54 protein-coding genes and 2 pseudogenes (1 of these 56 running past the window's edge) are annotated in these 57,289 nt (G+C 64.2%); 25 read left to right on the forward strand and 31 right to left on the reverse strand.

Going from position 1 to position 57,289, the window contains the following annotated elements:
• From IPP90_06605 to IPP90_06620, 4 genes are all read left to right on the forward strand, one after another.
• On the forward strand, window positions 1–225 hold the 3' end of the coding sequence (locus tag IPP90_06605) for a hypothetical protein (protein MBL0170395.1). Its footprint begins 3,033 nt before the window's first position; 225 of the gene's 3,258 nt are visible here — the last part of the coding sequence; its start codon lies off the left edge, out of view; it ends in the stop codon at window positions 223–225.
• A gap of 147 nt (window positions 226–372) precedes the next feature.
• Window positions 373–942, forward strand: coding sequence for a hypothetical protein (locus tag IPP90_06610; protein ID MBL0170396.1), 570 nt, complete (start codon window positions 373–375; stop codon window positions 940–942).
• Between the two features lie 96 nt (window positions 943–1,038).
• Window positions 1,039–1,575: a hypothetical protein gene (locus IPP90_06615; protein MBL0170397.1), complete on the forward strand. Its 537-nt coding sequence runs from the start codon at window positions 1,039–1,041 to the stop codon at window positions 1,573–1,575.
• A 13-nt stretch (window positions 1,576–1,588) separates the two neighbouring features.
• A complete protein-coding gene (locus IPP90_06620) occupies window positions 1,589–1,813 on the forward strand; it encodes a hypothetical protein (GenBank protein MBL0170398.1) in 225 nt (74 codons plus the stop codon).
• 44 nt (window positions 1,814–1,857) lie between these two features.
• Here the strand turns inward: IPP90_06620 and IPP90_06625 are convergent, their stop codons facing one another.
• From IPP90_06625 to IPP90_06635, 3 genes are read right to left on the reverse strand one after another with little or no spacing between them, the layout of a single operon-like run.
• Window positions 1,858–2,808, reverse strand: coding sequence for a ChaN family lipoprotein (locus tag IPP90_06625; GenBank protein MBL0170399.1), 951 nt, complete (start codon window positions 2,806–2,808; stop codon window positions 1,858–1,860).
• Between the two features lie 42 nt (window positions 2,809–2,850).
• A complete protein-coding gene (locus IPP90_06630) occupies window positions 2,851–3,543 on the reverse strand; it encodes a hypothetical protein (protein MBL0170400.1) in 693 nt (230 codons plus the stop codon).
• A 2-nt stretch (window positions 3,544–3,545) separates the two neighbouring features.
• A complete protein-coding gene (locus tag IPP90_06635) occupies window positions 3,546–4,820 on the reverse strand; it encodes an amidohydrolase (protein ID MBL0170401.1) in 1,275 nt (424 codons plus the stop codon).
• Between the two features lie 156 nt (window positions 4,821–4,976).
• Between IPP90_06635 and IPP90_06640 the strand changes: the two genes are divergently transcribed.
• Window positions 4,977–5,423 carry a DUF1569 domain-containing protein gene (locus IPP90_06640; protein ID MBL0170402.1) on the forward strand — a complete coding sequence of 149 codons (447 nt, stop codon included), beginning with the start codon at window positions 4,977–4,979 and terminating at the stop codon, window positions 5,421–5,423.
• 4 nt (window positions 5,424–5,427) lie between these two features.
• Window positions 5,428–6,210 carry a MerR family transcriptional regulator gene (locus IPP90_06645; GenBank protein ID MBL0170403.1) on the forward strand — a complete coding sequence of 261 codons (783 nt, stop codon included), beginning with the start codon at window positions 5,428–5,430 and terminating at the stop codon, window positions 6,208–6,210.
• 55 nt (window positions 6,211–6,265) lie between these two features.
• On the opposite strand, the gene IPP90_06650 is transcribed toward IPP90_06645, so the two are convergent.
• Entirely contained in the window at window positions 6,266–7,009 is a 744-nt protein-coding gene (locus tag IPP90_06650; protein ID MBL0170404.1) for a HEAT repeat domain-containing protein, read from the reverse strand.
• A 122-nt stretch (window positions 7,010–7,131) separates the two neighbouring features.
• On the opposite strand from IPP90_06650, the gene IPP90_06655 reads away from it, so the two are divergent.
• Complete coding sequence (locus IPP90_06655; GenBank protein ID MBL0170405.1) at window positions 7,132–8,934, forward strand: cation:proton antiporter; 1,803 nt, start codon at window positions 7,132–7,134, stop codon at window positions 8,932–8,934.
• Between the two features lie 3 nt (window positions 8,935–8,937).
• Here the strand turns inward: IPP90_06655 and IPP90_06660 are convergent, their stop codons facing one another.
• Entirely contained in the window at window positions 8,938–10,476 is a 1,539-nt protein-coding gene (locus IPP90_06660) for an alkaline phosphatase D family protein (GenBank protein ID MBL0170406.1), read from the reverse strand.
• Window positions 10,477–10,703: 227 nt separating this feature from the next.
• Between IPP90_06660 and IPP90_06665 the strand changes: the two genes are divergently transcribed.
• Window positions 10,704–12,899, forward strand: a complete 2,196-nt coding sequence (locus IPP90_06665) for a right-handed parallel beta-helix repeat-containing protein (protein ID MBL0170407.1) — start codon at window positions 10,704–10,706, stop codon at window positions 12,897–12,899.
• Window positions 12,900–12,943: 44 nt separating this feature from the next.
• On the opposite strand, the gene IPP90_06670 is transcribed toward IPP90_06665, so the two are convergent.
• Window positions 12,944–13,504, reverse strand: a complete 561-nt coding sequence (locus tag IPP90_06670; GenBank protein ID MBL0170408.1) for a DUF4256 domain-containing protein — start codon at window positions 13,502–13,504, stop codon at window positions 12,944–12,946.
• Window positions 13,505–13,642: 138 nt separating this feature from the next.
• On the reverse strand, window positions 13,643–15,025 hold the full coding sequence (locus IPP90_06675; protein MBL0170409.1) for a cytochrome-c peroxidase: 1,383 nt from the start codon (window positions 15,023–15,025) through the stop codon (window positions 13,643–13,645).
• A 165-nt stretch (window positions 15,026–15,190) separates the two neighbouring features.
• Here IPP90_06675 and IPP90_06680 point away from each other — a divergent pair, with 165 nt between their 5' ends.
• The 5 genes from IPP90_06680 to IPP90_06700 all read left to right on the forward strand — a co-directional run bounded on the left by IPP90_06680 (window position 15,191) and on the right by IPP90_06700 (window position 19,962).
• Entirely contained in the window at window positions 15,191–16,453 is a 1,263-nt protein-coding gene (locus IPP90_06680) for an efflux RND transporter periplasmic adaptor subunit (protein MBL0170410.1), read from the forward strand.
• A 34-nt stretch (window positions 16,454–16,487) separates the two neighbouring features.
• Entirely contained in the window at window positions 16,488–17,177 is a 690-nt protein-coding gene (locus IPP90_06685; GenBank protein ID MBL0170411.1) for an ABC transporter ATP-binding protein, read from the forward strand.
• Window positions 17,174–18,319 carry an FtsX-like permease family protein gene (locus IPP90_06690; protein MBL0170412.1) on the forward strand — a complete coding sequence of 382 codons (1,146 nt, stop codon included), beginning with the start codon at window positions 17,174–17,176 and terminating at the stop codon, window positions 18,317–18,319. Before IPP90_06685 ends, IPP90_06690 begins: the two co-directional genes overlap by 4 nt.
• Complete coding sequence (locus IPP90_06695; GenBank protein MBL0170413.1) at window positions 18,316–19,482, forward strand: ABC transporter permease; 1,167 nt, start codon at window positions 18,316–18,318, stop codon at window positions 19,480–19,482. The genes IPP90_06690 and IPP90_06695 overlap by 4 nt, the downstream gene beginning before the upstream one ends.
• A 111-nt stretch (window positions 19,483–19,593) precedes the next feature.
• Entirely contained in the window at window positions 19,594–19,962 is a 369-nt protein-coding gene (locus IPP90_06700) for an SET domain-containing protein (GenBank protein ID MBL0170414.1), read from the forward strand.
• A gap of 18 nt (window positions 19,963–19,980) precedes the next feature.
• Here the strand turns inward: IPP90_06700 and IPP90_06705 are convergent, their stop codons facing one another.
• Both IPP90_06705 and IPP90_06710 read right to left on the reverse strand, forming a co-directional pair.
• Window positions 19,981–20,979, reverse strand: a complete 999-nt coding sequence (locus IPP90_06705) for a pyridoxal-phosphate dependent enzyme (protein ID MBL0170415.1) — start codon at window positions 20,977–20,979, stop codon at window positions 19,981–19,983.
• Between the two features lie 39 nt (window positions 20,980–21,018).
• Window positions 21,019–22,428 (reverse strand): serine/threonine protein kinase, encoded by a 1,410-nt coding sequence (locus IPP90_06710; protein MBL0170416.1) that lies wholly within the window; start codon window positions 22,426–22,428, stop codon window positions 21,019–21,021.
• Between the two features lie 136 nt (window positions 22,429–22,564).
• Here IPP90_06710 and IPP90_06715 point away from each other — a divergent pair, with 136 nt between their 5' ends.
• Window positions 22,565–23,371, forward strand: coding sequence for a creatininase family protein (locus IPP90_06715; GenBank protein ID MBL0170417.1), 807 nt, complete (start codon window positions 22,565–22,567; stop codon window positions 23,369–23,371).
• Window positions 23,372–23,399: 28 nt separating this feature from the next.
• Here the strand turns inward: IPP90_06715 and IPP90_06720 are convergent, their stop codons facing one another.
• Complete coding sequence (locus tag IPP90_06720) at window positions 23,400–24,944, reverse strand: M20/M25/M40 family metallo-hydrolase (protein ID MBL0170418.1); 1,545 nt, start codon at window positions 24,942–24,944, stop codon at window positions 23,400–23,402.
• Between the two features lie 149 nt (window positions 24,945–25,093).
• Between IPP90_06720 and IPP90_06725 the strand changes: the two genes are divergently transcribed.
• Entirely contained in the window at window positions 25,094–26,107 is a 1,014-nt protein-coding gene (locus IPP90_06725) for a sterol desaturase family protein (protein ID MBL0170419.1), read from the forward strand.
• Window positions 26,108–26,191: 84 nt separating this feature from the next.
• On the opposite strand, the gene IPP90_06730 is transcribed toward IPP90_06725, so the two are convergent.
• The 5 genes from IPP90_06730 to IPP90_06750 are packed head-to-tail and all read right to left on the reverse strand — an operon-like array spanning window position 26,192 to window position 32,840.
• Entirely contained in the window at window positions 26,192–27,676 is a 1,485-nt protein-coding gene (locus IPP90_06730; GenBank protein ID MBL0170420.1) for a DUF1501 domain-containing protein, read from the reverse strand.
• 17 nt (window positions 27,677–27,693) lie between these two features.
• Window positions 27,694–30,192 (reverse strand): PSD1 domain-containing protein, encoded by a 2,499-nt coding sequence (locus IPP90_06735; protein MBL0170421.1) that lies wholly within the window; start codon window positions 30,190–30,192, stop codon window positions 27,694–27,696.
• Between the two features lie 35 nt (window positions 30,193–30,227).
• Entirely contained in the window at window positions 30,228–30,743 is a 516-nt protein-coding gene (locus IPP90_06740) for a hypothetical protein (protein ID MBL0170422.1), read from the reverse strand.
• Entirely contained in the window at window positions 30,686–31,741 is a 1,056-nt protein-coding gene (locus tag IPP90_06745; GenBank protein MBL0170423.1) for a hypothetical protein, read from the reverse strand. The genes IPP90_06740 and IPP90_06745 overlap by 58 nt, the downstream gene beginning before the upstream one ends.
• 10 nt (window positions 31,742–31,751) lie before the next feature.
• Window positions 31,752–32,840 (reverse strand): 6-bladed beta-propeller, encoded by a 1,089-nt coding sequence (locus IPP90_06750; protein ID MBL0170424.1) that lies wholly within the window; start codon window positions 32,838–32,840, stop codon window positions 31,752–31,754.
• Between the two features lie 87 nt (window positions 32,841–32,927).
• Between IPP90_06750 and IPP90_06755 the strand changes: the two genes are divergently transcribed.
• Window positions 32,928–33,938 carry an aldo/keto reductase gene (locus IPP90_06755; GenBank protein ID MBL0170425.1) on the forward strand — a complete coding sequence of 337 codons (1,011 nt, stop codon included), beginning with the start codon at window positions 32,928–32,930 and terminating at the stop codon, window positions 33,936–33,938.
• Between the two features lie 69 nt (window positions 33,939–34,007).
• On the opposite strand, the gene IPP90_06760 is transcribed toward IPP90_06755, so the two are convergent.
• The gene (locus IPP90_06760; protein ID MBL0170426.1) at window positions 34,008–34,385 is read right to left on the reverse strand and encodes a GxxExxY protein; all 378 of its coding nucleotides are present in this window, start codon (window positions 34,383–34,385) and stop codon (window positions 34,008–34,010) included.
• A 232-nt stretch (window positions 34,386–34,617) separates the two neighbouring features.
• On the opposite strand from IPP90_06760, the gene IPP90_06765 reads away from it, so the two are divergent.
• The gene (locus tag IPP90_06765; protein MBL0170427.1) at window positions 34,618–35,046 is read left to right on the forward strand and encodes a hypothetical protein; all 429 of its coding nucleotides are present in this window, start codon (window positions 34,618–34,620) and stop codon (window positions 35,044–35,046) included.
• 41 nt (window positions 35,047–35,087) lie between these two features.
• On the opposite strand, the gene IPP90_06770 is transcribed toward IPP90_06765, so the two are convergent.
• From IPP90_06770 to IPP90_06795, 6 genes are read right to left on the reverse strand one after another with little or no spacing between them, the layout of a single operon-like run.
• Complete coding sequence (locus IPP90_06770; GenBank protein ID MBL0170428.1) at window positions 35,088–35,666, reverse strand: LUD domain-containing protein; 579 nt, start codon at window positions 35,664–35,666, stop codon at window positions 35,088–35,090.
• The gene (locus tag IPP90_06775; protein MBL0170429.1) at window positions 35,636–37,036 is read right to left on the reverse strand and encodes a lactate utilization protein; all 1,401 of its coding nucleotides are present in this window, start codon (window positions 37,034–37,036) and stop codon (window positions 35,636–35,638) included. Before IPP90_06775 ends, IPP90_06770 begins: the two co-directional genes overlap by 31 nt.
• 17 nt (window positions 37,037–37,053) lie before the next feature.
• Window positions 37,054–37,794 (reverse strand): (Fe-S)-binding protein, encoded by a 741-nt coding sequence (locus IPP90_06780; protein MBL0170430.1) that lies wholly within the window; start codon window positions 37,792–37,794, stop codon window positions 37,054–37,056.
• Window positions 37,795–37,801: 7 nt separating this feature from the next.
• Window positions 37,802–38,158, reverse strand: coding sequence for an L-rhamnose mutarotase (locus IPP90_06785; protein MBL0170431.1), 357 nt, complete (start codon window positions 38,156–38,158; stop codon window positions 37,802–37,804).
• Entirely contained in the window at window positions 38,155–39,423 is a 1,269-nt protein-coding gene (fucP, locus tag IPP90_06790; GenBank protein MBL0170432.1) for an L-fucose:H+ symporter permease, read from the reverse strand. Before fucP ends, IPP90_06785 begins: the two co-directional genes overlap by 4 nt.
• A gap of 33 nt (window positions 39,424–39,456) precedes the next feature.
• Window positions 39,457–40,227 (reverse strand): SDR family oxidoreductase, encoded by a 771-nt coding sequence (locus IPP90_06795; protein ID MBL0170433.1) that lies wholly within the window; start codon window positions 40,225–40,227, stop codon window positions 39,457–39,459.
• Window positions 40,228–40,415: 188 nt separating this feature from the next.
• On the opposite strand from IPP90_06795, the gene IPP90_06800 reads away from it, so the two are divergent.
• On the forward strand, window positions 40,416–41,003 hold the full coding sequence (locus IPP90_06800; protein MBL0170434.1) for a hypothetical protein: 588 nt from the start codon (window positions 40,416–40,418) through the stop codon (window positions 41,001–41,003).
• Here the strand turns inward: IPP90_06800 and IPP90_06805 are convergent.
• Genes IPP90_06805 through IPP90_06820 form a run of 4 tightly spaced genes read right to left on the reverse strand, consistent with a single transcriptional unit; the run spans window position 40,933 to window position 45,161 of the window.
• Window positions 40,933–41,823, reverse strand: coding sequence for an amidohydrolase family protein (locus tag IPP90_06805; protein ID MBL0170435.1), 891 nt, complete (start codon window positions 41,821–41,823; stop codon window positions 40,933–40,935). The two genes, IPP90_06800 and IPP90_06805, sit on opposite strands and share 71 nt — an antisense overlap.
• Window positions 41,824–41,826: 3 nt before the next feature.
• Window positions 41,827–42,696, reverse strand: a complete 870-nt coding sequence (locus tag IPP90_06810; GenBank protein MBL0170436.1) for a fumarylacetoacetate hydrolase family protein — start codon at window positions 42,694–42,696, stop codon at window positions 41,827–41,829.
• A 6-nt stretch (window positions 42,697–42,702) separates the two neighbouring features.
• Window positions 42,703–43,461, reverse strand: coding sequence for an SDR family oxidoreductase (locus tag IPP90_06815; protein ID MBL0170437.1), 759 nt, complete (start codon window positions 43,459–43,461; stop codon window positions 42,703–42,705).
• Window positions 43,462–43,484: 23 nt separating this feature from the next.
• On the reverse strand, window positions 43,485–45,161 hold the full coding sequence (locus IPP90_06820; GenBank protein MBL0170438.1) for an altronate dehydratase: 1,677 nt from the start codon (window positions 45,159–45,161) through the stop codon (window positions 43,485–43,487).
• 108 nt (window positions 45,162–45,269) lie between these two features.
• On the opposite strand from IPP90_06820, the gene IPP90_06825 reads away from it, so the two are divergent.
• From IPP90_06825 to IPP90_06835, 3 genes and pseudogenes are all read left to right on the forward strand, one after another.
• Window positions 45,270–45,608, forward strand: a complete 339-nt coding sequence (locus tag IPP90_06825; GenBank protein ID MBL0170439.1) for a helix-turn-helix transcriptional regulator — start codon at window positions 45,270–45,272, stop codon at window positions 45,606–45,608.
• A complete protein-coding gene (locus tag IPP90_06830; protein ID MBL0170440.1) occupies window positions 45,605–46,084 on the forward strand; it encodes an SRPBCC family protein in 480 nt (159 codons plus the stop codon). Before IPP90_06825 ends, IPP90_06830 begins: the two co-directional genes overlap by 4 nt.
• A gap of 62 nt (window positions 46,085–46,146) precedes the next feature.
• Window positions 46,147–46,774, forward strand: a pseudogene (locus IPP90_06835) (DJ-1/PfpI family protein).
• On the opposite strand, the gene ilvA reads toward IPP90_06835, so the two are convergent.
• From ilvA to IPP90_06850, 3 genes are all read right to left on the reverse strand, one after another.
• Window positions 46,771–47,730 (reverse strand): threonine ammonia-lyase, encoded by a 960-nt coding sequence (gene ilvA, locus IPP90_06840; protein MBL0170441.1) that lies wholly within the window; start codon window positions 47,728–47,730, stop codon window positions 46,771–46,773. The pseudogene IPP90_06835 and the gene ilvA sit on opposite strands and share 4 nt — an antisense overlap.
• A 71-nt stretch (window positions 47,731–47,801) precedes the next feature.
• Entirely contained in the window at window positions 47,802–49,247 is a 1,446-nt protein-coding gene (locus IPP90_06845; GenBank protein MBL0170442.1) for an aminotransferase class V-fold PLP-dependent enzyme, read from the reverse strand.
• 15 nt (window positions 49,248–49,262) lie between these two features.
• Window positions 49,263–49,712: a hypothetical protein gene (locus IPP90_06850; GenBank protein MBL0170443.1), complete on the reverse strand. Its 450-nt coding sequence runs from the start codon at window positions 49,710–49,712 to the stop codon at window positions 49,263–49,265.
• A gap of 120 nt (window positions 49,713–49,832) precedes the next feature.
• Between IPP90_06850 and IPP90_06855 the strand changes: the two genes are divergently transcribed.
• Window positions 49,833–50,507 (forward strand): DUF1345 domain-containing protein, encoded by a 675-nt coding sequence (locus IPP90_06855; GenBank protein ID MBL0170444.1) that lies wholly within the window; start codon window positions 49,833–49,835, stop codon window positions 50,505–50,507.
• Between the two features lie 39 nt (window positions 50,508–50,546).
• Window positions 50,547–51,332, forward strand: a pseudogene (locus tag IPP90_06860) (formate/nitrite transporter family protein).
• Here IPP90_06860 and IPP90_06865 read toward each other — a convergent pair.
• The gene (locus IPP90_06865) at window positions 51,248–52,294 is read right to left on the reverse strand and encodes a hypothetical protein (GenBank protein MBL0170445.1); all 1,047 of its coding nucleotides are present in this window, start codon (window positions 52,292–52,294) and stop codon (window positions 51,248–51,250) included. The pseudogene IPP90_06860 and the gene IPP90_06865 sit on opposite strands and share 85 nt — an antisense overlap.
• A 116-nt stretch (window positions 52,295–52,410) precedes the next feature.
• Here IPP90_06865 and IPP90_06870 point away from each other — a divergent pair, with 116 nt between their 5' ends.
• Window positions 52,411–53,220, forward strand: a complete 810-nt coding sequence (locus IPP90_06870) for a cyclase family protein (protein ID MBL0170446.1) — start codon at window positions 52,411–52,413, stop codon at window positions 53,218–53,220.
• A 61-nt stretch (window positions 53,221–53,281) separates the two neighbouring features.
• Window positions 53,282–54,760: a sulfatase gene (locus tag IPP90_06875; protein ID MBL0170447.1), complete on the forward strand. Its 1,479-nt coding sequence runs from the start codon at window positions 53,282–53,284 to the stop codon at window positions 54,758–54,760.
• Between the two features lie 4 nt (window positions 54,761–54,764).
• On the opposite strand, the gene IPP90_06880 is transcribed toward IPP90_06875, so the two are convergent.
• Window positions 54,765–57,173: an ABC transporter permease gene (locus IPP90_06880; GenBank protein ID MBL0170448.1), complete on the reverse strand. Its 2,409-nt coding sequence runs from the start codon at window positions 57,171–57,173 to the stop codon at window positions 54,765–54,767.
• Window positions 57,174–57,289 lie beyond the last annotated feature (116 nt).

Consider the following 57,289-nt stretch of genomic DNA (forward strand, 5'->3'; position numbering starts at 1 on the left):
CCGGGTGGCGGTGGCGGACGCGGGGGCGGTGGTGGCTTTGGCGGTGGCGGCGGACGCAATGCGTCCACCGGCGACTACATGGTCATCCTGCAGGTGGGTGGCACGGTGGTGAAGCAAAAACTGCACGTCGAGAACGTCGGCGCGGGGGAGGCCGGTTCGCCGTTTGGACCGGCGTCCGGCGACGAGGATGCACGTGGTGCCCGTTCGCGGGCTCGCATTCGATAGTAATTCGGCACAAACAGCGCGCTGAACCGTAGAGCGGGGGGTGGGCAACGAGAGTTGCTCACCCCCTCTTCTGTACGAAACCCTTTGCGGGCGGGCGGTGTCTCATGTGCGGCCCCGATCGCCCCCGCCCTTGGAGTTCTCCCGCCAATGCGCTCAATCCCGATTCGCCTGATGGCCGTGCTCGTGTTCGCGCCAGTCGGCGTGTTGGCCATTGCGCGCATTCCCTCGCATGTCGTGTCCACCAGCCAGCGCCGCGATCCGGTCTATGCCGGACTGGTGGGGCAATGGCAAGGGACGGTTGAAGTCCCCGACGCGTGCGACACCACACGACGCGTGAAGCGACAAACCCGCGTTCGCGTGTCGCCGGCACCGGCGTCCGATGCGCTGGACATGCACTTCACCACCAAGGATGGTCCCGGACGCACCGTCACGGATACAGACCGTCTGCAGCTGGATAAGGCCCTGACCGCTGCGGAATGGGGTGGGATGGGCGGTGATGTGCTGAAGCACTACGACGTGTATGTAGCCGACAGTCTCGCGCGCAATTCGCCGTTGCGTTTGGTGCTGGAGCGCGAGCGTGGCGGTAATGACACCCCGGCCACGATACGCGAAACCCTCACCATCGCGCCCGGCGAGATCCGCATTGTGCAGGAGCGACGGATGTACGGCGGGGAGTTCGAGTTTCAGCGGGAGTACGTGTTGCGCAGGGTGGGGTGAGGGTAAGACGGGAGACGGAAGACTTGAGACGGGAGACGTCCAATCGGATGGACCTCCCCCGTCTCCCTTCTCCCGTCTCCCGTCTATTTTCCACCCATGCGCCAATATCACTACCAGGCCAGCGACGAAGCCCTGAGCGCCTTGCGCCGCCTGCGGGGGGCTTGGTCGCGCATTCACATCGCTGAAACAGCCGTGACCGTGGTGCTGGCCGACGGCACCGGCGTGTGCATTCAGGTTGAGGCGGCCGACGTCGAAGATGCGTTCGAGGCGTTTCGATTGACGGCCACCGTCGATCCGTCACCCATGGTGTACGGCGATGCCATGAGCGCCTTCGCCGAGTCGGGAAACGATATCGTGCTGTTTACCGGTGCCACGTGGAGCGAACAGAACGCGCAGACGCGGGACCCCATCATCTCACAAACCGGCGTCGTGAGCTTCAGCGGTCATCCGGGGCAGTTGCCTGATTCCGCGGAGATTGTGTGCATCACCACCGATGCCGTGGTGATTGCGACGACGGCCGGCGTGGGTTTGCTCATTCGGACCGGACTGAAGCCGTATTCTCTTGACGTGATACACGATCCCGCCGTCGTTCGGACCTTCCTGATCGAACGCGGCTATTCCACCGACACCTGAACCCGCCTTACCGATGCCTCAGATCGATTGCCTTCGCTGCAAGAGCCAGATGGAAACGGGCTTCATCGTCGACCACGGTCACGCCAACGCCACCCAGGAACAGGAGTGGGTGGAGGGCGAAGTGGTGAAGTCGTTCTGGCGCGGGATTCACACCAAGGGACGTGACGTGCACAAGGTGATCACGTACCGGTGCCCGCGATGCGGGTATCTGGAATCGTACGCGAACGCGGCGGAGTGACGTGAGCAGGTGAGGGTCTCCAGGGCCCTCACCCGCTCAACCCTCTACTTCGGGGCCCGCGTAAACAGCACGTAGTCCGCGATGGCCGCGTGCTCCTTGCCGTTGGCTTTCGACAAGTCCGCAATCGGCACGCCGGTCAACACGACGGTTCGGGCATTCGGCATGCGACGTATTACGCGTGCCGCAGTACCCAGTCCCGCGTCACTGTGAAACGCGCCGTCTACCTGATACACGAGGCGACCGGGCCATTTGGCCATCGCGTTGGCGATGGACTCTCCCATGGTCTCATCCTTGACGCACTGCGCCTCGTAGAACAGGTCGGTCATCTTCGCCATCGCGGTCGCGTCACCCGCCGTCGGCGGACCGCCACCGGCGCTGTGGCCCGTCATGGTCTGGGCGAACTTCGTGTAGTACGCGTCCTTGGGGCACTGGTTTTCGACCGCCGCGTACCCGCGTTCGACCTTCGACATGGTGTCGAGCGCCGCAAGTCCCTTTTTGCCCACCGCGCTGGCAATGCGACGCGGCACGTTGCCAGCGATCACGGGCCAGCCGTGCACGCGCGACAGCTCCACCATCGGGCGATAGTCGGTGGTGTAGCGATCCCACGGACGGGACCCATCGAGAAAGTTCTTTTCCGAAATGGTGCCCGCGAGATACTGATCGAGCAACGGCTGCACGTCGCGTTCAAACATCTCCAGCGTGAGGATCACCTCGCCCCGACGCGAACCGATGGCCGCCAGCACGGCGGCCTCGGCCGAATGCGTGGCCGGATCGTCGTGCTGCTCACCGAAGAACACCACGTCGGACTTGGCCGCGGCATCGATGAGTTGATCGAAGCTGATGAACCGCGCCGCCTTGGTGTCGTACACGCGCAGCGCGGCGGGCGACGATGGAGAGGCAGCCGTGGCCGCAGGCGCGCGGCCAGCGGACGCGCAGGCCGTGGTGAAGGCCAACGTCGCGGCAAGCGCGAGTTGTGTGAAGCGGGCGGTAGGCATCGCGCGATGTGGAGAGCGGGGGGAGGAACGAAAACAGTCCAGTCAAAGCTGCAACGGCAGCACCGGCGGCACAATCCGACCTCTGAACCGGTGCAGGCCGCGCGTGGTGGCCATGACCAGCAGGTCGAGCGCACAGTAGAACGCGCCAGCCGCCACCGGCGGATTGAGCGTCACCATGCCGGTGCGACCGACCCGCGCGTTCCAGTGCCAATTGCCCAGCCAGGTGCCGTACAGTTCCATCGCCAGCGCCAGCACGAACATGGTGGCATACAGCTTGCGATCCCGGCCAAAGAACATGCTGGCCAGGAACACGGCCACCAGGAGTGCACTGAACGTATCACGACCACTGAGCGCGAGCGCGCCGACGACAATTGCTGCGGCGATCGCGACGACCCGGGCCAGCGAATCGGCAACGCGCGGCGCGATGGAGAGCCCCAACAGAAACAGCATCACGTGCCCGGGTGGTACGAACAGCGGCAGGTTGCCCAGCCGATAGTCGTATACGCGCCAGACCAGCGACAACAGCACCTCGCCGACGCTCGCGTAGGCGAGGCACAGCAACATCATCAGGCGTCCGGCGCCGTCCACACTGCGCAGCATCCACAGAAACGCGACGAACGTCGCCGCGACGACCAGCGGTTGTCCCCAACGACCACCGTCTTGGTCGATCAACAACCCGAGGCCGATAAGGACCGGAACCAGCCAGAGGATGCGCCGCGTCGGGAGGCGGGGCACTCCTACTTTTTGCCCGCCGTGAGATACTCCACCGCCAGTCCCGCCATCGCTTTCACACCCGTCGGCAGCGCCGCCTCATCCACGAAGAACAACGGCGAGTGATTGGACGGCACCGTGCGCCAGTCCTGACTTTTTGGTGTCACGCCCAGATTGAAGAACAGCCCCGGCACGCGATCCTGATAGAACGAAAAATCTTCTGACGCGGTCCACAACCCGGGAACAATCAGCCCGGCCGAACCGGCGGCCCACTGCAGTGTGGGCGTGGCCCGCGTGGTGAGCGCGCTGTCGTTGCGTGTCACCAGGTACCCGCTGTCAATCTGCACGCGCGCGGTCGCGCCAGCGCTCATGGCAATATGCTGGGCCGTTGCGGTCACGCGTTTGAAGATTTCGGCACGCACTTTCATATCGAACGTGCGAATGCTGCCCAGCATCACCACGCTGTCGGGGATGATGTTGCTGCGCACGCCGCCCTGGAACGCGCCCACCGTGATGATGGCCGGCAACTGACTGATATCAACCTGACGGCTGACCACGGTCTGCAATCCGGTCACGATCTGCGCACCGACCACGATGGGATCGACCCCGCCCCACGGCGCGGCGCCATGCGTCTGACGTCCACGCACCACAATCGTGAAGCTGTTGGACGCGGCCATCACCGGTCCCGGACGCGCAGTGAGCTGACCCAGCGGTCCCGGACCAACGTGCAGCCCGAACACCGCGTCCACCTTGGGATTCTCCAGCACGCCGTCGCGAATCATCAGTTCAGCGCCGCCGCCGCCATTCGCGAGTCCTTCCTCGGCGGGCTGAAAGATGAACTTCACGGTGCCCGCCAGCTGGCTCTTCATGCCGGCCAATACCTCGGCGGCGCCGAGCAACATGGCCACGTGCGAGTCGTGACCGCAGGCGTGCATGATGCCAACGGGCGCACCGCGATACGTGCCTTTCGCTTTGGACTTGAAGGGGAGGTCAGTGAGTTCCTCCACCGGCAGCCCGTCCATGTCGGCACGCAAGGCCACCACAGGGCCAGGTTTCCCGCCTTTCAACAGTCCCACCACGCCGTGACCGCCAACATCGGTGCGCACGTCGATGCCCATGGCTCGCAACTGCTCGGCGACGACCTTTGACGTGCGCACTTCCTCGCCCGAGAGTTCAGGATGCTCGTGAATGTCACGCCGCCAGGCGATGACTTTGGGCATCACCGTGGCCACCCGACGCTCGATGTCGGCGTTGACCGGCGAGACTTTCGCGGCGGGTGACTGCGCATCGGCCGATGCCATGGCGACCACGGTCAGGGCAGTGGGAACGAGGCGGGCGAGGAATCGAGACATGACCTGGCGGGCTGGCTGGGCTGGCTGAGGAGCGCGTGAAGCTGAATAATGGGGTGATCCCGGACGAAGAGATATCCTACCGCCCCCCTCTCACGCGACTTCCCGATGCCTACGCTGGCCAATGCCGCCAACCGCGACGCCCTCATTGCGCGCCTTGAACGACTCTCGCCGGACGCACCAGCGGCGTGGGGGCGCATGAACGCTCCGCAGATGCTGGCGCATTGCGCGGACGCCCTGCGCATGGGTCTGGGAGACCTGCCGGTTCAATCCAAGCACGCGACCATTCCACGCATGGCGGTGTTCAAGTGGTTGTTCCTGAATGTGCTGCCATTCCCCAAGAGTGCGCCGACGGCGAAAGAGCTCGTCAGTCGCGCGCCCGAGTCCTGGGAGACCGAACGAGCGCAACTGATCGAGCTCATGCAGCGCGTTGGCGGCGATGCCGCGCGGTCAGTGTCTGCCGAGCATCCGCTGTTTGGTCCGCTGAGCCGCGCGCAGTGGGGGCAGTTGGCGTGGAAGCACCTCGATCATCATTTGCGACAATTCGGGGCGTGACGGCGTGACCCGCACTGTGCACGAGGCCAGCGCGCCCGACAACGAGGCTCCACTCAAAGTTGGCGCGCTGGCGGCGCGTACCGGCGTCTCTGTGCGCACCTTGCATCACTACGACGCCATCGGGTTGCTCACGCCGTCCATGCGGACGCCGTCAGGACATCGCCTCTACGTGCACGCCGACATCGCGCGACTGCAGCAGATCCAGTCGCTGCGCCTGACGGGGCTCTCGCTCGACGAAATTCGCGCACTGCTGGACGGCCCGGGGGCCTCTGCGCAACACGTTGTGCGGTTGCAGTTGGACCGACTGGAGCAGCAGATCGTGTTGCAGCAGCGACTGGTCGGTCGACTCAAGCTGTTGGCGCAACAGCTCGACGCGGCCGCCCACATCCCGATGGATGAACTGTGCCGCATGATTGAGTCCACCACCATGATGGACAAGTACTTCACGCCCGCACAATTGAACGCGATGCACGCCCGCAGCGAGACGCTGGGTGTCGAGCGCGTTCGCGCCGTGGAACACGCCTGGGCGGAGGTGATTCCTGCCGTACGGGCCCATATGGCCCGGAATACGCCGCCTACGGACACGGCGCTGCAGTCGCTGGCACGGCGCTGGCGCACACTCGTGACTGAACTCACGGGCGGCGATCGCGAAATCGCCCGGAACGCACGCCGGATGTATCAGGAGGAGCACGCGGCTATCAGCGCCGGTCAGGCGACCATGCCGGATCCTGCGATGTTTGCGTTCATGAACGACGTCTTCCGCGAAATCGGTGGTGGTCCGGGGTAAGGCGCCGTGTCGGCGCCATGACGATATTCGACCGGAAAGGCGTGCGCGAACGTGCCTAGACGTTTCGCTGCACTAATCGTTGGGCGAGGAGTCGGACATGTGGATGACTGTCGTTCGAGGCCAGTTCCAGCGCGGACCTGACAACGAGACCATCCACGCTACCCAGCGCATTTACGGCCGCGAAGCGCACTTCCCATTCCGCGTCGGCTGACGCCGCGCTCAGCAGGTCGGCGGCGGCCGGTCCGCCGATCGTTCCGAGCAGGTCCACCGCGTCAACCCGCGTTGGAGTATTGGCGCCAGCAAGGAGCGGCAGCAGGGCCGGCACCAGCGCTTCGCCGAACGCTTCGAGTGCATCGTTCAACGTGGTGCGGGCCTCGCGCGATCCCTGGCCGAGTCGCGCCAGCAGCGCCGGCAGCGACCGCTCGTCACGGATGCGACCCAGCGCGTAGGTCGCCTTCTGTGCCACCAACGGGTCGGCATCGTCGAGCGCAGCGGTGAGCGCGTCCAGCGCCCGCGCGTCTGCGAACTTGCTGAGGGTGTGTGCCGCGAGATACCGCACGGTGCCGTCATCGTCACCAAGCAAATTGATGACAGATGGCACGGCGGCGTGGCCCATGCGCACCACCGCCCACACGAGGTTGTCGCGCACAAAGAAGTCTGGTTCCGCGCCGAGTCTGGCCAGGAGCGCGGGCAGTGCCTCGATGTCGGCCAGCTCGCCCAGCGCGAGCGCCGCCTTGATACGCACGTTCTTGTCCGGGTCGAGCAGGTCGGCGACCAGCGCTTCGGTGTTCGGGTCCAAGTGAAAATCCTCGGTTGGTGTGTGACGGCAGCACGGTACATCCTTACGCTACGTGAGGGGCAAGGGGGGTGGGGGAAGACTTTCGCCTCGACTCAGTCGCCGCCCCGCAGTTATCGTTGTTCGTGCCCCACGATACCGCCCTCCTCTTCACCATCGCCGGCGCCTTCGCCGCGGCGTTCCTGCTGGGCTTTGGCGCATCAAAGATCGGCCTGCCGCCGTTGGTGGGCTATCTCGTCGCTGGGATCATGCTGGGCCCGCACTCTCCGGGGTTCGTGGGCGATGTCGGCCTGGCCTCGCAGTTGGCCGAAATTGGCGTAATCCTGTTGATGTTTGGCGTCGGCCTGCACTTCTCTCCCGGCGACCTGATGCGCGTGCGTGGCATCGCGTTGCCGGGTGCGTTGTTGCAGATGGCGGTGGCGATTGCTTTGGGTGCCGGCTTGGCCCTGTCGTGGGGTTGGACCGTGTCCGCCGCTATCGTGTTCGGACTCGCGCTGTCGGTTGCCAGTACTGTCGTCGTGTTGCGCGTTCTCGATTCGCGCGGGCTGCTCGATTCCATCGATGGTCGCATCGCGGTGGGATGGCTGGTGGTGGAGGATCTGGCCGTCGTGCTGGCGCTGGTCTTGCTGCCGGCGATTCTGAAGGCGGTCGGTGGTGCGAGTGCCATGAACACCATGCCGTCGGGCGGTGTGACATGGGCCATCACGCTGACCGTGATCAAGTTGTCGGCGTTCATTCTGTTGATGGGCGTGGTAGGGCGTCGCGCCGTGCCATGGCTTCTCACACACGTTGCGCGCAGCGGTTCACGCGAGTTGTTCACGTTGGCGGTGCTGGCGGTCGCGTTGGGTGTGGCAGTCGGGTCGGCCGCGCTGTTTGGCGTATCATTTGCACTGGGCGCGTTTGTCGCGGGCATGGTGATCAGCGAGTCGGATCTCTCCTATCGTGCCGCCGCCGATGCGCTGCCGCTGCAGGACGCGTTCGCGGTGTTGTTCTTCGTCTCGGTGGGCATGCTCATCGATCCGTTGGTCCTGCTGATGGAACCACTGCGTCTCGTGGAAACCGTTGCCGTAGTGCTCATTGGCAACACGGTGGCGTCGACGGTGCTGATGGTGCTGTTGCGTCATCCGTTGCGGGCCTCCATCCGGCTGGGCGCGAGTCTCGGACAGATCGGCGAATTCTCCTTCATTCTGGCGGCGCTTGGCGTGTCGCTGGGGGTGCTGTCGGAAGACGCGCGCAGCCTGTTGCTTGGTGCGGCGCTGCTGACGATTGCGCTCAATCCGCTGGTGTTCGCGGTGCTCGACCGCCTTGGAGCCTGGATTGCCTCGCATCCGCGGCTGCTTGATCACCTGGAGCGACAGAAGGCGCCGCGCGTCATGGCGACCGACCTGCATGTAGCCATGCTGCCGGACCACGCGATTTTGGTGGGTTACGGGCGGGTGGGTCGCACCATCGGCGACGCGATGCAGCGGATGGGCGTGCCGTTCGTCGCCATCGAGCAGGATCGCCGAGTGGTGGAAGCAATGCGCACGATTGGTGTCAGCACCATCTACGGCGATGCCACCCTGTCAGGCATTCTGGGGTACGCGCATCCCGAGCGCGCGCGATTGCTGGTGGTGGCGTCGCCCGATCCGTACCATGCGCGGCACATCATTTCGCTGGCACGCTCCAAGAATCCGGCCATCGATGTCATTGTGCGAACGCACAGTGATCAGGAGCAGCAGTTGTTCGAGTCGATGGGAGTCAGCAAAGCGCTGATGGGCGAACGGGAACTGGCGTTCGGGATGGCGTACCACAGTCTGCGCGCGCTTGGCGCCGAGGACGATCGCGCGGATGACATCGTGCAGCAGCTGCGTGGCGGCGCCCGCATGCCGACGCAGGAGTTCAGCACGTTGATGCCTCCGCCGGCGCCGTCAGGTCGCAAGGCGTAACCGCTACAGGCGCTCGATCCCGGCTCTGCCGTGCATCACGCGCCAGCGTGACGGAGTTTCGACGGGTGCCCCCGGTTTCGTCACGTAGGCGACCGTGCGATACTCGGCCTGCCACTGTCTTTCATCGACGGTGCAGCTGATGTAGCCGCGCCGGTTGTGGTGCCACTTGATGTGCGTGTTCTCGGCCAACTGCGTGCGCATGCGCTCGTTGGGCTCGCCAAAGCCATCCCCGTCCGAGGAGATGCTGGTGCCCACGAATTCCGCCGCGACCACCGGTCGATCGGGTTGCATGAAACCGCTGCGCAGTTCGTTCACCCAATGCGTGTGGATGTCGCCGGTGAGCACCACGGTACGATTGGGCGCGCGTTCGGCAATGGCATTGAGCAGTCGATCGCGGGCCACCGGATAGCCGCTCCACTGGTCCATGGACACGCGCGTTTCCGCACCGGGTCCACTGTCGTACGGCCCCATCATCACTTGATTGCCCAGTACCTGCCACCGTGACTTCGACGCGCCCAATCCGTCGACTAGCCACTTCTCCTGCGCCGCACCCATGAGGCCACGCCGGGGCTCGGCCCAGTCGCCGCAGGGAACGGCCTTCGTGCCATCGCCGCAGGCCTGATCATCGCGATACTGCCTGGTGTCCAGCATCCAGAACCGCGCCAGCGCGCCCCAATTGATGGTGCGGGTGATGGTCAGGTCGGCCCATGACGTCGCGCGCGGCACGCGCACGGGCTGGTGTTCCCACCACGCCTGATAGGCCGCTGCGCGGCGCGCGCGCATTTGCTCGATCGACTCCATCTCATTTTCGCCCATCAATCCGGCGTAGTTGTTGTCGACCTCGTGATCGTCCCACGTGAGCACCCACGGGCAGCGCGCGTGCGCGGCCTGCAGCGCCGGATCGGTCTTGTATTGCGCGTAGCGCCGTCGATAGTCGTCGACCGTGCGCACTTCCAGCCCCTGATGCATGCGGACGGCAGTGCTCGGGCTTGAGCCTTCGTAGATGTAGTCACCGAGATGGGTGACGAGGTCGAGTTCCTCCTTCGCCATGTGCTCGTAGGCCGTGAAGAGGCCCTGATCCCATCGTTGGCAACTGGCGACCGCCATCCGCAGCGGGGTCAACGCGCCATCAGCGGGCGCCGTGCGGAAGCGTCCAGTCTGGCTGGCCGCCTGTCCCGTCTGAAAACGGTAGAAATACCAGCGATCGGGGGCCAGACCGTCCACGTTCACGTGCACACTGTACGACAACTCGGGGCCCGCGGTGGCGCGTCCGGTCTTCACGATCTTCTTGAAGCCGTCGTCGTCGGCCACTTCCCACGTCACAACGGGTCGTCCGTCCATGCCGCCATCAGGCTCGAAGGGGCGCGGCGCCAGCCGAGTCCAGAGCACGCCGCCGGTCGCGGTGGGATCGCCGGACGAAACGCCCAGTGTGAACGGGTCATCGACGAGGCGCGGGCGTGACGTCACACGCCACACGTTGGGAACGACGGCGCAGAGGGCAGCGGCGCGCGTCACATCGGCTAGAAAGTCTCGGCGGTCCATGGCGGATATGGTACTGCCCCGCGTGGCGATGCGAGAGAGGGGGTGGGCTGGAAGTTGCTGTGCCGGTACGCGGAGCGCACTATTGGCCAGCGATTCCCGGCATTCTTCAAGACGACCACCATGTCCGATACCGTATCACCTGCGGAGCTGAGAGAATGCATTTCAACCGCCAAGTTCGCAAAAGTCGCGAAGTCAGTCCGGCTCGGCTCACAAACAGCCTAAAAACAGTGAAAGTACCACTTCGCGCACTTCGCGAACTTGGCGGTTCAGTGCTGTTAACCGTCGCACTCGTAGTGCCCATTTGTGCAACCGCGCAGGCCACACCGACTGTCGCACCACACGCCGGCCTCGTGATCACGCGCTCCACGCGCCTCACCCCAGGCACGTACCGTCTCGCGGCGCCCGCCTCGATGGACAGTGCGCTCATCACCGTACGAGGCGACGGCATTACGCTCGACATGCGCGGCGTAGTGCTGGAAGGCATCGCGCCAACGGCCGACCCGGACCGCGCGCGCGGTATCGCCATTCGCATTGAGGGCGGACGCAACGTGCGTGTGCTGGGCGCCACCGTCCGCGGCTACAAAGTTGCTCTCCTCGCGCGCAAAACGCAGCAACTGGCACTCGACGGCAACAACTTCAGCTACAACTGGAAGCCTCGCTTGTTCAGCCTGGTGGAACACGAGAGTCTCGCCGACTGGCTGTCGTATCACCACAACGAGCAGGACGAGTGGTTGCGTTTTGGCGCCGGCATCTATCTCGCGGATGTGCGTGGCGGCACGATCACCGGGAACCGGGTGGAGCAGGGCATGAACGGCCTGATGCTGGTACGCAGCGACTCGCTGGACATTCGCGACAACGACTTCTCGTTCAATTCGGGGTTGGGCATAGGCATGTATCGCGCCAGCGCGAACACCATTGTTGGCAATCGCATCGACTACAACGTGCGGGGGTACAGCCATGGGTTCTACCGCCGCGGGCAGGACTCGGCGGGGATCCTGATGTTTGAGCAGTGCTTGCGCAACGTGGTGGCGTTCAATTCCGTGACGCACGGCGGCGACGGCCTGTTCATCTGGGCGGGCCAGACCACCATGGATACGGGCGTTGGCGGGGTGAACGACAACATGTTCTACGCGAACGATTTCAGCTTCGCGCCCACCAACGGCATGGAAGCCACGTTCAGTCGCAACGACTTCCTGGCCAATCGCATCGAGGGCAGTGATCACGGCCTGTGGGGCGGTTATAGCTACAGCTCGCGCGTCATTGGCAACTGCTTCATCCGCAATCGCATCGGTATTGCCATCGAGCATGGGCAGGACAACGTGATTCAGCGCAATCGCTTTGAGGGAGATGCGCGCGGCGACAGCATTGGCATCAGTTTGTGGGCCAACCCCATTGAGCCCGGTGACTGGGGGTATCCGAAACACCGCGACACGAAGAGTCGGGACTATTCCATCACGCGCAACGACTTTGTGGGCGTGCGTCGCCCGTGGACGATTCTGCAGTCGGCGTCGATTGACACGAGCGGCAATATCGGACGGACGTTGGACTCGGCGTGTGATCCCGCGGTGCTCATGCGGGAGTCAGGCGCAAGCGCGCCGGTGATCAGTCGAGCACCGGTCACGTGGCCGCGTCGCGCGGTGGCCGATCGGGATCGCTCGGCCATCATTGTGGACGAATGGGGACCCTTTGACTGGCGGTCGCCCAGGCTGTGGCCGCTGGACAGCCTTCACGCGACCCCGCTGCGGTTGCGCGTGGTGGGACCGGCGGGGCGCTGGCGTGTGGTGTCGCTGCGCGGCGTGTCTGCCATTTCGCGTCGGGCCGGCGTTGTGGGCGACACGCTGGTGGTGACGCCGCATCGGGACAGTCTGGGCGACGTGTCCGTGCAGCTTGTTTACGTCGGTGACGCTACGATATCGCCGCGCGGCATGCGGAGCGTCGCTGGTGTATCCGTTCCGTTCGGGTTCACGTTCTTTCAGCCGAAGCAGGATTGGAACGTGCGCGTGTTTGCGTGGAGCGACAGCACCGATCCGCGCACGAAACCGGCGGCATTCGACGCGCTGCTGCGCGGCACGCCTGTCGTCACGAGGTCGCAGTCGCGGCTGGACTGGATGTGGTCGCGTCCGTCGACTGCCGGTGTGCCGGCATCGCACATGGCGCTGGAGGCGACCAGTCTGGTGTCGTTGCCGGCCGGTGCCCACACGTTGCGCACGCTCAGCGACGATGCGATCCGCGTGTGGGTGGATGGCAAACTGGTGATCGACCATTGGACGCCGCATGAAACGACGGCGGATTACGCGCGGCTTACCGGTGGTACCCACCAGATCCGCGTGCAGCACATGCAGGTGGACGGTTGGACGGAGTTGCGGATGGATTTCCTGCGCGGGACGCAAGGTCATTCGACGGGTTCGGCCGGCCCGCACTGAGTTGCCTGTTGGGCTACGGGTCGCGGGTGAAGCCGCCCCGGACTCTACACACGGAACTGACCGCGAAACCCGCGGGCGGCGTAGTACGATTCGGCACCGTTGTGGTAAACGAAAACCTGCTCGTAGCGACGATCGCAGAAGATGGCGCCGCCCAGCGCCCTGATCTTTTCGGGGGTGTGCACCCAGCTTGACGTTTTTCGGTCAAACTCACCCAGCGTCTGCAGCGCGCGATACTCAGCTTCCGAGAGCATTTCAATCCCGATTTCGGACGCCATGTCCACCGCGGTGCCACCGGGCTTGTTTTCCTTTCTGGCGTTGAGCGCGGCTCGGTCATAGCAGAGACTGCGACGACCGGCCGGACTTTCCGCGGCGCAGTCGCAAAAGCGGAACTCGCCGGTTTTCGTCTCGCGACCGATGACGTCGGGTTCACCGCCGGACCGTTCCATGGCCGCGAGAATGTCGAGCTTCGCGGGATGCGCCTTCAGTCGGGCCTCCACGTCGCTCCATTCGATCCCCTGATGGCGCCGGAGATTGCCAGAGAAACGGGCTTGGAGTGTCTTGATCAGCTCGGCGCGTTGCGCGGCGTTCAAGGCGTTCTTTTCCATGCCGTGAGAAGTGGCGGTGTGCTCGCTTCAAGTCAATGTTGTCGGGAGCGGGAGGTGTACGCATGGGGGGGGAATCCAGCCGGCCTGTTCGCCGACTGGATTCCCCGGGAGAGGTGTCCGTGACGCAGCAGCCGTCGGTTATCGCGCCCCGTCCACCGGCAAGCGACTGGGCACGTGGCGCGGGGGTATGCGGCGCAGGTCTCGGGCGGCCGGGTCGGTGAGGGCGCTCATATAGGCCATGAGTTGGCCCACCAACTCGTCGGTCAACACCACACCGTTCAGCAGTGTGTCGCGCGTGGCCAGGATAGCGTCGGCATTGGGTAACAGCGTGCCCCGCAGCAGCGGTTCCAGCTGCGATGGATCGTACGCGCGGAGTTTCCGGTCCGACTCGCTGTAGTGCTCCACGAAGCTGCGCAACGACGACAGCGCGCCATCATGTCCGTACGGTCCCGTGAGTTCGACGTTGCGCAGTGGCGTGGTGCGGAACAGGTACTGATCGGCGGCCAACCCGGTCACGTTCATGCGTCCGAAGTCGTCTCGGCCCGATGGCCCGTTGCCCTTGCCCGGCCCGAACTGCGCCACGGCCACATTGTGGAACTGCTCATCGCTGAACGTCGGGCCGTTATGACAAATGGAGCACTTGAGGCTCAGGAACGTCTGCGCGCCCTGCAGTTGCTCGCGATTCAACGCGTTATCACGCCCGTCCAAAAAGCGATCCCACGGTGAGCCGTCAAAACTCAGCTCGTCCAGCAGGAATCCGGCGATGGCGTTGGAGGCATGCGCAAAGGTCATGCGGCTGAAGCGCTCTCCCGGGTACGCGTCCTCGAACATCTCGCGATACTCGGGAATGGCGCCCAGCCGTCGCATGAGCGCGGCCCAGATGCGGGGATTCTGGTCATCGGGTATCGCGGCGAGCTCGTTGCCGCCGTCGGCGCGCATCTCGGCGCGGTTGGTCACGGGAAACATCCCGATCGCGGAGACCGATCCGAACTCGAATGTGCGTTGCATGGCGGGCGTCACGTCCGCGTCAGCCGGCGTCACCACGCGTCCCGAGGCATCGCGTTGAATGCGACCATCCCAGAACAGGTGTCGCATGGCGCCCAGATTGAAGAGGGGTGGGGCATTGCGGGGAATGAAGATGCCCTGCGGGTGCCGTCGCTCGCCGCCGACACCGGTGGCACCCTGGCCGATGGACAGGCTGCGACCATCTCCCGTGGCCAGCGTGGGCAGATGACAGGTCATGCAACTGATATCGCGATTGCCGCTCAGCACCTTGTCGAACGCGAGCGCCTGACCAAGGCGCACCAGTGATTCGCGGACGCGCGGTCGATGCGGCAGCGCCGTGATGCCGCGGGAGGCGGCGAGTTGGCGAACGAGAGCAGCCGTCGACCGGTTGTCCGATGCGGACATCGCCGGCGCCGCTGGCGCGGCGAATGCTGGTGGCTGGGTGGGCTGGTCCGCGCAGGACGCGAGGAATACCGACACCACCAGGAACAGGGACAGTTTCATGGAACGCCGCATCGCTTACCTCCGCAAGAGCAGTGTGGAACCGGTCAGGCCGTGGGGGCAGGCGACCCCCGATTCTTAAAGCGGAGAACGGGACCGGAAGCCGACACGGAGGCCGTGGCTGGCGATGCCGGAAGCGTTTGCCAAGGGGCGTACCCGGCCCGTAGAATACCATCCGCTATGACCCAGTCCTCGTCTGCCCCAGCCGACCTCTCCAAGCTCCGTATCAATCGCGACGCGCCGCCGCCGGGCGTGCGCAGTGCACTGGTCCGAAATCTCGTCTTGTTGCTGGTGGTCGCCGCCCTGATAGTGGCCGCGTGGTGGTACCTGCGCGCTCGCGCAGTGCCGGTGGTGCAAGTCGCCACGGTTGGCGCGCCTGTCGGAGCCGGCGCTGGCGGTTCGGCGGGCACCACCAGTGTCACCGCGAACGGCTATGTCGTGGCGCGCACCAAGGCGTCGGTTTCGGCGAAAGCGGCGGGCCGACTAGCCTATCTGGGCGTCAGCGAAGGATCGTTCGTCAAGCAGGGGGTGGTGATCGCGCGCCTCGACAACGCCGAGTTCCAGGCGGGGATCGCGCAAGCGGAAGCGAATGTGGCGGCCAGCGATGCGAGTCTGATCGAGGCCACCTCCGATCGCGATCAGGCGGTGCGCGAAGCCAATCGGCAGCGCGAGGTGCGGGCGCAGAATGCCAGTCTGGTATCGGCGCAGGAGCTGGATGCGGCCAACAGCCGAGCCTCGCAGGCGGAGGCCCGCGTGAACGCGTCAGCGGCTCGGAAGCGTGCGGCGGAAGCGGGGCTCCATCTGGCGCTGGCCAATAACGACAACACAATCATCCGGGCACCGTTCACCGGCACGGTGCTGCGCAAGGATGCCGAAGTGGGCGAAGTGGTGGCACCGAGTGTGGGCGGTGGATTGACGCGCGGCGCGGTGGTGACGATGGCCGATCTTGCAACGCTTGAAGTGGAAGTAGACGTGAACGAGGCGTACATCGCGCGCATCAGCAAAGGTCTCAAGGCGCGCATCACGCTCGACGCGTATCCGGACACGTCGTTTCGCGGCGCGGTACGGCAGGTGGTGCCAACGGCCGACCGCCAACGCGCCACCGTGCAGGTGAAAGTCTCCATCACGGATCGAGACGCCCGCATTCTTCCGGAAATGGGTGCGAAGGTGGATTTTCTCCAGCCCGACACGGTACCAGCCGGCGCGGCGCGACCGGTGGCGCGCCCGATTGTGCGGGTGCCGCAGGCCGCCGTGCGCGAGGACGGCGGGAAAAGCGTGGTGTGGATTGTACGTGGCGAGACGCTTACCCGTCGTGAAATCGAGGCCGGGCCGGTCAGCGCAGGATTTCGTGAGGTCCGATCGGGATTGACTGGCGGCGAGCAATTGCTGATCGGTGGCGTGGAAACGCCCACGGAAGGGATGCGAGTCAAGATCGGACCGTAGAGCACGGCCCACCACTTCAGACGGAGATGCAGCGATGGCGCTCGTCGAGATCCGCGATGTCTACAAGTCCTTCAAACGCGACACCCAGTCTGTCGACGTATATACCGGACTGACCATCGATTTCGAGGAAGGGAGCTTCACGGCGCTGATGGGTCCGTCGGGTTCCGGCAAGTCCACCTTGCTCAATCTGGTGGCAGGATTGGACAAGCCAACCAGTGGCTCTGTACGAGTTGGCGGCGCCGAGGTCAGCGCCATGAACACGTCCCAGTTGGCCGCGTGGCGTTCGCGCACGATCGGCTTCGTGTTCCAGTCGTACAATCTCCTCCCCGTGCTGACCGCGCAGCAGAATGTCGAGCTGCCGCTGTTGCTCACCCACCTCAAGAAGCGTGAACGAGCGGAGCGCGTGGCGATCGCGCTCGGTGTGGTGGGGCTGTCCGATCGCATGGATCATTACCCCCGTCAGCTATCTGGCGGGCAGGAACAGCGCGTGTCGATCGCCCGGGCTATCGTGGCCGACCCGCAACTGATCCTGCTGGATGAACCGACGGGTCAACTGGACTCGAAGAGTTCGGAAGAAGTGCTGACCCTGTTGCAACGGCTGAACAACGAGTTCAACAAGACCATCATCGTGGTCACGCACGATGCCAAGGCGGCCGAGCGCGCCAAGACGGTGCTGCACCTGGAGAAGGGGGTGCTGGTGGAGCGGCAGGAGGTACACGCATGAAGTTCGTCCCCCTGGTGTTGTCCAACTTGTTGCGGCACAAGCTGCGCACGACCCTCACCATCATGAGCGTGGCGCTGGCGCTGTTCCTGTTTGCCTCGCTGCGCACCGTGGTCACGCAGTTGGAGATTTCCAGTCAACTGGGCGCGGCCAACCGGATGATTGTGCAGAACGCCACGGCGTTCATCTTCCCGCTGCCGCAGAACTACGCCAATCGACTGGCCACAGTGCCGCATGTGACGGGCGTAACGTGGGCCAACTGGTTCGGTGGCAAGTACGGTGACGGCAGGAAGTTCATCGGCCCGTTTGCCGTCGACGCGGCGTCGTACCTTGAGATGTACAAGAACGACTTCATTGTCCCGCCCGATCAGAAGGAGGCATTCCTGCGTGAGCGCACCGCGGTAATTGTCGGTCAGGGGCTGCTCAAGGCCTTCGGCTGGAAGATCGGCGACAACGTGACCCTGCAGGGCACCATCTTCCCGGGCGACTGGACGTTTACCATCCGCGGCACTTACACGCTGAAGGACCCGGCGTACGGTGATGAGCAGTTCCTGTTTCACTATGACTACCTGTACGAGCGTAACAAGGAAAACGTCACGCCCGGATGGTTCATCCTGCGCATTGACGACCCGGCGCAGTCGGGCATCGTGGCGAAAACCATTGACGATGGATTCCGCAATTCATCGGCGCCCACCAAAACGGGCACGGAACAGGCGTTCAGCGCCGGCTTCATGACGATGTTCGGCAACATTCAACTGTTGTTGGGCACGATCGGCATGGCGGTGGTGTTCGCCATCCTGCTCATCGCGGCCAACGCGATGCTCATGAATCAGCGCGAGCGCACCAGCGAGATTGCCGTGCTCAAAACAGTGGGCTTCACCGATCAGACCATCTTCACTTTGGTGATCGTCGAGGCTGCGTTCATCGCGTTGACCGGCGCACTGCTTGGGCTCGGACTGGCGATCATCGTTCCCAAGGCCACGCATTTCAACGCGTTCGGATTCCTTCCCGGCTTCCATGTCACGAATGGCACGGTGATGGTGGGCGCGGGAATCGCCTTGCTGTTATCGGTGGTCAGTGGTTTTACACCGGCCTATCAGGCCGCTCGGCTGCCCGTGGTCCAGGCGCTGCGGAGGGTTGAGTGAAGATCCCGCTGATTTATAACGTCCGGAGCGTGTTGCAACGCCCGGTGTCGACAGCATTCACCGCGCTGGGGATCGCGTTGGTGGTGGCCGTCTTTGTGGCCATGCTGGCGTTGGCCAACGGGTTTGCGTCGGCGCTCACCAAAACAGGCGGCGACGACAACATTCTGGTGATGCGCAAGGGCGCCGACTCGGAGCTGTCGAGCGGCATTGCCAAGGCGGACGTAAACATTATCTCCAGCTTTCCGCAGGTCGCGATCGGCAGCGATGGCAAGCCGTTGGTGAGCCCGGAAACGTATATCGTCATGAACATCCCCCGCGTGGGACTCGACACGACGGCCATCGCCAACGTCGTCATGCGCGGCGTCAGTCAACGTGCCTTCGAAGTGCGAAAAAACATCAAGATCACCGGGCGCACCTTCGCCAGCGGGCAAAGCGAAGTGTGCGTGGGCGACAAGCTGGTGCCACGATATCGCAACACGGCCCTCGGTGAGAAACTGCGGTTTGCGGGACGGGAGTGGACCGTCGTCTGCCATTTCTCGGCGGCGGGATCGAGTTTCGAGTCCGAGGTGTGGGGTGAGGCCGAGCAATTCCAAAGCGCCATGCGCGGCGGCAGTTCGTATCAGTCGGTCACGTTTCGATTGAAAGACCCGGCGGGCTTCGACGAGGCCAAGCGCGCCCTGCAGGGCGATCAGCGCCTGCAAGTGGACGCGCATCTGGAGTCGAAGTACTACGCCGATCAATCCAGGCTGCTGGGGGCAATGCTCAGCTTTCTGGCCATCATGATCACCAGCATCATGTCCATCGGTGCCATCTTTGGCGCCGTGAACACGATGTACGCCTCCATCTCGTCGCGCACACCGGAAATTGCCGTGCTGCTGACACTCGGGTTCAAGCCGCGGAATGTGCTGCTGAGCTTTCTCGCCGAGTCGGCGGTGATTGCATTTGCGGGCGGCGTGCTGGGGTGCCTGTTCGCGTTGCCCATCAACGGCGTCGTGACGAGCACCACGAACTGGTCGAGTTTCAGCGAGATCGCGTTTGCGTTTCGGGTTACGCCGATGCTGTTGCTGTCGGGGTTGGGATTTGCGGTGGTGATGGGGGTGGTGGGCGGCTTCTTTCCGGCGCGCAAGGCCAGTCGGATGCCGGTGGTACAGGCGCTGCGATAGAGGCCCCTTCAACGCAAGGCTCATGAATGAGCCGCAGACTCGAGTACCCCTCACCACAGACACGTGCCACGCCACCGCCTCCTCGCTGCGCTACGCGATGATTGCTACGTCATGCTGCGGCCGTCACCCATTGAAGGGATCGGCGTGTTCGCCATTACCGACATCCCCGCGGGCTGTCGCGAGATGTTCAGCAAGCCGGACTTGCCGGAACACTGGATCGCGATCTCGCGAGCCGAGGTGGAGGCGCTGCCGGCGCATTCTCGGTTTCTGGTGGAGAATTACTGTCTGTATGACGAGCACCAGTACTTCGTGCCGGAGAACGGTTTCACGAAGATGGATCTGGCCTGCTTTCTCAACCACTCCGACACACCGAACATCATGTCGATCGATGATGGCAACTTCTTCGAGGCCCTGCGCGACATTGCGCCGGGCGAAGAGCTGCTCATCGACTACGGCGAGATCGTGGACAGCGCACATTAGCCGCCGACACGCGCTGCGCTACGGCAGCAACAGTTTTGCGAAGCCCACGGGATCGATGTTCGCGCCACAGAGCACGACACCGACACGTTGCCCCTCCAACCGCGCTCGGAGCGGGTACATCAGCGCCGCCAGTGCCGCGGCACCGGCTGGCTCCACCGCCAACTTCGCTGAACGAAAGAGCAGGCGCATCGCGCCGCGGATCTGATCGTCGGTCACCAGCACCACCTCGTCGGCGAACCGTCTATTGAGCGCGAACGAATACGGCTCGCAGCGCGGGGCGCCCAGTGAATCGGCAATGGTGCGCACGGCGTCCAGCGATTGCGGTGAACCGGCCTCGAAACTGCGATACATGGTGTCGGCGCCTTCCGGTTCCACGACGTAGACGGCCGTTCCCGGACTGAGCAGCTTCACGGCGCAGGCCACACCGGCTGTGAGGCCGCCGCCACCAGCGGCGACGATCACGGCGTCGAGCTCTGTACCAGCCAGACGCACCTGATCGATGAACTCCATCCCCACCGAGGCGGTGCCGAGCGCGGTTTTGGGGCCCTCGTATGGATGTACGAACGTGCGCCCTTCATTGGCCTCGATGTCGCGCACCCGGGCGAACGCTTCGGTGACATTGTCCACCAACTCGACGTCGACACCGTACTCCCGGCACACCTGTATTCGAAACGCGTTGGCCGTTCGCGGCATCACCACTTTCGCCGTGGTGCCCAGGATGCGCGCCGAGTAGCCCAGAGATATTGCGTGATTGCCGGCCGACACGCCGGTCACGCCGCGGGCAAGGGCGGCCGCGTCGAGATCCAGCATGACCGAGAGGGCGCCGCGCGGCTTGAAGCTGCCGGTGCGCTGAAACAGTTCTTCCTTGAGCCACACCTGAGTGGACGCGCCGACGGCGACGGCCAGGGCGTCGTCCACCAGCTGTCGAACGGGCGTGGTGATGACGAGGTCACCTAGTCGCGCGCGATTGGCGCGGATGGCGTCGATGGTGGGGACGTCGAACGGCGGAGTGGACATGGCATCTCGTTGGGGATGGCACACGCGAGGACAGCGGAGTCAGCGCGGTGGTTCGGAGCGCTTGGCGGTCGCTGCCAACGACGCCAGCGCTGAGCCAAGCCGCATGGCCTCGACACCGGTGACCTCGGTGAAAAGTGTATCACGACGACCATCCGGACGAGTGGCAATCAACAAACCCACCGAACGGCCGAAGAGATTCAGTTGCCGTGCGATGTCCATTCTGGTATCTCCGAACGAGACACGTCGTGCCCCGGAGGGCGTGCGTCGAATGACCATGCTATCCGTAATCAGCATCGCGTCGCGGTCGTCATGTCCGCGCTGAATGAACGCGTAGGCAACGCGCTCCGTCGGTTGAAGACTGCCATCTGCGCGGGCGGATGCCAGCACAGACGCGGGAATGGCATCGTAGAACGCGTTGAGCGTGGGCTCGCCGCCGTCCGCGAACACCAGCGACAGAACGCGCCACAGGATCACCAGTAACAGTCCGAGCAGGGACGCGCCGGTCGTGCCCAGCGCGCCGAGGATCATGTAGCGACGGCGGCGCTGGGCGCGGCGCACCTGCGACGGCGATCGCAACGCGTCCGGTGTCAACGCGGCTTCAAGTCGTGCCACCAGCTGGGCTGCAGTGGGCCGTGCCGCACGGTCTTTCTGCAGCGCGTCTTCGACGAGGGCGGTCAGCGCGGTCGGGACGTCGGGCCGCACGGCGGCGAGTCTCGGTGGCGCCTGCGTCATGTGCTTGGCCATCACGGCGGCGACCGAGTTCGCGGCAAACGGGGGTCGTCCGGTGAGCATTTCGAACAACAGCACCCCAACCGCGTACACATCAGTCCGGCCGTCCGTCTCCTCGCCGAGCAGTTGTTCCGGACTCATGTAGTCGGGCGTGCCGGAGGTCATGTCGACTTGCTCGCCGCGCGCGTGTGTCATGACGTGCGCGATGCCAAAATCCGTCACGAAGGCACGGCCGGAGGCATCAAGCAAAACGTTGTCGGGCTTGATATCACGATGGACGATGCCGCGCGCATGGGCAGCGTCCAGCGCTCTCGCCACATCAAGGGCGATTCGCGCGGCATAGGCGGGTATGAGGGGGCCGTCGCGCTCGATCCGCATGGTGAGCGAACGTCCATCCAGCAACCGCATAATGAGGAACAGGAGGCCGTCGCGGCTCTCCGCCCCATAGAGAGGCACGATGTGCGGATGCTCGACGCTGGCCACCAGTCGAGCCTCCTGCAGGAACATGGCTTCGAGTTCGGTGGTCGGTGCCAGCGCCGGGTCCATCACCTTGATGGCGACATCACGGCCCAGCACGCGATCACGGCCACGAAAAACGGCGGCCGACGCGCCGACGCCGAGGACGTCGCCAAGCTCATACTGGTCTTGGACGACCGAGGACAGGCGGGTGCGCAGCGTTTCGAGGTCCAGGGGCATGGCGAAGTCTGGCGCGTGACTCATGGAGGGCGCAACTTGACGGCCCGCTGTATGTATTGTTGGTGAAAGGACCCGACACAAGTGACGTGGTCCGACCCTGGCAACAGGAATACTGAAAGGGGGGAAGATGCTTCGCGCCGCCGCATTGGGCAGCTGCTTGATGTTGTTTTCTTCACCGTTGCAGGCTCAGCAACGGGCCGTATCCGGACGAGCGCCATCATCGGGAAGCGTGCGCATTGCCGATCTTTCATGGACCGATGCGCAACGTGTCCTGGATACCGCGACAATCGTGGTCATCCCCATTGGCGCTGAGGCCAAGGAGCACGGCCCGCACCTGCCACTGAACAACGACTGGCTGTTGGCGGAGTACTTCGCCAAACGCGTCTCGGCGGCCACGCGGGTCGTGCTGTATCCAACCGTCAATTATCACTTCTATCCGTCGTTCGCGGAGTACCCGGGCTCCACCTCACTGCAGTTGGCCACGGCGCGCGACCTGATAGTGGACATCGTGCGCTCCATCGCGCGCCACGGGCCGCGCCGGTTCTACATCCTGAATACCGGCGTGTCGACGTTGCGCGCCCTGGGGCCGTCGCAGGACAGCCTTGCGGCCAGCGGCATCGTGATGCAGTACACGAACATCCTTGAGGTGGGGAAGGCCTCTGAGGATAGCGTGCGACAGCAAGCCGGTGGCACGCACGCCGACGAACTCGAAACGTCGATGATGCTGTACATGTATCCCAACGTCGTGCACATGGCAAAAGCGGTGGACGACTATCACCCTGGCGCCGGAGGGCTGACGCGTGATTCGGCGACCGCGGTGCGTGACGGCAAGGTGTGGTCGCGTTCAGGGACGTTTGGCAACGCGACGTTGGCCACGCGGGCGAAGGGGCGCGTGCTGGTGGAAGCGCAGGTGCGGGGGATGGTGGCGGAGATCGAGCACCTGCGAAGGGCGCGCATTCCGAACTGAATGCTCGTGGTGTCGGGTGTCCGCAGCGTTACGGCACCGACTTCCGGGGCATCCGCGTCTCCGCGTTCGCCGCATGGTACGCATACGACGCCATGATGACCGCGTTCTTCATCAGGTCGCCCGCCTGGATCGTGTCAAAGAAATCCATGTTGGTATGACCACCGGTCCCGGGAATGTGGTCCTGAATGAACTGGAAGCCGGGGAGCCCGACCTCGTCGAACGCGATGTGGTCGGTGCTGCCCAAGCTCTGGTTGGACACGGCCGTCATGCCAAGATCGCGGAAGGGTTCCATCCACGCGGTGAGCATGGCGCGGGCCTGTTCGTTGCCCTGTAGCATGATGCCGCGATACTGGCCGGCGCCGTAGTCCTGATTGAAGTATGCCGAGAGCTTCTCGTACGCGGGCTTCACGCCGACGGCAGGATCGCGCGGATTGCCGAAGTGCTGCTTGACGTAGGCCCGCGATCCGAACAGCCCCTGCTCCTCGCCGGCCCACAACGCCACGCGTATGGTGCGGCGCGGCTTCGCACCCACGGCCTTCAAAATGCGCATGGCCTCGAGCGATACCGCCACGCCCGACGTGTTGTCGCTGGCATTGGGGCTGGCGTGCCAGGTGTCGAGGTGTGCGCCGATCATCACCACTTCATCCTTGAGATCGCTGCCGGGGATCTCTCCTACGAGATTCATCGCTTGTTCCACGCGATCGCCAATGCGATTGCGGACCTCGATCTCGACCTTCACCGGAATATCGCGCTTGAGAATGCGATACATCCGGTTGTAGTGCTCGGGCGTGATGGCCACGATCGCCGGCGACGCCAGCATGCCGGCGCGCGACCACTGGTCGTTGCGCGATCCGGGGCGCGAGAACCCGCGTACGGCACCCAGCCATCCGCTCTCGCACTGCAACACGGCCGCAACGCCTTCGGCGGCGTAGAAGGCGATCTTCTCGTCGGCGGTGAGCAGGTCCGGATTGCGAGCCGCGCGCGGCGGCGTGGCGCGTGGCGGACCAATCACCGTCTGCTCAAGTACGTCGAGATTCTGCTGTGTGAGACGCGGCACGCCGCTGGTGAGTGGTGCGAGATCAATCACGGCGGGTGGCGTGACCAACACCGCCTTGCCCTTGAGCGTGCCACGGTACTTCTCAAGATCCGCCTTCACCAGCAGGTCGACGATGACGGCCTGCACCACTTGCTTCCCCTTGGTACTGGCGGTGTGCGCCACGGGATAGCCAACCATCGGCTGATAATCCGGTTCCAGCAGATGCAACGACACATACTCGTTGTCCCAGGTCACGCCGAAGTCCATGAACGGCTCGGCAGCCACATTCACCAGGCCCATGCGCGTCATCTGGCTCTGAACCCATGTCTGCGCGCGCTGCATGTCGCGGGACAACGTCAGGCGAGCGCCGAGCACGTCGGCGATGTAACCCTCGAACTCCATCACCTGGGAGCGTTGCAACCCCTCCTCGCGGATCCTGGCCACCATCACCAGATCCACGGGTACCGTATCACTGCGGACGGCGGCGGTGAGCAGGAAGAGAAGCGCCGTGGCGACGGGGCGGCAGCGTATCGACATGATGCGAGGTGCTGGGCGTGGTAGTGGAGAGGCGCGATCCGGGTGTTGCGGACGGATAGCAACGAACGTATGCTCTGCCCCCGGCGAACGCCATTCCCGCGCACCGCATGCGCGTTCGGCTGCCTCACCCAACCGTCACCGACCCCGACATGAATGTGTTCGCCATCCTCCAGCGGGAACTGATTGGGTTCTTCGGCATCGCGCACTGGATGAAGATGTCGGCGGCCAACGACTACAGTTCGTTGGCCACGTACGACGGCTTCACTGGGGCGGTGGGGCCGTTGTTGCCGCTGCTGCTGGTGGTCGAGCTGATACGGGCCCTGGTGCACAAGAACTTCAAGGCGCGGGACTACAAGCTCATCTTCTTCACCTATGTGCTGAATCGCGTGCTGGGGTCATACATCTCAATCGCGGCCATGGCATTCAGCATAGGACTGTTCCAGCCGCACGCGCTTTTCCAGAGCCGCATCACGTGGTACTGGCTCATCTACGGATACATCGTCTGGGAACTGGGTCACTTCATCTACCACTACCTGGCGCACAAAGTCAGGCTGCTGTGGTGCTTGCATTCCACGCACCACTCGCCGGAAAGCATGAACCTGTTTGTGAGTCACGCGCACTTCTTTCTGGAGGCGCCATACGCTGACGTTGTTCGCACGTCGGTGTGCATGCTGCTCGGCGTGAGTCCGCCGTTGCTGTTTGTGATCATGTTCATTGACGGCACCTGGGGGATGTTCATCCATGCCGGGGAAAATCTCATTCGCGACGGGCGCCTGGGATTTCTCAATCGGATGCTGCTGACCCCGTCACACCATCGGGTGCATCATTCGCGGAATCCACTGTATATCGACACCAATTTCTGTAATCTGCTGAACGTGTGGGATCGGGTGTTTGGCACGCTGCAGGACGAACATCATGAGACGCCGCCTGAATACGGCATTACCCGCGCCATGAAGCCCGGGAGTTTCTGGGATTTCTATTTCGGGGAGCTGGTGGCGCTTTTCGTGGACGTGAAGAACGCGCCGGGCCTTCGCAACAAGCTGGCGTATATCGTGATGCCGCCGGGGTGGAGTCACACCGGAGAACACAAGACGGCGTCGGCGATGCGGCGGACGCTGCGGGCAGGGGTGGCTGAGTTGTCCAGAGTCCACAGAACACGTTGAACCGCGAAGTACCCAAAGGTCGCTAAGGGCCGCTTTGCGATGCCAGCCTTCGCGCACTTCGCGCACTTCGCGGTCCCAAACGCCTTACGCGACAATCTCCCGAATCACCTGCCCCGACGTGTCCGTCAGCCGGTAGTTCCGCCCCTGGAACGTATGAATCAGTCGCTCGTGATCGAAGCCGAGCAGTCGCAGAATGGTCGCATGCAGATCGTGCACATCGGTTTGGCCGCTGACGCCCTGATACCCGATCTCATCGGTCTCGCCATGTGACACGCCGCCGCGGATTCCACCGCCGGCCATCCACATCGTGAACGCGCCGTTGTTGTGATCGCGTCCGACAAATGGATTGTCGCTCCCTGAGCGATTCTCGCGCATGGGCGTCCGCCCGAACTCGCCGCCCCAGACGATCAGCGTTTCATCCAGCAGACCGCGCTGCTTGAGATCCATGATCAGCGCCGCCGTCGCCCGGTCGGTCTCCTTGCAGCGTTCCTTGAATCCGGCGTTGAGCGCTTCCGACGCACCGGCCCCATGGGAATCCCAGCCCCAGTGAAACAGCTGGATGAAGCGCACGCCGCGCTCAGCGAGACGGCGGGCCAGCAGACAATTGTTGGCGTATGAGGTCGCGCCAGGGGTGGTGCCGTACATCTCGTGCACCGAGGCGGGCTCCTTGGAGATATCCATCGCCTCGGGCACCGACAGCTGCATGCGGAACGCCATTTCATACTGCGCGATGCGGGTGGTGATCTCGGGGTCGCCAACCGCTTCATACTGACTCTGGTTTACCGTATTGATGGCGTCCAGCGATGCCTTTCGCAATTCGCGCGGGAGACCCTTCGGATCGGAGAGGTACAACACGGGGTCGCCGGCGCTGCGACACTGCACGCCCTGGTACACGCTGGGCAGGAAGCCGCTGCCATACACACTGGCGCCGGCATCGGGGCCGGTGCCACCGGAAAGCAGCACCACGAAACCCGGCAGGTTCTGGTTCTCGGTGCCAAGGCCATAGGTGACCCACGACCCGATGCTGGGTCGCCCGAGGCGCGGACCCCCGGTGTGCACCAGCAATTGCGCCGGCGCGTGATTGAACTGATCGGTATGCATCGCTTTGAGAAAGGCGATGTCATCCACCACCTGCGCCAGATGCGGCATACGATCGGACACCCAGGCGCGCGACTGGCCATGCTGCTGGAACTCGGCCTGTGGCCCCAGCATCTTGGGAATGCCCTTGATGAACGCAAACCGCTTGCCCTCCAGCAACGATTCCGGGCAGAGCTGACCGTCGAGCTTCGCCAGCACAGGCTTGTAGTCGAACAGCTCCAGTTGCGATGGTGCCCCCGCCATGTGCAGGAAAATCACGCGCTTGGCCTTGGCCGGGAAATGCGGAACCAGTGGCGCCATGGGATCTCGACTGTCGCGCGGCACGGCACTGAGCGGCGTACCGCGCGGCATGTCGCACCCGAGCAGTGAAGCCAGGGCGGCCGCGCCAATACCCGTCGCGCCCACCTCGAGGAAATGTCGACGGGTGATGTGCTGCAGCAGTCGCTGCTGATAGTCGCCGTGATTGGACATGGTGCGTTGCGTTGAGGCTATTCCTTCGTGATGAACGCATCGAGATTGAGAATGCTGCTGGCCACCACACTCAAGGCCGCCAACGATGGACTGGCTTGGGCCATGCCCGCCGCCTCAGCACCCTCCGCCGGGTGTGCGGCGTAGTACTGATACGACTTGAGATACAGGGTTCGTAGTGCCGTCAGTGCGGTAGCAGCCGGGGCGCGTTGCAGCGCCAGTCGATAGCCCATCACCAGCGCCCCATCGATGTGCGTGCTGTCCAACATCAGCGGTCCGCCGGGCATCATGCGTTTCGCCAAGGCCTGTGCCGCCTCGGTGTACACGGGATCATTCAGTGTGACCAGCGCCTGCAGCGGCGTATTGGTGCGCACGCGCCGGGCCACCGAGAACTCGTGACTGGGGCTGTCAAAGGTGACCAGCGACGGATACGGTGCGGTGCGCTTCCACAGCGTGTACAGCGCGCGGCGATGCCCGTTCGCTCCCGTGTCAATCACCCACTTCTCGCCGCTGTACGGACGCTGCCACACGCCGTCGGGTTGCGGCGGCATCACACTCGGGCCGAACATCCGGTCGCTGAGCAGTCCCGACGCCGCCAGCGCCACATCGCGCACCTGCTCGGCGCTCATGCGAAAACGCGGGCCGCGGGCCAGCAATCGGTTGGCCGGATCTCGCTCATGCAACGCCGGCGAGGCGGCCGAGCTCTGTCGGTACGTGGCCGACAGGACCAGCTCGCGCAGGAACGTCTTGACACGCCAATGCTGCTCACTGCTGAAGCGCAGCGCCATCCAATCCAGCAATTCCGGATGCGACGGCGGCGTGCCTTGGGTGCCGAAGTCTTCACTGGTTTCCACGAGTCCCACACCAAACAGCTGTTCCCAGAATCGGTTGACGGTGACGCGCGCCGTGAGGGGATTCTGACTGCTGACCAGCGCCTTGGCGAGTCCCAGCCGATTCTCGGCGCCGCGCTCGAGCGCCGGCGCGATGGCCACTGGCACACCGGGCTGCACCACGTCGGTTTGCACCAGAAAATTGCCACGCTCGAACATGCGCGTGGTACGGCGGCGGGCCGGAGGCAAGTCGCGCATCACGGGTGTGAGCATGGGCTTGGTCGCGAAAAATCGCTTGTTGACCGTGCCGCGCTGCTCGCGACGCTTCTTCAACTCGGGGTGGTCGGACACTTCGCTGAACACCAATCGCAGCAGCGCCCGTTGGCCAACGTCGCGCGCGGCCTCCGGTGTGCGGACAATGCGCCGCACTTCGTTCAGTGATGTGCCATTGATCTTGCCCGCCACCGCCGGGACACTCAGCTCGCCTTCCCAACGTCGGCGCGCCAACTCCAGTTCCGGCAATCGTGCCACACTGTCCAACTCGGCGCGCAACGTCTCCAGCGTGTCGAACAACGCCATGCCGCGCGCGCGGCTGCTGTCGGCAAAACTCGGCAGCACCGGGTACTCATCGAACTGGTCCCAGTCTTCGCTGTTGTTGAAGATGGCGAACGCGCGATAGAACTCGTTGTTGCGAATCGGATCATACGGATGCCCGTGACATTGCGCGCACCCAATCGATGTGCCCTGCCAGGCCACCCATGTCGTATTCACCCGATCGATCACGGCGGCCACGCGATACTCCTCGTCGTCGGTGCCGCCCTCGTTGTTCGTCATGGTGTTGCGGTGAAACGCCGTCGCCACGCGCTGTTCCGTGGTCGGGTTCGGCAACAAATCGCCAGCCAGCTGCTCGATGGTGAACTGATCGAATGGCAGGTCACGGTTGAACGCGTTGATGACGTAGTCGCGATACGGCCACATGGGCCGACCCGGGTCCGTTTCGTAACCCTTGGAATCGGCGTAGCGGGCGACGTCGAGCCACATGGTGGCCCACCGTTCTCCGAATCGCGGAGAGGCCAGCAGCGTGTCGACCAGCTGCCCGTAACCGCCCCCGATGCCATCAGCGCACGCGGCGTCGACCTGAGCCAGCGTGGGTGGCAGGCCAATCAGGTCGATGCTCACCCGTCGCGCGAGCGTATTGCAGTCGGCTTCCGGGGACGGCGTCAGATGCTCGGCGTCCAATCGGGCCAGGACGAAGCGATCGAGGTCCGTGCGAGGCCACTGCGAATTGGACACCGCCGGTAGCGGAGCCGCGACCGGCTTCACGAACGCCCAATGGTCCTGCCACGTGGCGCCCTGGGCAATCCATCGACGCAGGATGGCGATGTCGTGCGACGACAACGACTCCTTCCCCTTGGGCATTCGGTCGTGCGGATCGGCATGGGTAATGCGCCGGATCATCTCGCTTGCGCCGGGATTGCCGGGCACGATGGCCCGCTTGCCCGACTTTGCCGGGCGCAGGGCGTCTTCGCGGAACAGGAGACTCAGCTCACCTTGTCGGCGAACGCCACCATGACACTGTACGCAATTGCGGTTGAGGATCGGGCGCACGTCCCGGTTGAAGTCCACCGTTCCGCCAAAGGTGTCGAGTGTGCCGCGCCCCCGCAGCAACGCGACCCCGACGAGGATCACGCCTATCGCCAGACTGTACCTGCGTCGTGGGTACATCATCGGGCTTTCGTTACCGGCTTGACCGCAGGCTTCGCGGTATCCGCACGGGGAGGTTCCACGAGAGGTGGCGCGCCCACGCTGATGACGGCGCGCGGGAGGGCTCGCCGCAGGCGTGTCACGCCGCCAGCGGTCGTCCGCGTTCCCCACAGGAACAACGCGCGTAAACGTGGCAATTGCTCGAGCGCGCGAAGACCGTCATCGCTCACCTCGGTATCCACCAGACTGAGGTACTCGAGATACTTGAGCGACCGGAGCGACTCCAATCCCGCATCGGTGACGTGCGTCCCCGACAGTTGCAGTCGCGTGATGTGGGGCATCATGCCGAGCGTTGCCAGTGCTGAGTCACCGGCAGAGGTCCGTGCGAGATTGACCGTGGTCACGTTGGCGGCGAGGGGTCGTAGCGCAGCGAGCGAACCGGCCGTCCAATTGGCGGGAACGCTGGTGGCATCCACGCTCAGATACCCGACGTCTGTGCCGAGTGCCTGCACGGTGAGTCCGCTGTTGCGAGCCATGGTGACGGCCGACGAATCCGGCGCCGCCACGCGAAGGGCGAAGACACCCTCAGGAGATCGTCCAATCCGTAGGCTGCCAAGGTGCGACGAATGGACGCCGGGCGTTCGATGGCGGACAACGTAATGTCCGTCGAGGCACCCTGGTCGATCCACCAACGAATGAGCGCAAGCTCCGCGTTCGGCATCGGGCGATCGGGTGGCATGGCGTCGGTGTGTCCGGGCGGCAACGACAGCCGAATGATCATCTCACTGTCGTCCGCGCGTCCCGCGACGATCGCCTTCCCCTGACGTCCACCGGCAAACAGCCCTGTGGCACTGGTGAGAATCAGGCCGCCCTTCTTGCGTTCAGGATTGTGACAGGATCCGCAGCGCATGGTGAGCACGGGCTGCACCAGCGAGTCGTATACCGGCGTTGACTCAGGGTTCGCCACGTGAATGCTCGTGAGTTCCTTCTCGCCCCGCAGTCCCACCAACCGTCGGACGCCGTCTGGAAGATGTCGGGTGAGGTACCCGTCGCCGCGCGACAACGTACCGCCGAGGTGTCCACCGACGACGAGGGCAACGAACAGCAGACCCGATGCCGCCGTGGAGGCAACGCGAAACGCGGCATCACTCGCTCCCGCGCGCGCGCGCAACCCGTATAGGAGCGCGGCCAACGCCGGTACGGCCAATCCGAGCCGACGGTGCCACATCAGCAGTGCGGGATCGTAGCTGCCCCAATCGGCGAGGACGAGACCGGCCATGCCCGACCCGATCGCACACCAGGCGCCGATCAGCAGTAGTGGCGACACCAACGGACGCAGCGTTGCGCGAGACGAGAATCGTGCTGCCACGTCGCACGACATGGCGAGGGCGAGCACGCCGATGGGCAAGTGCACCAGCAGCGGATGAAAGCGACCAACGAAGGGCCATAGTGACGACCCATGGTCGCCGCCGACCGCCGCCGCCACCAGCAGCGCTATCAGACCGACCGCGAGACCTCTCAGGGTGCGCGACATGCGCCGGAAGTCAGACCTTGGTCAGCTTCGTCACGCGGCCGTCGTCAATCCACTCGACGACGTAGATGTTTCCGGCACGATCCACCCACAAGGCATGCGGCGAGATGAAGCGATCCTGTCGACGCTTGTCGTGCGGAACATTCGGATAGCCTTTGAGATCGGGATACGTAGTGCCGAACTGGGCTTCACCGGTGAACGACCCCCCTTCGAGGTAGTCGCCCAAATCAGCCACTTTCTTGTTCGCCTTGTCAAAGATCGAAACGCGCGCATAGAGATCGGGCACGTACATCAGGTCACCGCGATGGAGCGATGTGCAGGGGAAGCGCAGATCGGTCTTGGTGACTACCTCACCCAGATACTTGCCCTGCAACGTGAAGTTCACGATGCGCACGTTGCCGCGATCGGCAACCTGCAACTTCGGGGTGCCGTCGCGCGTGTCGATGCTGATACCGTGCGGCTGGCGAAGATTGTGCGGTTCGGTCCCACGTCCACCAAACGAGTCGAGATACTTGCCGTCCTTGGCATCGTAAATGTGAATCCACGATTGTCCGTACCCGTCGGCGACATACAGCATGCCGTTGGGGCCAACGACGGATTCCGTTGGGCTGTATCCGCGCTCCGGCGTATACACACCGGCCAGGTACGGTCGACCGGCCTGCCACACCACGTCGCCATCAAGCGTGGTTTTCACCACTTCACCCAGACCAGTATTCGCGAGATACAGATATTCGGTGCCGTTCTCCTCGGAGAGGCGCAGGCCATGGGCACCTTTCGCATAGGCCTGGCCCCACGAGGAGAGAAAGTTCCCCTGGGCGTCGACCACGACAATGGCGTCGCGGCTCTGGTTGGCGATGTAGAATCGACCGGCGCGATCTTCGACGATGCCGTGGGTATACCCGAACTGTTTGCCCTTGGGAAGCTTGGCCCAGGCGTGGTTCATGGTATAGCGGAAGTCGCCATGGCCGAGTACCGGCAAATCGTCGGGGTCCCTTGTCACGCGTTCGGTACGCAGCGAAGGGAGGGCGACGAACGCAGCGGCACTGGCGGCCGATGCCAGGAAATCCCGGCGCGATGAGGACGTGCTGGTGCGATCGGACATAAGCGTCGACTCGAGCGATAAGGAGGAGCGCGGCCCAATGATGACAGCATTGTGGTCTCCCGTCGGCTCCGGCGCTAGACTCATCAAATGAGCTCATTCCCCACTCGCGCCCTCGGGTGCCACGGTCTCCGCGTCTCGGCCATGGGCCTCGGCTGCATGGGTATGTCGGACTTCTACGGCGAGGCGAGTTCGCGCGACGACGCCGAAGGCATTGCCGTCATGCACCGAGCCATTGAGCTCGGCATCACGCTGCTGGATACCGCCGATGTGTATGGTCCCTTCACCAATGAGGCGCTGGTGGGACGAGCCATCCTTGACCGCCGGGACCGCGTAGTCCTGGCCACCAAGTTCGGCATCTTGCGCGACCCGGCGTTTCCGGAGCGGCGGGGCGCTTGCGGTCGGCCCGACTACGTGCGCTCGGCCTGCGAGGCCTCACTGCGGCGGTTGAATACCGATTACATCGACCTGTACTACCTGCATCGCATCGACAAGAGCGTGCCGATTGAAGAGACCGTCGGCGCAATGTCGGAGTTGGTGAGGGAGGGAAAGGTGCGATACCTCGGGCTCTCGGAGGCAGGTCCGGCGAATCTGCGCCGCGCCGCAGCCGTGCATCCGATCAGCGCGCTGCAATCGGAGTGGTCGCTGTGGACACGCGATTGGGAGCACGATGCGTTCCCGGTGGCCCGCGAACTCGGCATTGGCATTGTGCCGTACAGCCCGTTGGGACGCGGCTTCCTCACGGGGCGTTTCGCGGCAGCCAGTGACTTGCCGGCGGGCGACTATCGTCGGACTTCACCACGCTTTCAGTCGGAGCACTTCGACGTAAATCGCCGACTGGTGGACGTGGTCGTGGCGATGGCGTCGGACAAGGGCTGTACGCCGGCGCAGTTGGCGCTGGCGTGGGTCATGTCGCGCGGAGAGGACGTGGTGCCGATTCCCGGCACGACGAAGATCGCGCGACTGGAGGAGAACGTTGGTGCGGTGCACGTGGGATTGAGCGCGGCAGAGCTGGCGCGACTCGCGCAGATGATCCCCGCGGATGCGGCGTCGGGGGAGCGGTATCCGGGGGGGATGCGTGGGTTGGTGGATAAGCCTTGAGGCTTGCTTGGATTGCCGGATTTGAACCGCGAAGGTCGCTAAGTGCGCGAAGGGGTTCGACCAAATTGTCTACAGATTGTTGACCATGCGCCGGATGCCGTTGACCATGCGGACTTCATGGAAGTTGAGGAGGAGTCCGAGCTTTTTACCGCTCAACTTCAAGTATGAGAGCAGCTGGGCAGAATGGATGGCGTGCAATTTGGTGACGGCTTTGATTTCGACATCCACTGATCCCTCGACGAGCATGTCGATTCGATAGCCCGCATCGAGCCGAGCCTGCCGATAGACGACAGGCAATGCAACTTGTGTTTCCACGCGACAACCCCTACTGCGCAATTCATACGAGAGACAAGCAAGGTACGCGCTTTCCAGGAGCCCAGGCCCAATTGCCGAATGAACCTTGATTGCAGAATCGACAATTTCCCTGCTCGCTCGTTCCCGGTCCATTGCCGTTCCTCCTTCGCGCACTTTGCGAACTTTGCGGTAAGATCTCCTTCGATCCGCGAGTATACAGAGTGACCGTCAGCGCGCCGTCACTCCCCATACCGCCGAGTTTGCTTGAAGGCCTTCCGGCGCGCCCTGATGTTCGACGCTCGCCGCAGCACACGCCGGCATTTCCGGAACATCGCCAGCGTGCCGAGATCGGCTGCAGTCCCACTCCCTGAATCAGGAGGCTAGTGTGGCTATCAACACGGGCAAGGTCTTCATCGGAGGACTTGCCGCAGGCGTCGTGCTGAACATCTGCGATTTCCTGTCGAACACGTACATCATGGCCGATCGGTTCAAGACCGACCTGGACGCGCTCAATCCCGCGCTGATGACGAACATCATGGCACCTTCCAACACCGTTTCGTTTGTGGTGCTGGATTTCGTGTACGGCTTGTTGACGGTATTCACGTACGCGGCCATCCGTCCGCGATTTGGTGCGGGCGCCGGTACCGCCGTGAAGGCCGGCCTGATGATGTGGGCCATCGGTGGCATCACGTGGTACTTCACCGTGGTGATGGGACTGTTCTCGATGAACTTCTTCGTCATGTCCGCCATGGTGTCGCTCGTGACCATGCTGGCCGCGTCGTATGTTGGCGCCATGCTGTACAAGGAAGACTGAACCGGCACCGTTGGGCGTTCACGAGATGGTGGTTGTGCCTCTCACGCGGATGGCGCAACCACCAGCTCGATCTCCCGGCCTTCCCGGTCGAACACCACATGCAGTGTGCGGGCGCCCTGCGCTCCAATTACCAATGACTGCTCGATGTCCGCGGTTTTCGACGGTCCGCTCAGAAACCAACCGCAAGCGGATTCGACAGGTATCAGGCGCACGGCATCGTGCATGGTAGGTACCAGTGCGCCGTGAGGGACAACCAGAATCAGGTGTTCCGCGCGCACGATATCGGCGCGTTCGCGGAGGTCGGCGGCGTCGACGTACACCGAGCCGTTCTCGGCCACTGCACACCGACCGGGCACCACGACCACGTCGGCGCGATCGCCGACGCCGAGGTCCGTGACAATTTCCGCGATGAGATCGTTCACGGAGCGCGTCGGGTCACCCGAGACACCGCGCCCGCCGACCGAGGCGAGGACCTGCAGGAACCGCTCCAACAGGTTGAGTGCGCGGATATCACCGGTCACGTGCGGTGCGGCGGGTGACGGCGGAACCGCCGCGGCCCGAATGGCCGACAGGATCGTTTCGCGCGCGCTCACGGGATTCGCCCGGCGCGTCTGGCCCATTCGCGGAATGACTCGCGTGGCGCGAGCGGTAGGTCGCGACCGGGGCGCGTCCAGGGATTCCATCTGCGCGCGACGCGAGTTCCAGGAATGAACCGCAGGGTACGCAGAGTACGCAGGGCGCTGCGGGCAACCCAACCGGCGCGCGCGAAGCTGACTGGTCTGGACAAGAGGCGCCCGAGTTGGCGAAAGATCGTTGCGTAGCCTCCGGGGAGCGCACCGGCCGTCGCGCTGCGTTCGCGCCACGTCAGGAGTTGTCCGGGGATGTCGATCTTCACCGGACACACGTCGCCGCACGATCCGCAGAGCGTCGAGGCAAACGGCAGGCTGCGATGGGCACCGAGATCGACCGCCGGCGCGAGGATCGCGCCAATGGGCCCGGGAATGACATGCCCGTAGCTGTATCCGCCACTGCGCCGATAGATGGGGCAGGTGTTGAGACACGCGCCGCAGCGAATGCAGTGCAGGGCACTGCGCATGTCGGCATCTGCCAGTCGCGCCGTGCGACCATTGTCCACCAGCACCACATGCATCGCGGCGCCGGGTCGCGGGGCGGAGACGTGCGTGGTGTACGCAGTGATGGGTTGACCGGTGGCGCTGCGGGCCAGGATGCGCAGCAACACACCAAGATCATCCAGCGTGGCGATGATCTTCTCGATGCCCACGCACACGATATGGACTGGCGCCGAATGCATGCCCAGATCGGCGTTGCCCTCGTTTGTACAGACCACCACGCCGCCGGTTTCGGCCACCAGCGCGTTGGCGCCCGTGATGGCGGCATCGGCGTTGAGCAATGCATCACGCAGGTGCACGCGGGCGGCCGCGGCCAGTGCGTCGGGTGACGACTCACCGGCGGGTGTGCCCATTTCGCGGTGGAACAACGCGCCGATTTCCTCCTTCTTCCAGTGAATGGCAGGGAGCACGATATGCGACGGCGGCTGGTGCGCCAATTGCACGATGCGTTCGCCGAGATCGGTGTCGACCACCTCGATCCCGTCCGCTTCCAGAAACGAATTGAGTCCGCACTCCTCCGTGAGCATCGACTTGCTTTTGGCCACGCGCTTCACCTTGGCGTCGCGCAGAATGCCACGTACCACGGCATTGTGCTCGGCCGCGTCGCGCGCCCAGTGGACACAGACGCCCGAGGCGGTCGCGCGCCGCTCAAACTCCACGAGCAATTCGGCCAGGCGACTCATGGCGTGCGCCTTGAGCGCCGATCCCGCTTCACGCAGCGCTTCCCATTCGGGCAAATCGGTCGCCCGATCGCGACGCTGTCGCACAAACCAGAGCGCGTCGTCGTGCCAGGCCGCACGCTCATCATCACGCAGAAACGCCGCCGCGGCTTCCGGATGACCGACGCCCTGGCGATGCAGCACGGGAAGGGCCGTGCTCACCGGGTCGCCTCTTCCAGCAACTCGGCAATGTGCATGGTGCGCAGGGGAACAGCACTGCGACTGGCGATGACTTCGAGATGCAACAGACACGACGGATCACTGCTCACCAGCACCTCGGCTTGGTGCGTCGTGTAGTCCGTCAGCCGGTCGCGGCCCATGGCCACGGACAGCTCGGGCTCTCCAATCGCGAATGACCCCCCAAACCCGCAGCATTCGTCCGGGCGGTCCAGCGGCACCAGCGTCAGGCCGTCCAATGCACCGAGCAGCGTGTGCATGGGGCCACTGGGTGGCTGATGCAATTCGGACGACCCGCCCAGTCGCAGTCCGCGCTGTGCATGACAGCCCAGATGCATGGCCACACGATGGGCAAAGCGACCGGTGAGTTGCGGCATGCCAAGCGGTCCGGCGAGAAACTCGCACAACTCGTAGGTGACGCGAGCCGCGTGAGTGCCCGCGTCACCGGACACCAACGAAGGCAGGTGGTGTCGCACATGATGGGTGCAACTCCCTGACGGCATGACCACCACGTCGAACGGTCGCGCGCTGGTGGCCCACGTCGTCGCCGCGCCGCGCGCCGCGGCAACGGCACCTGCATTGCTCATGGGTTGCCCGCAGCAGGGTGCGTCAAACGCCAAATTGACGTCGCAGCCCAGTCGCTCAAGCAGCACGAGCGTCGCCTGCGCCGCCGACGGCCGAAGCTGGTCGACGTAACAGGGGACGGCGAGTGCTACACGCACGAATCGCTCACGGTTGCTCAACGAGATCGAAGATCTTCGTCATCGGTACCCACTTCTGCCCCGGGTCCGCCCACGGCAATGGTTGCTGGAAGCGCCACATCAACGCTTCCCACTCCGCCACCTTCGGGTTGGCCGCATCGGCCACGCTCTTCGCGGCCGCGTTGAAGTGCTCGTTGGTCGACATGACCATGGTCAGTCGATTGCCGGTACGCCAGATCTCCATGCTTTCAATACCGGCATCCCGAATGCTGGCGGCTATCTCCGGCCAGATTCGCTCGTGCAGACGACTGTATTCCGCGATCAGGGCGGAATCGTCCTTGAGGTCGAGCGCAAGACACCAGCGCTGGAGTTGGCCCTGGCTCATGATGTCACGGCCAACGTGTGCTTGTGGCCCCGTAAGGCAAAGTGCAACACCACCACATAGCAGAACACCGGAATCCAGAATGCCGTCTGAATACCTTGCGCATCGGATATCGCTCCCATCGCCGCCGGAATGATGGCGCCGCCCACGATGCTCATCACCAGCAGCGATGATCCCAGTTTCGTGTCCTCACCAATGCCATCGATGGCCAGCGCGAAGATGGTGGGGAATTGGATGGAATGAAACAGGCCGAGCAGGACGATCATCCAGACCGCCGCCGCGCCTGATCCCGAGGCGGCAAACGCGGCAGCCGCCACACCCAGCGCGGCAACCGCGGCCAACATCCGCGGCGCCGGGATGCGCGTCATGAGCGCGGTGCCGATAACACGTCCCGCCAGAAAGCCAGCCAGATGCCACTTGAGAAAGTCGGCGGCAACGCGCTCGCCCGTACCGGGCAACGCCTGCTGCGCAAATCGAATCACGAACGACGCCACACCCACCTGTGCGCCCACGTAGCAGAACTGGGCGAATACCCCACGACGCAAGTGCGCGTGACGCCAGGCGCTGGCCAGTCCGCGACCGCTACCCTCGCCGGGCTCCTTCACTTCCGGCAGCTTCGACAGGGCAATCATCACCCCCACCAGCACGAACAGCGCCGTGATAACCAGATAGGGCCCCTTCACTCCGGTGGCTTCAGTCGCGCGCCACGCCTCGATGGCGGCTGGCGTCATCGTCGCCAGATCGGCGCCGGAATGCTCGACGCCCGAGAGGATGAATTGCGCGCCGAGGATGGGCGTGATGACCGCGCCCAGTGCATTGAACATCTGCGCGGTGTTGAGACGGCGAGCCGCACTGCCCGACGGGCCCAGGACCGTGACATACGGGTTCGCGGCCACTTCCAGTACGCATTGACCACAGGCCATCACGAACAGTGCCAGCAGGAAGAACGGATACCAGCGCGCCGTGGCGGCCGGTTGAAACAGCAGCGTGCCAAGCGCGCACAAACCCAGCCCAACCAGGATGCCTTTGCGATAGCCGACCCGCCGCATGATCCATCCGGCGGGCAGTGCCATCAGGAAGTAGCCGCCGAAAAACGCCGTCTGGATGAGCGAGGATTGAAAGTCGCTCAGGTCGAGTGCCTTCTTGAGATGCGGAATCAGGACGTCATTGAGATTGACCCCGATGGCCCACAGGAAGAACAGCGACGTGACGAGGACAAACGGCACGACGTATCGACGTTCGGTAAGCGGCGCACTGCGATCGGGCATCGAGTCTCCGGGCAACGAATCAATGGTGAATGATCAGGTCAGGGCGCGATCCAAGTGAACGTAGCCGCCGTCCACGAACAGGTGCTGCCCCGTCATGTGTCCGGCGCGTGGCGACAGCAGAAAGCAGGTCATGGAGGCGATCTCCTCGGGCAACGTCATGCGGTGCTCCAGCGGGATGCGCGCAAGAATCATCGCTTGCTTGGCAGCGGGGTCGGGAAAGGTGTCCAGCCACGCGCGATAGAGTGGCGTCATGACTTCGGCCGGCACGATGGCGTTGACGCGAATGTCATACGGCAGCAATTCGGCGGCCCACTCGCGCGTGAGGGCGAGAATGGCGCCCTTGGCCGAGGCGTAGCCTGACGTGTTGCCCTGTCCCGTGATGGCGGTCTTGCTGGCGATGTTCACGATGGTGCCGCGCGACGCCTTGAGATGTGGTAGCGCGTAGTGGGCGATATCGTAGTAGTGATGCAGGTTGGTACGAAGCGATTCGCGATAGCGCATGGGGTCGCCGTGTTCCAGACCGACGCTGTCGTTCACGCCGGCGTTGTTGACCACGGCGTCGATGGTGCCGAGCCGCCGAACCGTTTCGGTCACCGCATCGCGGCAGGCATCGGGGTCGCGAAGATCACCGGCGATCGCAATGCCGTTCCCCAGTTCGGACGTGATCGCCTCAAGCGCAGCCGGGTCACGATCGAGCACGGCCGGGCGCGCGCCCTCGGCCACCAGCGCGCGCGTGATGGCGGCACCGATGCCTTTGGCGCCGCCCGTGATGAGGATGACGCGGTGGTGGAGTTCGAGGTTCAATCAGGGCTCCGAGCAGGGCGGGCCAACCACAATTCTACCGCGAAGAGCGCGAAGGGGGTCGCGCACTTGGCGGTAGATCGGAGTGAAGCACGACGTCCGCCAAAGACACCTGCTCCCGGGGAACTCCGCAAGGCGTCCATGCAGTACAAAGAACTTGACAGCACAAAGAATATGCTGCAGCTTTCGGTATGCGACCCCCCGATGTCGCCTTCCTGATAGCGTTGCTGACCACGCTCGTCGTCGCGATCCGCGTGGCATGGCATCTCGTCCGCGGCCAGCGCGCCTCGACACTTCGCCTTGGACGGCGATGGGGCCTCGGAGCGGCCTGCTATATCGTGGTGTTGTTGGCGGTGTCGCTCTTCCAACCAGGTCGAACACTCTCACCAGGCGAAAACGAGTGCTTTGACGATTGGTGCATTGCAGTCGATGAATCAGCGCGCACCGTTCCCGAACGGATCACCGTGGAGGTGCGCCTCTCCAATCGCGGCCGTGGACGGCCGCAGGCAGAGCCGGATGCCTATGTGTACCTCATGGCCGATGGCGGTCACGTGGTGCAGGCGAAATCGATCGAGCACCGTGATTCGATTGGCGGCGTAGTCCCCGCAGGCGAGTCGCGCACGGTGCGTGTGATGTTCGACGTCCCGCCGCAGCTTGTGGTACGCGGCCTGGTGAAGGCACGTCGGTCGCGCTTCCCGGCGTCTTTCATCATTGGCGATCCGTCAAGTTGGCTGCATCGGCCGACGATACACACGCTCGCTCGCAAGGGACCGCGGTAAGCCGATACACCTCGCGCGCCGTCTCGCCGAAAACGCGCGCACGCTCAGCGGTCGTCAATCGCTCGGCCCAGCGCTCTATGACGTCGACCACGCGAGCATACCCGGCCGCCACCAGACACACTGGCCAGTCCGATCCGAACATCAGTCGCTCCGGCCCGAACGCCTCGGCGGCCGCATCGAGCACCGGCAACAAGTCGGCATCAGTCCACGTGTGCCATGACGCTTCCGTTACCAGGCCGGACAGCTTGCAGGTGACATGGTTGTATCGTGCCAGACGCGGCAATCCGGAACGCCATTCCTCCAGGCGGCCGCCCGCGATGTCCGGTTTGGCGCAGTGATCGAGCACGAAGCGCACGTCGGGACATGATGATACCAATTGCTCGGCGGCCGCGAGTTGTCGGGGATAGATCAGGATATCGTAGCTGTAGCCGAGCGCACCCATCACCGTAACGCCGGTGATCACCTGGGATCTCGCGAGAAAATCGTCAGGTTCTCCTTGTGCGATATGACGGAATCCCTTGAGCATCGGCGCGCTACGATAGCGGTCCAGCTGCTCCGCCAGATCCGGCGCCTGCAAATCCACCCACCCAACCACGCCCCGGATGATGTCATGGCGTTCAGCGAGTGTCAGTAGAAACTCCGTTTCGGCGTCCGACTGAGCTGCCTGCACCGCAACGACCGCGTCGATGCGTGCGTCCGCCAGTAGCGGCACGGCATCCGTCGGCAGAAAATCCCGGCGCAGCGCACCCATGGCCGGCGTGATCCAGCCGTCGCGCACGGCGTCATATCGCCAGTAGTGCTGATGCGCGTCAACTCTCACTCGTCAGCCACCCGCACGCTGTTCCCAGGCCACTGCACGTTGCCGAGACGTGCCAAGCCCATCGACCGACAGCTCCACCACGTCGCCATGCTGCAAATAGCGCGGCGGTTTGAAGCCCAGTCCCACGCCACCGGGTGTGCCGGTGGAGATCACGTCCCCCGGTAACAACGTCATGAACTGCGAGATGTAGCTGACCAGTTGCGGCACTCCGAATATCAGTTGCGCCGTGCTGCTGTGCTGCAGTCGTTCTCCGTTCACGCTCAGGCTCAACGACAGCGCATGCGGATCCGGAATCTCATCAGCCGTGGCCATCCAGGGTCCCAGCGGCGCAAACGTGTCCCAGCTCTTGCCCTTGAACCACTGGCCGCCGCGTTCCATCTGGTAGGCGCGCTCCGAGTAATCGTTGTGCAACGCATAGCCGGCCACGTACTCCATGGCCTGCGCTTCCGCCACCAGTGTCGCCCGTCGCCCAATGACGATGGCCAGCTCCACCTCCCAATCGCACTTGAGCGCATCGGGCGGCATCTGTAAATCGTCGAACGGCCCCACCAACGACGAGGTGGCCTTGGCAAACAGAATCGGCTCGACGGGAATTGCAGCACCGGTCTCCGCCGCGTGATCACGGTAGTTGAGACCCACACAGACGATCTTCGACGGACGCGCCACGCACGACGCCCAGCGCACGCCGTCGGGCACCACGGGAAGTGTGCTGCCGTGCGTCGCGACCCATGCGGTGAGTCGGACTATGCCATCGTGCGTGAAGAAGGGTTCGTTCCAATCCTCGCCAAACGCTGAGGCGTCGCGACGAAGGCCAGCCGAGTCAACGATGCCGGGCAGCTCGGCGCCCACCGGTCCGAATCGAATCAGCTTCATGATGTGTTATCCGTGCAGGTGGAGAAAACCGCCATCCATCGGATAGTCGGTGCCCGTCAGGAACGCGGCCTCATCGCTGGCCAGGAATCGCGCAAACGAGGCGACCTCCTGTGGCTGGCCCATACGGCCAATCGGTTGTGTCGCGGCGAGCTTCGCGAACATCTCGGCTTCGCGACCCGGATAGTGCTTCGCGAGATACCCGTCGACGAATGGCGTGTGAACACGCCCGGGTGAAATGCAATTGCAGCGCACGCCGCGGCTCACATAGTCGCGGGCGATGGAGTAGGTCATCGCCACCACGGCACCCTTGCTCATGGAATACGCAAAGCGATCGGCCAGCCCGGCCGACGCGGCCACCGATGCCATATTGATGATCACGCCGCGACCACGCTCGGCCATGCCGCCGATCACCGCGCGGGTGCACAGGTACACGCCGCGCACATTCACCTGAAAGAGGCGCTCGAAGTCATTCAGCGACGTGGTCTCGATGTTCCCGATGTGCGAAACGCCGGCGTTGTTGACCAGGATATCCACGACGCTGGTGGCGTGAATGCCATCGAACGTCCCTTGCACCTCCCCGGGATCGCTCACGTCGCACTGGTACGGTGTCGCTGAGGGTCCCAATGCGTGCGCGACGGCGGTGACGGCCTCGAGATCGCGATCGAGACAATGCACGCGTGCGCCTGCCCGCACGAACTCGGTGGCAATCGCTCGCCCGATGCCGCTTCCGGCGCCGGTGACTGCCGCCACACGCCCCGCGAGCATGAACGCGCCGTCCGAAGATGTGCTCACAGCGATACTCCCCGTTTCCACGGAATGAAGTCCCATTGCCCAAGGCGTTCGGCCGCGGTGAGATACCGACCACTGGCCGTCTCGATCACAAGATCCAGAATGCGTTCACCCATCTGCTCCAACGTAGCCTCTCCGGACACCACGGCACCGCAATCGATGTCCACCGTGTCGGGCATGCGACGCGCGAGCGACGTGTTGGTGGCCAGCTTGAGTACCGGCGCCACCGGGTTCCCGGTGGGGGTACCCAGCCCGGTGGTGAACAGGATGATGTTCGCGCCGGCCGAGGCCTGTGCGGTTGTGCATTCGACATCGTTGCCGGGTGTACACAGCAGGTTGAGGCCGGGCGTCGTCGCGCGTTCAGGATAGTCCAGCACATCGGTCACCGGCGACGACCCGCCCTTTTTGGCGGCGCCCGCCGACTTCATCGCGTCAGTGAGCAGTCCATCGCGGATGTTGCCGGGCGACGGATTCATCTCGAACCCCGAGCCGACCGCATGCGCCTGGGCATCGTAGGCGCGCATGAGGGTGGCAAATCGCGCGGCCAGCTCGGGTCGCGTGCAGCGCTCGATCAAGTCCTGTTCCGATCCGAGCAACTCCGGAAACTCCGCCAGCAGCGTCGTGCCACCCAGCGCGCAGAGCAGATCGGAGGTGTAGCCGATCCCGGGATTGGCCGAGATCCCGGAGAAGCCATCGGATCCACCGCATTTGAGTCCAACGGACAGTGCCGATAGCGGCGCGGGCGCGCGACGGGCGCGGTTGGCTTCGGCAAGACCGGTGAAGGTTTCGTGGATGGCCGCACGCATGAGCGCATCCTCGGTCCCCATACGCTGTTGTTCGAACGTGAACAGCGGTTTCTCAAACAACGGGTCACGTCGGGCAATCTCCTCGCGCAAGATCTCCACTTGCGCGTGTTGACACCCGAGTGAGAGGACGGTGGCGCCGGCCACATTCGGATGCACCAGGTAGCCAGCCAGCAACCCGCACAGTGCGCGCGTGTCCTGTCGTGTGCCGCCGCATCCGCCTTCGTGCGTCAGGAAGCGAATCCCGTCGAGGTTGGGGAATACACGCATCGCCTCGGCGCCGAGCGCGCGCGCATCGGCCGGTGGAGGATCGAGCGTCTCGCCGCGCTGGTACCGCGCCACCATCTCGCGCACGGCCTGACGATGCACCTCGGGCTGCCCATACCCGAGCTCGCGATCGAACGCCTCCTGCAGGGCGCGCACGTTGCGGTTCTCGCAAAACACCAGCGGCAGCACAAGCCAGAGATTGCGTGTCCCGATGCGTCCGTCGGCCCGATGATAGCCATCGAACGAGCGCGTGGTGAAGCGCGACGTGTCGGGTGCGCGCCAAGGGCGCGCGACCGGGACGGTGAGGTCGATCGCGGCGGCATCGTGGCGCACGTTTGCCGTGGTGAGTGCGGCGCCAAGAGGAATGGGTTGAGTGGCCCGGCCCACGAGGACACCGTACATGACGATCGGATCGCCGACGGCCAGGTGGCGCAGGGCGACTTTGTGTTTTGCCGGGACGGCAGTGATCAGTGTCAGCGAGCCGGTCTCGTGCGCAACCGTGGTGTCGGCGGCGAGATCGGACAACGCGACGAGGACCGTGTCGTCGGGGTGGATTCGGAGGAGTCGGCGCGGGGTCACGAGCGGGAACTGGGCATTCGCGAACATAGAGAATTCACCCCACCGCCGCGAGGTGCGGACTGGCCGACGGCTCGTATCGAGAAAGTGTATCGCTTAGGTATTGACCTAAGTGTATGACTCTGCAATATTGTCGGTATGCGACTCGCCACCGAGCCAATCGACAACGTCTTCCGCGCCTTGTCCGACCCCACGCGCCGCCACGTGCTGGAGCGCCTGGGGAGGAGTCCGGCCTCGGTGAGTGAGTTGGCAGAGCCATTTGACATGGCGTTGCCGTCGTTCGTGCAGCATCTGGGTGTGCTGGAATCGTGTGGCCTGGTGCGATCCAGGAAGGTGGGCCGTATCCGCACCTACCAGCTGGTGCCCGGAAAATTGCGTGTGGCCGAAGACTGGATGATGAAACAACGCGCGCTCTGGGAGCGGCGCCTCGATCAGTTGGACACCTATCTCGTTGAACTCAAGGAGCAACAGCCATGACGTCACCTCTCTTTGTCGTTGATCCAGCGCTTGACCTGGTTCTCGACCGTTTCGTCGACGTGCCACGCGAATTGGTGTGGAAGGCCTGGACGGTTCCCGAGCACGTCTGCAAGTGGTTCACGCCGGCGCCGTGGACAACCGTCGAATGCGAAATCGACCTGAGACCGGGCGGGGCCTTCAACACGGTGTTTCAATCTCCAGACGGGCAGCGGTTCCCCAATATCGGATGCTATCTTGAAGTGGTGCCCAATGAACGGCTGGTGTTCACTGATGCATTGCTGCCGGGCTTTCGCCCCGCCGAGAACCCGTTCATGGTTGGCATCATTTCACTGGAATCGCACGGGACGGGAACGCGATACGTCGCCATGGCGCGACATCGCGACGTCGCAACCCGCGCGAAGCACGAGGAGATGGGATTTCACAAGGGCTGGGGAACGGCGCTGGACCAGTTGGTCGCGTACACCAAGACCTGGTGAATCGGCCGACGCCGAAGCGCCCCCGTTCCCCAAACCACATGACGCATTCTCCGGCCACCACCATGTCGCGCCTCAGCGTCGCCGTCTTCATTTTTGACGATGTCGAAGTCCTCGATTTTGCCGGACCATTTGAAGTATTCTCCCGAACGCGCCTGACGGCGGGGGTCGAATCCCGCCGCAACGACGAGACGGCGCCATTCTATGTGTTCACCGTCGCAGAACACGCCGAGAATGTCACCGCCACCGGCGGCGCTCCGCAGGTGGTGCCGCACTTCGACCTCGCGCATGCGCCGCCTATCAGACGTCCTGGTCGTGCCGGGAGGATTCGGCACGCGCCGACTGCTGGAGCATGCTCCGGTGCTTGAATGGATCGCTACGGTTGCGTCAGGTGCGCAGTTGGTGACCTCGGTGTGCACAGGCGCATTGCTCCTGGCGCGCACGGGATTGTTGCGGGGGAAGCACGCCACCACGCATTGGGGCGCGCTCGACCTGCTCGCGTCGCTGGATCACACAATGCTGGTCGACCGCGAGCGCCGCGTCGTCGGCGACGGGCCTGTGACGTCAGCGGGCGTATCGGCCGGTATTGACATGGCGCTGTCGGTGGTCGAGTCCCTTCATGGGCGGACCGTCGCTGACGAAACCGCCCACTATATCGAGTTTCCGAGCCCCTTGATCGGAGAGCGACGTTAGTTCCAGCTCAGCCCGCGCAACTGGTCGAGATTGATGTTGCCGCCGGACATCACGGCGGCAACCCGGGAGCCCGCCGGCATCTTCACCAGCCCGTGCATGAGGGCCGCGACCGGTGCGGCCGCCGCCCCTTCAATCACCAGCTTCGACCGCTCCATCACCCACAGCATGGCCTCAAAAATCTCCGTGTCCGGCAGCGTGACAATCTCATCCACATAGCGCTGCACGACAGAGAAGTTCAGCGCGCCCACGCGCCGCACACGCAGGCCATCGATCACCGTGCGGCAATCGATCGTTTGCAGGCTGCCCGCTTCGAGGCTGGCCTGCATCGCGGGTCCGTCGGACGACTCCACACCGATCACGCGAATCTTCGGATTGTGGGCCTTCACCGCCATGGATACACCGGCAATGAGACCGCCGCCGCCAATGGGCACGACCACGGCATCGACGTCGGGCCAATCCTGCACGATCTCCAGGCCGAGTGTCCCCTGTCCGGCAATGATGTCGGCGTCGTCAAACGGGTGGACGTACAGCAGCCCTTCGTCACGCACCAGTTCCTGCGCTTTCTCATTGGCTTCATCCCAGATGCTGCCGTGCAGCACCACCTCACCACCATACGCCTTGGTCGCGGCGATTTTGGCGGGAGTGGCGTTGGTGGCCATGCAGATCACGGCGCGAATGCCGTAGATGCGGGCCGCCAGCGCCACGCCCTGCGCGTGATTGCCCGCCGATGAGCAGACGACGCCGCGGCGTTTCTGCTCTTCGGACAGCTGGGCGAACTTGTTGAGCGGACCGCGGATTTTGTACGACCCCACGGTCTGGAAATTCTCCGCCTTGAGGCGCGTCTCGAAGCCGGTGATTTCGCTGAGCTGGCGCGATGGCAGCAGCGGGGTGTGTTTGATGTGCGCGGCAATTCGTGCGCGCGCGTCGACAAAATCGCGGAGCGTCAGCGTCAGCATGGCAAACGGGGGGAGTTAGAGTGACCGACCGGAGCAATATGCCATGGCCGGCACGCCACAGCGAGGCGCGACTACGCGACTGACAGGATGCCGGCGGCCTCGTCGGCCAGATGCTGCACACACGTTTCCATCTCCGCCATGCGGGTTCGGAAACTCAGCACACACACGCGCGCCAGGTACCGGCCATCCACGGTGCACCCGGTGATCATCACCTTGCCGCGAGCGGTCACGCGCTGGACCAGAGTTTCGGTGGCGACGTTGCGCGCGGCTTGCGTGGTGAGCGTTGGCCCTTCGAGATGAAAGGCGAAGAGCGACAGCTGCGGCGCCGCGTCCATCACGATGCCGGGAATTCGCGTTACCCGCTCTGCTGCCCACAGCGCCAGTACCCGCTTTTCGGCGACCGCCGCACGATAACGTGCCGCACCATACAGCTTCACACTCAGCCAGACTCGCAGTCCCGGAAAGCCTCTGGAGAGTTCCGGCCCGTACTGTGCCGGATCGTAGAACTCGTCCTGATTGTCCGGGAGATAGCCGGCCGTTGCCGAATGCACCGACCGCAGCGTGTTGCCATCACGCACCAGCAGCGCACCGGTTCCGTAGGGCAGGAACATGCCCTTGTGCGGGTCGAGCGTAAGCGAGTCGGCGCGTGACAGGCCGAGCAACAGCGGGCGCAGCTCGGGGCACATGTGAAAGAACGCGCCGTAGGCACCGTCCACGTGATGCCACACGTGTTCCTGCGCACAGACGTCCGCAATATCATCGAGCGGGTCCACGGCACCGGTGTTCGTGGTTCCGGCCGCGGACGCGACGAAGAACGGACGCAGCCCCTGCGCGCGATCGTGTGCAATCGCCGCCCGCAGTGCTGCCACATCCATACGGTACTCACGATCAACCGGAATCAGGCGCACGCGGTCGGCCGCGATGCCCGCCAGCTTGGCTGCCTTGTTGATGCAGTGATGGCCTTGGGTGGACGTGTACAGTGTGCCCGGCCGGATGTCGTCGCCCAACAGTCGCTCGCGGGCACACACGATGGCGTTGAACGTCGCCCCCGACCCGCCCGTGGTGAGCAACCCGGCCGTGCCAACGGGAAATCCCATCCAGTCTCGCAACCACTCCAGCACGTTGGCTTCCAATTGCACCAGCGCCGGTGCGGCCACCCACACGCCGGTGTACCGATTGGTCGTATCGGCAATGAAGTCGGCCAGCGCGGCCGGATACACGCCGCCACCGGGGATATAGGCGAGATAGCCCGGGCTCGGCGTGGTGAATGAGCGCGGGATCAGGTCGTTGAACAGCAGATCAAGCAGCGGTTCGAGATGTGTGCCCGCTTCCGGCACCGGTTCGCGCAGCGATCGACAGAGAGTGGCCGCGTCGACATCACCGCAACTGGGTTGAATTCCAATGGCCGCCAGGTGCGCGACCGAACGCGCCACCACGGCGTTCCCCATGGCCAGCATCTGGTCGGGAGAAAATTCCATGGCGGCCAGGTCGCCGGACGGCAGATCGGAAGACGTCATGAGGCGGGCGTCGGATTACTGCGCAGCCAGCATCGCCTGCATGCGCTTGCGAAACCGCTCGGCGATCAGGCGACCCATCTCTGTTTCCGTGGCCACCCATTCGGCGTTCCGAAAGCCCAGCGGACTCACCTGCGCGCGATACTCGGCCAGCCATGGCTCCACCCGCGAGTACAACAACAATCCTTCGCCGTTGCTTTCCAGCATGAAGTCGGCGTGCATGACGCCATGCCGGGCCATGGCGTAGGTCATTTCCCAGAACGTCGAACACTGACGAAAGGCGGCGTTGAGCGGATGTTCGCCCTTGGTCACCGCGAGCACGTCGTCGAAGGTTCGGGGGAGGAATCTGGCAATGAGCTGGGTGCGCGAGTCGCGCATGACACTTTCGCGGCGCAATTCGTACAGTTTGAGCACCAGTTCCGCGTCGTGGTGATCGGGGAATTCCTTCCTCGGCTGTTTCTTTGGCATCGGGTCGGATCGTGTGTGGAGGGGATTGGGTCGCGTTGCCAATGTACGCCGCGCCTCCCAAGTTTAGCGAGCGTGTTGAGCGCGTCCGGATTGTCACAAAACCGATGGTGGAGGAGCGTGGTGAGCGTGCAGACGCATCATGGATGGCGGCAACGGCTGGCCCACGTCCGAGCCAGCACGCGTCTCGTTGTCGCGCTCCTGGCGAGCGCCCTGACCGCCTGGTTGCTGCCCAGCGGCCTCTCGCTGGAGATGCGCGCCGTGGCGTCGTGGGACGGATTTGCCGTGGTGGCGCTCGGGCTGACGTGGCTCACCATCCTGACGCTGAACCCGGCGCAGATCTGCACGCTGGCACGGCGCGAAGACCCCAGTCGCCTGGCGTCGCTGATTCTGGTGGTGCTGGGGGCCGGCGCAGCGCTGCTGGCCGTGCTGGTCTTGCTGCAGGAAAGCATGAAGATGCAGAGCGGCGAGAAGACGCAGGCCATCGTGCTGGCGCTCTCGGCGGTCGCGCTGGCGTGGTTTCTCATTCACACCGTGTTCACGCTGCGGTATGCGCACTTGTATCACAGCGCGTCCGAGTCGCCGCACCCGCTGGAGTTCCCGGGTGGTGACCACCAGCCGGATTATCTCGACTTCGCGTATTTCGCGTTCATCATCGGCATGACCGCGCAAACGGCCGACGTCAATATCAGGGGCCGCAGTATCCGGCGCGCCGCCCTGCTGCACGGCATCGTCGCGTTCGCCTTCAACACGGCGGTCGTGGCGCTCAGCATTGGCGTGCTCACCACGCTGCTGTAGCGTCCGCGTCAACCTCCGCCTCACAGCCAATCACTCACCATGGACCAGGCACCGAACTCCGCCGACGCGCATCCGCCGCGTGAGATCGCCCAAATGGTCGAGCGACTGGGTGTGGCGAAGGCCCGAACTGATTCCATCACGCTCCTTGTGCTGGCCATGCTCGCCGGTGCGTTCATCTCGCTCGGCTCGCTCCTGTTCACGGTGGTGGGCGGATTCCACGCCTTTGGCGCCGCGGCTGCGGCTGGTCTTCTCCGCAGGCCTGTGGTTGTGTCGCGGAGCTGTTCACCGGCAATAACCTCCTGGCAATGGCCTGGGCCAGTCGATTGATCGGATCCCGCGATGTGCGCATTGGCTGCTCCCCTCGGCAACGTGATTGGCTGTCTCGGAACTGTGCTATTCGTGGCGTGGGCCCAACTGCCAGGGGGGGCGTGGGGCGTACGGCCCGGCGCCAGGCCAGCCTGGGGCGGGCGGGGGTGGCTGGGCGGGCGCAGCGTTTCCGACAAGATCCTGGCGATCGTTTTTCCGATTACCGCGTTCGTCACGATGGCATTCGAGCACTCCATCGCCAATTGGTTCTTCCTCCCGTACGGGATCCTGCTTGATCAAGCGGGCGCGGTCTCCGTTGCCGGTGCCGCGCAAAACCTCGCAGCGGTCAGTGCCGGCAACCTAATTGGCGGAACGTTGCTGGTTGCGGGTGTGTATTGGGTCGCCTATCTGCGCGGTAGCAGTCGGCCTCAGGATCAGAAGCCCGACAGTTTGGTAATGCGGCCACCCATACCTACCGCCCATCCGGCGTTGGGCGAGGCGAAACCCACCGACCAATAGTTGACGCTGTCGATGGCGCTCCACGTTATGCCTTCGTCGCGGGTGACCATCGCTCCGGACGGACCGACCGCGACAACCGTCGGCCTTTTGGCCTTGGGGACATACACCCCACCCCACACGCCACGTGCAAGCGGTGGACTGGTCCGTGCGGTCCACCGCGTGCCACCCTTATCGGTCACGGCGATCAGCACGTCGCCCGATGCCGCGCTGTTTCCGCCGCCAAGCACCATGCCGTGTCGCGCATCGCGGAACGTCACCGACTGCGGGCCCGATCCCGCGCGCGTCGTGAGCGGCAGGGTGTCCACCGCCCAGCTACGTCCGTAGTCGGACGTATGCAGGAGGCGTCCGTGTTCGGCGGTGCTGGCGACGATCCACGCGTGCCCACCCTTGCCCGTCACGAGGCAGGTGCCGCTCGCGGCGAAACTGCCTTCCTGTGGTTGCGCCGGTGGCAGCGACGCCGCTGGCACGCGCGTCCAATGCGCGCCACCGTCCTCGGTGCGCAGCATGGAGATGTTGCCGTCCACCGCATCGCCGATAACGAGTCCCCGCTTGGCATCCCAGAAATCCATGCAGTCGAAGAAGCCCTTCGGGTCGTCGTTCACGAATTGCGATTGCCAGTTGGTGCCGCCATCGGTGGTTTTGTAGATGCGCGACTGCGGCCCGTCGCCAATGCTCAGGAGATACGCGGTGTTGGCGTTGACCGCATAGACATCGCGGAATTGCAGTGAATCCGCGCCGGGGACGCGCCCGGTCGTCCACGTGGTGCCACCGTCAACGGTTCGCACCCAGGTACCGCGGGACCCGCTCACCCATACCACCTTCTCATTGACCGGACTGACAGCGATGAGCAGTGACGAGGTACCACTCGCCTGTTCCGTTCGCCCCACGGACGGCGGCGACTGGGCGGATGCAGCGGCGGTTACGAACCAGAGCAGCGGCAGGGTGTGTGCGAGGCGCGTCATGGCAGGGCGGGAATGGTCGGAATTTCACCTGGTCGTGGCGATAACATAGTTCGGTTCCGGCCCGCATGTTACACTGATCGACGGACGTTGGCTTTCGCACCTGACATCCCGCAATCATGAGACATCTGCTTTGCTCCGCGACACGCCGGCGCGCCATTTTCGCCGTCCTGACAACTTGGACACTGATTGCCGGACCATCCGTCAGCGCGCAAGCGATTGATCTGGCGCGCTATTCCATGGTCGACCTCACGCATGAACTGGCCTCCAACGCGACGGCGTGGCCGGGATCCCGCGACGCGTTCAAGTTGGACACGATCCGGGCTACCGAAAGTGGCGCGATGTTCCGGCTCACACTGAACGAGCACTTCGCCACGCATCTGGACGCGCCGCGACATGCCTCGGGTACCGGGTGGACCAACGAACGTATTCCACTGGACCGGCTGATCGCGCCGCTGGTGATCATCGATGTGCGCGCGCAAGCCGCGCGTGATCGCGACTATGCGCTGCTGCCCGCGGATGTCGTGGCCCACGAGCGCGCGTTTGGCCGCATTCCGCGCGGTGCGATTGTGGTGCTGCGCACCGGATGGGCGCGCTATTGGGACAATGCGCAAATGTACTTTGGCACCGACACCACCGTGAAGCCGAACGTGCTGCACTTTCCAAGCTTTGGCGTGGAGGCGGCACAACTGCTGGTGGCGCGCGGAGTCGCGATGCTGGGCGTGGATTCGCCATCCACCGACATCGGCAAGGCGCCGACGTTTGCCGTGCACGGCATTCTGGGCGCGGCCAACGTGCCCGCATTGGAGAACCTCGCCAACTGCAACGCGCTGCCGCCCACGGGAGCGGTGTTGCTGGCGCTTCCCATCCTCACCCGTGGTGGTTCGGGCGGACCGGTGCGGGTGGTGGCGCTGGTGCCGCGAAAGTGAAGTGAGTACGACTCCCTGTGGGCGATCTTCGACAGCCGCCATTCACCTGCCAGATCATACGATGAAGCGTCACCCGTGGTACCGCGCGGCCAACGTCGGGACATTCGTGCTACTCTGTCTGCTCACCACGGGCAGCCGCTCGGCCGCGACTGCGCCGGCCGAGCACCCGAATGTCCTGCTCATCGTCATCGACGACATGGGTTGGAAGGACACGGGCGTGTACGGCAGCGACTTCTACGAAACGCCGAACATCGACCGCCTGGCGTCGCAGGGCGCGCGCTTCGCGCAATTCTATACAGCAGGGAGTGTGTGCTCGCCCACTCGCGCCAGTATCATGACGGGGAAGTCGCCCGCCCGGGTGCACATCACCGATTGGATTGGCGGCGACGACAGGGGCAAACTGCTGCCAGCCGCGTATGAGCGTGAACTGCCGTTATCCGAGTTCAGCATTGGTGAAGCGTTTCAAGCCGGCGGATACGACACGGGCTACATCGGCAAATGGCACCTGGGCCAGCTGGAGGCGTCGGGCCCGGCGCATCAGGGCTTTGCGTTCACCCGCGCGGTGAACCATGCGGGGCAGCCGGGCTCGCACTTCGCGCCGTACAAAAGCGCCAGCAGGACGGACACGGACGTCCCGGATTTAGAGGGCGATGCGCCGCGCACGTACCTGACCGATCGTCTCACAACGGAGGCGGTGCAGTTCATCCGGACCTCGCGCACCAAGCCGTTCTTTCTGGTGTTGTCGCACTACGCAGTGCACACGCCGCTCGAAGCAAAAACGGAACTGGCGGCCAAGTACGCGGCGAAGCGCGACGCGCGTGGGTCATCTGCGCTTCCGGCATTGCAGGCCGAAGGCCCGACCAGCATGACGAAAATGCAGCAGGATCACGCTACCTACGCGGCCATGGTGGAGAGTGTGGACGCCAGCGTTGGTGTGCTGATGCACGCGCTCGACTCGCTGGACATGGCGAAGAACACCATTGTCGTGTTCATGTCGGATAACGGCGGACTGAGCACGTTGCTGGGATCGGCGAGCCGCATCCCGACGTCCAATGCGCCGCTGCGGGCGGGGAAGGGCTGGCTGTATGAAGGCGGTATTCGCGCCCCGTTCCTGGTGCGGTGGCCCGGTGGGGTGCCCGCGAAGCGCGTCATCAATACGCCGACCATTTCAACCGATGTGTACCCCACGCTGCTGGAGTTGGCGGGTCTCCCGGCGCTTCGCACGCAAACACTTGATGGGGTCAGTGTGGCGCCGCTGTTGACGGGAAAAGGTTCGGTGTCGAGCCGTTCGTTGTTCTGGCACTTCCCGCACTATCACGATTCGGGATCCACGCCGTCGGGCGCGATACGGAGTGGCTCGCTCAAGCTTATCGAATGGTTTGAAAGCGGCGAGGTTGAGTTGTACGATCTGGCGCGCGACCCGGGCGAACACCATGACGTGTCGAAGGAGCGACCGCGGGATGCGGCAACACTGCGCGCTCAACTAGCGACCTGGCGCATCAGGGTGGACGCCAATATGCCCCAGCGAGCGCTTCGTTAGCCGACTATCCCTCGCGAAGAGCCACCGCGGGATCAACTCGCAGGGCTCGACGCGCGGGTACCAGCGCCGCCACGGCCGCGACCAGCGCAAGCAGAAGCGGGGTTGCGACAAACGTCACCGGGTCGAAGGCACTTACGCCGTACAATTGACTGGAGAGCACCCGTCCCAGGGCCATGGCCAGAGTTACGCCAACGGCTCCTGCGACCAAGACGGTACGCACGGTATCGCTGAGCACCACGCGCAGAATGGCCGCCGCTGGTGCGCCCAGCGCCGACCGAATTCCCAATTCCCGCGTGCGTTGCGATACGTCAAAAGCCGCCACGCCAAAAATGCCGACGGCGGCCAATAGCAGCGCGAGGCCACCGAACACCCCAGTGAGGGCTGCGCCAAGTTGCGCCGGCAGCAACACAATCCGCTGCGCATCAGTCAGTCGACGCACTGTGGGTGGCGGTACGGCGGGGTCAATTGCCCGCAAGGCCTCGACGATCCGACGCGAGACCCCAGGCACCGATGCCCCGGGCGCCAGCACACCATGCAGGTTCAGTCCGTGGTCCGCCTGTTGGGCAAACGGGACGTACAGGAACACCGGCGGCGTCTCACCGAGTGAGTTATATCGAATGGGACGCGACACGCCGACAATTTCCAGCCACGGTTCGTGGTCGCCGTCAAGTCGAATGCGCTTGCCCAGCGGCGACTGACCCGGAAACAGTTGTTTGGCAAATGTCTCGTTCACGATGGCGACGCCAGGAGCACCGGCCCGATCAGATGACGCGAATTCACGGCCCGCCGTGAGTGGCATGCGCATCGTGGCGAAATAGTCCGGCGTGATGGCCACGTAATAGGTGTGATGACGGGCGCCCGCGTCATCGCCATCGCGTTGAATGGACGTCTCGGCATTGCTGCCGGTGAGCGGTGCGACCGTGGCGGCGGTCACGGCCGTCACGCCCGGCGACTCCCGTAGACGCGCCTCGAGTTGTTCGACGACGGTAATACTGGAAGCGGCATCGCGACCGCGGCCGAGCTCGATAGGCGCATTGAGAATGTCCCGCGCATTGAATCCGGCATCGATGTCGTCGGCGTTGCGCAAGCTGTGGAGGAAAAGTCCGGCGCAGGCAACAAGCACCGTGCTGGCCGTGACCTGCAGGCCGAGAAACGCGCGTCGCAGGCGCGTTCGGCGCCGACCGCCACCGACGGCACCGTCTCGCAAACCGGCGGTCAGGTCAACGCGCGTGGACTGCAAGGCGGGCGCGAGTCCGGCCACGGCCACCACCATCGCGACCAATATCAACGTGAATACAACCACGATGCCGTTGGCGCCCGTGTCCAGGTGAATGGAGGCGTCCGCCGGGATGAAACTGACCAGCAGCGCGGTGCTCCAACGCGTCGCCAGCAGGGCCAGGATCGCGCCCAGCAGGGAAATCAGCGAGAGCTCCACCAGCAGCTGTTGTATCACACGGCGTCGAGTCGCGCCAAGCGCCACGCGTACGGCGAGTTCGCGGGAGCGCGCGGCGTTTCGCGCGAGAATCAGATTCCCCACGTTGAAACAGGCGACCAGCAGGACCGCGATAGCGATCACCAGCAGAAAGGCCGACGCCGCGCTGACGGGTCCGCGCAATTCGGCGTTGACGCCCACGGCGGCATCCACGCGCCAGCTCTGTCGCGCCAATCGCGCCGAGTCTTGTGAGGCGACTTGAGCGAACAGTACGGCCACGCGTGCATTGGCCGCGTCACGCGAGACGCCAGACGCGAGCCTGACGGTCAGGTACAACCCACCGCCCAACACCTCGGGACCCTTTCCCAGCAACGTCGGCGTCTCCGACAGCGGCACATACACATCCGGGGCCCATAGTACCTGCGCCGTCGTGAACCCGATAGGCGCAACTCCACTCACCCGAAAGGCGCGGTCATTCAGGCGGACAGTGCGGCCAATCATCGCAGCATCGGCCGCGAAACGCCGAGTCCAGTACCGGTGACTGAGGACGACCTCGGGGACCGCGGACGGCCGGTCTTCGCGATCGATACGCGGGAAACGGCCGGTCGCCGGTTGAAGGCCGAGTGCCGCGAAATAGTCGGCGCTCACCAGCGCGGCCGTCACCTGTTCAGGTTCTCCGTTCGTCATGATGGAGACTGGCTGAACGGTCTCCGCGATCACTCGCGAGAATGCGCGTCCGTCCTCTTTGAGACGTTGGTAGTCCGGCCAGGTGAACGGGCTGTGGTGATTCACGTACACGCGAACCAGTTCGCTGGCATTCACGGCCTGCGGCGCGCGCAGCAGGATGGCGCTGGCTATGCTGAAGACGGTGGTATTCACGCCGATGCCCAGCGCCAGCGACAGCAGGACGCTCAGCGCAAAGACCGGGTGCTTGATGAGCTGGCGCGCCGCAAAGCGCAGGTCGGCGACGACATCGCGCATATGAACCTGACAGGTGGGAGGGTCGGGTCGTTCCTCTCTAGCTACGGTTGCCCGGAATCGACAGTTTCACCGGATGCGCTACCCCTCAAATGTTGCCGTGGTTGTCGCGCTGGGCC

The sequence above is a fragment of the Gemmatimonadaceae bacterium genome, from assembly GCA_016720905.1.
Taxonomy (GTDB): Bacteria; Gemmatimonadota; Gemmatimonadetes; order Gemmatimonadales; family Gemmatimonadaceae; genus Gemmatimonas.

Excerpts from the sequence above, each read along its gene's own strand:
- IPP90_06610 (MBL0170396.1), top strand. The coding sequence starts at position 373 with ATGCGCTCAATCCCGATTCGCCTGATGGCCGTGCTCGTGTTCGCGCCA.
- IPP90_06615 (MBL0170397.1), top strand. The coding sequence starts at position 1,039 with ATGCGCCAATATCACTACCAGGCCAGCGACGAAGCCCTGAGCGCCTTG.
- IPP90_06620 (MBL0170398.1), top strand. The coding sequence starts at position 1,589 with ATGCCTCAGATCGATTGCCTTCGCTGCAAGAGCCAGATGGAAACGGGC.
- IPP90_06625 (MBL0170399.1), bottom strand. The coding sequence starts at position 2,808 with ATGCCTACCGCCCGCTTCACACAACTCGCGCTTGCCGCGACGTTGGCC.
- IPP90_06635 (MBL0170401.1), bottom strand. The coding sequence starts at position 4,820 with ATGGCATCGGCCGATGCGCAGTCACCCGCCGCGAAAGTCTCGCCGGTC.
- IPP90_06640 (MBL0170402.1), top strand. The coding sequence starts at position 4,977 with ATGCCTACGCTGGCCAATGCCGCCAACCGCGACGCCCTCATTGCGCGC.
- IPP90_06660 (MBL0170406.1), bottom strand. The coding sequence starts at position 10,476 with ATGGACCGCCGAGACTTTCTAGCCGATGTGACGCGCGCCGCTGCCCTC.
- IPP90_06670 (MBL0170408.1), bottom strand. The coding sequence starts at position 13,504 with ATGGAAAAGAACGCCTTGAACGCCGCGCAACGCGCCGAGCTGATCAAG.
- IPP90_06675 (MBL0170409.1), bottom strand. The coding sequence starts at position 15,025 with ATGCGGCGTTCCATGAAACTGTCCCTGTTCCTGGTGGTGTCGGTATTC.
- IPP90_06680 (MBL0170410.1), top strand. The coding sequence starts at position 15,191 with ATGACCCAGTCCTCGTCTGCCCCAGCCGACCTCTCCAAGCTCCGTATC.
- IPP90_06685 (MBL0170411.1), top strand. The coding sequence starts at position 16,488 with ATGGCGCTCGTCGAGATCCGCGATGTCTACAAGTCCTTCAAACGCGAC.
- IPP90_06690 (MBL0170412.1), top strand. The coding sequence starts at position 17,174 with ATGAAGTTCGTCCCCCTGGTGTTGTCCAACTTGTTGCGGCACAAGCTG.
- IPP90_06700 (MBL0170414.1), top strand. The coding sequence starts at position 19,594 with ATGCTGCGGCCGTCACCCATTGAAGGGATCGGCGTGTTCGCCATTACC.
- IPP90_06705 (MBL0170415.1), bottom strand. The coding sequence starts at position 20,979 with ATGTCCACTCCGCCGTTCGACGTCCCCACCATCGACGCCATCCGCGCC.
- IPP90_06710 (MBL0170416.1), bottom strand. The coding sequence starts at position 22,428 with ATGAGTCACGCGCCAGACTTCGCCATGCCCCTGGACCTCGAAACGCTG.
- IPP90_06715 (MBL0170417.1), top strand. The coding sequence starts at position 22,565 with ATGTTGTTTTCTTCACCGTTGCAGGCTCAGCAACGGGCCGTATCCGGA.
- IPP90_06720 (MBL0170418.1), bottom strand. The coding sequence starts at position 24,944 with ATGTCGATACGCTGCCGCCCCGTCGCCACGGCGCTTCTCTTCCTGCTC.
- IPP90_06725 (MBL0170419.1), top strand. The coding sequence starts at position 25,094 with ATGAATGTGTTCGCCATCCTCCAGCGGGAACTGATTGGGTTCTTCGGC.
- IPP90_06730 (MBL0170420.1), bottom strand. The coding sequence starts at position 27,676 with ATGTCCAATCACGGCGACTATCAGCAGCGACTGCTGCAGCACATCACC.
- IPP90_06740 (MBL0170422.1), bottom strand. The coding sequence starts at position 30,743 with ATGGCTCGCAACAGCGGACTCACCGTGCAGGCACTCGGCACAGACGTC.
- IPP90_06745 (MBL0170423.1), bottom strand. The coding sequence starts at position 31,741 with ATGTCGCGCACCCTGAGAGGTCTCGCGGTCGGTCTGATAGCGCTGCTG.
- IPP90_06750 (MBL0170424.1), bottom strand. The coding sequence starts at position 32,840 with ATGTCCGATCGCACCAGCACGTCCTCATCGCGCCGGGATTTCCTGGCA.
- IPP90_06755 (MBL0170425.1), top strand. The coding sequence starts at position 32,928 with ATGAGCTCATTCCCCACTCGCGCCCTCGGGTGCCACGGTCTCCGCGTC.
- IPP90_06760 (MBL0170426.1), bottom strand. The coding sequence starts at position 34,385 with ATGGACCGGGAACGAGCGAGCAGGGAAATTGTCGATTCTGCAATCAAG.
- IPP90_06770 (MBL0170428.1), bottom strand. The coding sequence starts at position 35,666 with ATGGGCCAGACGCGCCGGGCGAATCCCGTGAGCGCGCGCGAAACGATC.
- IPP90_06785 (MBL0170431.1), bottom strand. The coding sequence starts at position 38,158 with ATGAGCCAGGGCCAACTCCAGCGCTGGTGTCTTGCGCTCGACCTCAAG.
- fucP (MBL0170432.1), bottom strand. The coding sequence starts at position 39,423 with ATGCCCGATCGCAGTGCGCCGCTTACCGAACGTCGATACGTCGTGCCG.
- IPP90_06800 (MBL0170434.1), top strand. The coding sequence starts at position 40,416 with ATGCGACCCCCCGATGTCGCCTTCCTGATAGCGTTGCTGACCACGCTC.
- IPP90_06810 (MBL0170436.1), bottom strand. The coding sequence starts at position 42,696 with ATGAAGCTGATTCGATTCGGACCGGTGGGCGCCGAGCTGCCCGGCATC.
- IPP90_06815 (MBL0170437.1), bottom strand. The coding sequence starts at position 43,461 with ATGCTCGCGGGGCGTGTGGCGGCAGTCACCGGCGCCGGAAGCGGCATC.
- IPP90_06820 (MBL0170438.1), bottom strand. The coding sequence starts at position 45,161 with ATGTTCGCGAATGCCCAGTTCCCGCTCGTGACCCCGCGCCGACTCCTC.
- IPP90_06825 (MBL0170439.1), top strand. The coding sequence starts at position 45,270 with ATGCGACTCGCCACCGAGCCAATCGACAACGTCTTCCGCGCCTTGTCC.
- IPP90_06830 (MBL0170440.1), top strand. The coding sequence starts at position 45,605 with ATGACGTCACCTCTCTTTGTCGTTGATCCAGCGCTTGACCTGGTTCTC.
- ilvA (MBL0170441.1), bottom strand. The coding sequence starts at position 47,730 with ATGCTGACGCTGACGCTCCGCGATTTTGTCGACGCGCGCGCACGAATT.
- IPP90_06845 (MBL0170442.1), bottom strand. The coding sequence starts at position 49,247 with ATGACGTCTTCCGATCTGCCGTCCGGCGACCTGGCCGCCATGGAATTT.
- IPP90_06850 (MBL0170443.1), bottom strand. The coding sequence starts at position 49,712 with ATGCCAAAGAAACAGCCGAGGAAGGAATTCCCCGATCACCACGACGCG.
- IPP90_06865 (MBL0170445.1), bottom strand. The coding sequence starts at position 52,294 with ATGACGCGCCTCGCACACACCCTGCCGCTGCTCTGGTTCGTAACCGCC.
- IPP90_06870 (MBL0170446.1), top strand. The coding sequence starts at position 52,411 with ATGAGACATCTGCTTTGCTCCGCGACACGCCGGCGCGCCATTTTCGCC.
- IPP90_06875 (MBL0170447.1), top strand. The coding sequence starts at position 53,282 with ATGAAGCGTCACCCGTGGTACCGCGCGGCCAACGTCGGGACATTCGTG.
- IPP90_06880 (MBL0170448.1), bottom strand. The coding sequence starts at position 57,173 with ATGCGCGATGTCGTCGCCGACCTGCGCTTTGCGGCGCGCCAGCTCATC.